Origin of the sequence: Amycolatopsis sp. WAC 01376 (assembly GCF_003947415.1) — a bacterium.
GTDB lineage: Bacteria > Actinomycetota > Actinomycetes > Mycobacteriales > Pseudonocardiaceae > Amycolatopsis.
This window is the reverse complement of sequence record NZ_QHKL01000004.1, coordinates 571908-629578: the sequence shown is the minus strand read 5'-3', so window position 1 is coordinate 629578 and position 57671 is coordinate 571908. Positions and strand designations below refer to the sequence as shown.

At 69.3% G+C, this 57671-nt stretch carries 45 protein-coding genes (2 of these 45 cut by a window edge); 28 read left to right on the top strand and 17 right to left on the bottom strand.

Annotation, left to right across the window (positions count from 1 at the left end; genetic code table 11):
* Together DMH03_RS25480 and DMH03_RS25475 are read right to left on the bottom strand one after the other, a co-directional pair.
* Window positions 1-335, bottom strand: the 5' portion of a protein-coding gene (locus tag DMH03_RS25480) for a trypsin-like serine protease (protein ID WP_125794502.1). Its footprint begins 319 nt before the window's first position; only the first 335 of its 654 coding nucleotides appear in the window; the start codon lies at window positions 333-335; its stop codon lies beyond the left edge, outside the window.
* Window positions 336-633: 298 nt separating this feature from the next.
* The gene (locus DMH03_RS25475; RefSeq protein WP_125794501.1) at window positions 634-978 is read right to left on the bottom strand and encodes a hypothetical protein; all 345 of its coding nucleotides are present in this window, start codon (window positions 976-978) and stop codon (window positions 634-636) included.
* A gap of 283 nt (window positions 979-1261) precedes the next feature.
* Between DMH03_RS25475 and DMH03_RS25470 the strand changes: the two genes are divergently transcribed.
* Complete coding sequence (locus tag DMH03_RS25470) at window positions 1262-4957, top strand: CARDB domain-containing protein (protein ID WP_233611630.1); 3696 nt, start codon at window positions 1262-1264, stop codon at window positions 4955-4957.
* A gap of 44 nt (window positions 4958-5001) precedes the next feature.
* On the opposite strand, the gene DMH03_RS25465 is transcribed toward DMH03_RS25470, so the two are convergent.
* Window positions 5002-5556, bottom strand: a complete 555-nt coding sequence (locus DMH03_RS25465) for a TetR/AcrR family transcriptional regulator (RefSeq protein ID WP_125794500.1) — start codon at window positions 5554-5556, stop codon at window positions 5002-5004.
* Window positions 5557-5653: 97 nt separating this feature from the next.
* Here DMH03_RS25465 and DMH03_RS25460 point away from each other — a divergent pair, with 97 nt between their 5' ends.
* Together DMH03_RS25460 and DMH03_RS25455 are read left to right on the top strand one after the other, a co-directional pair.
* Window positions 5654-6556, top strand: a complete 903-nt coding sequence (locus DMH03_RS25460) for an NmrA family NAD(P)-binding protein (protein WP_125794499.1) — start codon at window positions 5654-5656, stop codon at window positions 6554-6556.
* Between the two features lie 95 nt (window positions 6557-6651).
* Window positions 6652-7581, top strand: coding sequence for an alpha/beta fold hydrolase (locus tag DMH03_RS25455; protein WP_125794498.1), 930 nt, complete (start codon window positions 6652-6654; stop codon window positions 7579-7581).
* Window positions 7582-7600: 19 nt separating this feature from the next.
* On the opposite strand, the gene DMH03_RS25450 is transcribed toward DMH03_RS25455, so the two are convergent.
* Window positions 7601-7996 carry an ATP-binding protein gene (locus DMH03_RS25450; RefSeq protein WP_125794497.1) on the bottom strand — a complete coding sequence of 132 codons (396 nt, stop codon included), beginning with the start codon at window positions 7994-7996 and terminating at the stop codon, window positions 7601-7603.
* A 76-nt stretch (window positions 7997-8072) separates the two neighbouring features.
* Complete coding sequence (locus DMH03_RS25445; RefSeq protein WP_125794496.1) at window positions 8073-8498, bottom strand: Rid family hydrolase; 426 nt, start codon at window positions 8496-8498, stop codon at window positions 8073-8075.
* Between the two features lie 92 nt (window positions 8499-8590).
* On the opposite strand from DMH03_RS25445, the gene DMH03_RS25440 reads away from it, so the two are divergent.
* The 3 genes from DMH03_RS25440 (at window position 8591) to DMH03_RS25430 (ending at window position 12416) form a co-directional block, all read left to right on the top strand.
* Window positions 8591-9067, top strand: a complete 477-nt coding sequence (locus DMH03_RS25440) for a MarR family winged helix-turn-helix transcriptional regulator (RefSeq protein ID WP_125794495.1) — start codon at window positions 8591-8593, stop codon at window positions 9065-9067.
* A 623-nt stretch (window positions 9068-9690) separates the two neighbouring features.
* The gene (locus tag DMH03_RS25435; protein ID WP_125794494.1) at window positions 9691-10194 is read left to right on the top strand and encodes a hypothetical protein; all 504 of its coding nucleotides are present in this window, start codon (window positions 9691-9693) and stop codon (window positions 10192-10194) included.
* A gap of 347 nt (window positions 10195-10541) precedes the next feature.
* Complete coding sequence (locus DMH03_RS25430) at window positions 10542-12416, top strand: Calx-beta domain-containing protein (RefSeq protein WP_125794493.1); 1875 nt, start codon at window positions 10542-10544, stop codon at window positions 12414-12416.
* Window positions 12417-12481: 65 nt separating this feature from the next.
* Here the strand turns inward: DMH03_RS25430 and bla are convergent, their stop codons facing one another.
* Complete coding sequence (gene bla / locus DMH03_RS25425) at window positions 12482-13372, bottom strand: class A beta-lactamase (protein WP_125794492.1); 891 nt, start codon at window positions 13370-13372, stop codon at window positions 12482-12484.
* Window positions 13373-13473: 101 nt separating this feature from the next.
* Here bla and DMH03_RS25420 point away from each other — a divergent pair, with 101 nt between their 5' ends.
* The 10 genes from DMH03_RS25420 (at window position 13474) to DMH03_RS25375 (ending at window position 32636) form a co-directional block, all read left to right on the top strand.
* On the top strand, window positions 13474-14355 hold the full coding sequence (locus tag DMH03_RS25420) for a LysR family transcriptional regulator (protein ID WP_125794491.1): 882 nt from the start codon (window positions 13474-13476) through the stop codon (window positions 14353-14355).
* Window positions 14352-15248 carry a serine hydrolase gene (locus tag DMH03_RS25415; RefSeq protein WP_125794490.1) on the top strand — a complete coding sequence of 299 codons (897 nt, stop codon included), beginning with the start codon at window positions 14352-14354 and terminating at the stop codon, window positions 15246-15248. Before DMH03_RS25420 ends, DMH03_RS25415 begins: the two co-directional genes overlap by 4 nt.
* A gap of 239 nt (window positions 15249-15487) precedes the next feature.
* On the top strand, window positions 15488-17257 hold the full coding sequence (locus tag DMH03_RS25410; RefSeq protein WP_125794489.1) for an alpha/beta hydrolase: 1770 nt from the start codon (window positions 15488-15490) through the stop codon (window positions 17255-17257).
* A gap of 218 nt (window positions 17258-17475) precedes the next feature.
* Window positions 17476-18393, top strand: a complete 918-nt coding sequence (locus DMH03_RS25405) for a helix-turn-helix transcriptional regulator (RefSeq protein WP_125794488.1) — start codon at window positions 17476-17478, stop codon at window positions 18391-18393.
* 660 nt (window positions 18394-19053) lie between these two features.
* Window positions 19054-20220 (top strand): IS30 family transposase, encoded by a 1167-nt coding sequence (locus tag DMH03_RS25400; RefSeq protein ID WP_370310851.1) that lies wholly within the window; start codon window positions 19054-19056, stop codon window positions 20218-20220.
* 62 nt (window positions 20221-20282) lie between these two features.
* Window positions 20283-21689: an MFS transporter gene (locus DMH03_RS25395; RefSeq protein ID WP_125794487.1), complete on the top strand. Its 1407-nt coding sequence runs from the start codon at window positions 20283-20285 to the stop codon at window positions 21687-21689.
* A gap of 169 nt (window positions 21690-21858) precedes the next feature.
* Window positions 21859-23619, top strand: a complete 1761-nt coding sequence (locus DMH03_RS25390; protein ID WP_125794486.1) for a fatty acyl-AMP ligase — start codon at window positions 21859-21861, stop codon at window positions 23617-23619.
* A complete protein-coding gene (locus DMH03_RS25385; protein WP_125794485.1) occupies window positions 23616-30065 on the top strand; it encodes a type I polyketide synthase in 6450 nt (2149 codons plus the stop codon). The genes DMH03_RS25390 and DMH03_RS25385 overlap by 4 nt, the downstream gene beginning before the upstream one ends.
* Window positions 30062-31645: an acyl-CoA carboxylase subunit beta gene (locus tag DMH03_RS25380; protein WP_125794484.1), complete on the top strand. Its 1584-nt coding sequence runs from the start codon at window positions 30062-30064 to the stop codon at window positions 31643-31645. Before DMH03_RS25385 ends, DMH03_RS25380 begins: the two co-directional genes overlap by 4 nt.
* Window positions 31646-31658: 13 nt before the next feature.
* Window positions 31659-32636 (top strand): alpha/beta hydrolase family protein, encoded by a 978-nt coding sequence (locus DMH03_RS25375; RefSeq protein WP_125794483.1) that lies wholly within the window; start codon window positions 31659-31661, stop codon window positions 32634-32636.
* Window positions 32637-32672: 36 nt separating this feature from the next.
* Here the strand turns inward: DMH03_RS25375 and DMH03_RS25370 are convergent, their stop codons facing one another.
* Genes DMH03_RS25370 through DMH03_RS25360 form a run of 3 tightly spaced genes read right to left on the bottom strand, consistent with a single transcriptional unit; the run spans window position 32673 to window position 34622 of the window.
* Window positions 32673-33635 (bottom strand): pyridoxal-phosphate dependent enzyme, encoded by a 963-nt coding sequence (locus DMH03_RS25370; protein WP_125794482.1) that lies wholly within the window; start codon window positions 33633-33635, stop codon window positions 32673-32675.
* Window positions 33632-34276 carry a transcriptional regulator gene (locus tag DMH03_RS25365; RefSeq protein ID WP_125794481.1) on the bottom strand — a complete coding sequence of 215 codons (645 nt, stop codon included), beginning with the start codon at window positions 34274-34276 and terminating at the stop codon, window positions 33632-33634. Before DMH03_RS25365 ends, DMH03_RS25370 begins: the two co-directional genes overlap by 4 nt.
* Window positions 34269-34622, bottom strand: coding sequence for a RidA family protein (locus DMH03_RS25360; protein ID WP_125794480.1), 354 nt, complete (start codon window positions 34620-34622; stop codon window positions 34269-34271). Before DMH03_RS25360 ends, DMH03_RS25365 begins: the two co-directional genes overlap by 8 nt.
* A 113-nt stretch (window positions 34623-34735) precedes the next feature.
* Between DMH03_RS25360 and DMH03_RS25355 the strand changes: the two genes are divergently transcribed.
* Entirely contained in the window at window positions 34736-35488 is a 753-nt protein-coding gene (locus DMH03_RS25355) for a GntR family transcriptional regulator (RefSeq protein ID WP_125794479.1), read from the top strand.
* Between the two features lie 203 nt (window positions 35489-35691).
* The gene (locus DMH03_RS25350; protein WP_233611629.1) at window positions 35692-36000 is read left to right on the top strand and encodes a fumarylacetoacetate hydrolase family protein; all 309 of its coding nucleotides are present in this window, start codon (window positions 35692-35694) and stop codon (window positions 35998-36000) included.
* Window positions 36001-36592: 592 nt separating this feature from the next.
* On the opposite strand, the gene DMH03_RS25345 is transcribed toward DMH03_RS25350, so the two are convergent.
* Both DMH03_RS25345 and DMH03_RS25340 read right to left on the bottom strand, forming a co-directional pair.
* On the bottom strand, window positions 36593-38161 hold the full coding sequence (locus DMH03_RS25345; RefSeq protein WP_125794478.1) for a multicopper oxidase family protein: 1569 nt from the start codon (window positions 38159-38161) through the stop codon (window positions 36593-36595).
* Complete coding sequence (locus tag DMH03_RS25340; protein WP_199749008.1) at window positions 38158-38565, bottom strand: hypothetical protein; 408 nt, start codon at window positions 38563-38565, stop codon at window positions 38158-38160. The genes DMH03_RS25345 and DMH03_RS25340 overlap by 4 nt, the downstream gene beginning before the upstream one ends.
* An 80-nt stretch (window positions 38566-38645) precedes the next feature.
* On the opposite strand from DMH03_RS25340, the gene DMH03_RS25335 reads away from it, so the two are divergent.
* Window positions 38646-39542: a LysR family transcriptional regulator gene (locus DMH03_RS25335; RefSeq protein WP_125794477.1), complete on the top strand. Its 897-nt coding sequence runs from the start codon at window positions 38646-38648 to the stop codon at window positions 39540-39542.
* Between the two features lie 24 nt (window positions 39543-39566).
* Here the strand turns inward: DMH03_RS25335 and DMH03_RS25330 are convergent, their stop codons facing one another.
* The 3 genes from DMH03_RS25330 to DMH03_RS25320 all read right to left on the bottom strand — a co-directional run bounded on the left by DMH03_RS25330 (window position 39567) and on the right by DMH03_RS25320 (window position 42618).
* The gene (locus DMH03_RS25330; RefSeq protein ID WP_125794476.1) at window positions 39567-40661 is read right to left on the bottom strand and encodes a S1 family peptidase; all 1095 of its coding nucleotides are present in this window, start codon (window positions 40659-40661) and stop codon (window positions 39567-39569) included.
* 230 nt (window positions 40662-40891) lie between these two features.
* The gene (locus tag DMH03_RS25325; RefSeq protein ID WP_125794475.1) at window positions 40892-42037 is read right to left on the bottom strand and encodes a GDSL-type esterase/lipase family protein; all 1146 of its coding nucleotides are present in this window, start codon (window positions 42035-42037) and stop codon (window positions 40892-40894) included.
* 8 nt (window positions 42038-42045) lie between these two features.
* Window positions 42046-42618 carry a TetR/AcrR family transcriptional regulator gene (locus DMH03_RS25320; protein ID WP_125794474.1) on the bottom strand — a complete coding sequence of 191 codons (573 nt, stop codon included), beginning with the start codon at window positions 42616-42618 and terminating at the stop codon, window positions 42046-42048.
* 119 nt (window positions 42619-42737) lie between these two features.
* Between DMH03_RS25320 and DMH03_RS25315 the strand changes: the two genes are divergently transcribed.
* Window positions 42738-43586: a hypothetical protein gene (locus DMH03_RS25315; protein ID WP_125794473.1), complete on the top strand. Its 849-nt coding sequence runs from the start codon at window positions 42738-42740 to the stop codon at window positions 43584-43586.
* A gap of 26 nt (window positions 43587-43612) precedes the next feature.
* On the top strand, window positions 43613-44611 hold the full coding sequence (locus tag DMH03_RS25310) for a hypothetical protein (protein WP_125794472.1): 999 nt from the start codon (window positions 43613-43615) through the stop codon (window positions 44609-44611).
* Here DMH03_RS25310 and DMH03_RS25305 read toward each other — a convergent pair.
* Both DMH03_RS25305 and DMH03_RS25300 read right to left on the bottom strand, forming a co-directional pair.
* Entirely contained in the window at window positions 44591-45034 is a 444-nt protein-coding gene (locus DMH03_RS25305; protein ID WP_125794471.1) for a Dabb family protein, read from the bottom strand. The genes DMH03_RS25310 and DMH03_RS25305 overlap by 21 nt on opposite strands.
* Window positions 45031-46212, bottom strand: coding sequence for an MFS transporter (locus tag DMH03_RS25300; RefSeq protein ID WP_233611628.1), 1182 nt, complete (start codon window positions 46210-46212; stop codon window positions 45031-45033). The genes DMH03_RS25305 and DMH03_RS25300 overlap by 4 nt, the downstream gene beginning before the upstream one ends.
* A gap of 70 nt (window positions 46213-46282) precedes the next feature.
* Here DMH03_RS25300 and DMH03_RS42615 point away from each other — a divergent pair, with 70 nt between their 5' ends.
* The 3 genes from DMH03_RS42615 to DMH03_RS25290 are packed head-to-tail and all read left to right on the top strand — an operon-like array spanning window position 46283 to window position 48418.
* Window positions 46283-46669, top strand: a complete 387-nt coding sequence (locus tag DMH03_RS42615) for an FAD-binding protein (protein WP_233611627.1) — start codon at window positions 46283-46285, stop codon at window positions 46667-46669.
* A 17-nt stretch (window positions 46670-46686) separates the two neighbouring features.
* Entirely contained in the window at window positions 46687-47625 is a 939-nt protein-coding gene (locus DMH03_RS25295; protein ID WP_233611626.1) for a dehydrogenase, read from the top strand.
* 46 nt (window positions 47626-47671) lie between these two features.
* Complete coding sequence (locus DMH03_RS25290; protein WP_125794470.1) at window positions 47672-48418, top strand: EI24 domain-containing protein; 747 nt, start codon at window positions 47672-47674, stop codon at window positions 48416-48418.
* 381 nt (window positions 48419-48799) lie between these two features.
* Here DMH03_RS25290 and DMH03_RS25285 read toward each other — a convergent pair whose 3' ends face one another.
* Window positions 48800-51787 (bottom strand): family 16 glycoside hydrolase, encoded by a 2988-nt coding sequence (locus tag DMH03_RS25285; RefSeq protein ID WP_125794469.1) that lies wholly within the window; start codon window positions 51785-51787, stop codon window positions 48800-48802.
* A 194-nt stretch (window positions 51788-51981) separates the two neighbouring features.
* Between DMH03_RS25285 and DMH03_RS25280 the strand changes: the two genes are divergently transcribed.
* The 4 genes in view from DMH03_RS25280 to DMH03_RS25265 are tightly spaced (at most 58 nt apart) and all read left to right on the top strand, a layout consistent with a single transcriptional unit that may run on beyond the window.
* Complete coding sequence (locus tag DMH03_RS25280) at window positions 51982-53295, top strand: hypothetical protein (RefSeq protein WP_125794468.1); 1314 nt, start codon at window positions 51982-51984, stop codon at window positions 53293-53295.
* Complete coding sequence (locus tag DMH03_RS25275) at window positions 53292-54335, top strand: hypothetical protein (RefSeq protein ID WP_125794467.1); 1044 nt, start codon at window positions 53292-53294, stop codon at window positions 54333-54335. Before DMH03_RS25280 ends, DMH03_RS25275 begins: the two co-directional genes overlap by 4 nt.
* Entirely contained in the window at window positions 54322-57363 is a 3042-nt protein-coding gene (locus tag DMH03_RS25270; RefSeq protein ID WP_233611625.1) for a hypothetical protein, read from the top strand. Before DMH03_RS25275 ends, DMH03_RS25270 begins: the two co-directional genes overlap by 14 nt.
* Before the next feature lie 58 nt (window positions 57364-57421).
* Window positions 57422-57671, top strand: partial view of a hypothetical protein gene (locus DMH03_RS25265; RefSeq protein ID WP_125794466.1) — the beginning only. Its footprint extends 278 nt past the window's final position; the window shows 250 of its 528 coding nt (coding positions 1-250); its start codon is at window positions 57422-57424; its stop codon lies beyond the right edge, outside the window.

The window sequence follows — 57671 nt, the reverse complement described above, 5'->3', positions numbered from 1 at the left end:
GAGCGGTCGAGCCGCAGCAGCGCGATGTCGGCGCCGCTGGAGGGCGTGTAGATGTCGGTCACCACGGCGTACGTCCCGGCCTGGTGGTCGACATCGCCCACCCGCACCGAGTATTCGGCGCCGGGCTCGTCGACGCAGTGCTCGGCGGTGAGCACCCAGCGGGCGCTGATGATCGAACCGGAGCACCACTGCCGGCCGTTCTGTTCGATCATGGCCGCCCACGGGCCGGACTGGGCGTATTCGCCGTCGATGATGGGGGCCGCGCCGGCGGCCGGAGCGACCGTCGTGAGCCCGGCCGCGCACAGCAGGGCGGTGAGGAGACCTCGGATACGCATGAGTGCCTTCCAATGCAGGGGAATCGGGAAAGCGGCGGATCATCCGTTCACGGCCGCGGCGGATCACCAGGGATCGCCCGGCCGGATCCGTTACCGGTTTTCCCATGCTAGGCAGGCGGATACGGCGGTCGATAGCGACTAAAGACGGGAGAAGGCCGCACCGGACATGGGCTTTCGGCACGACAGTGCCGATGGCACCGATGCGCCACGGAAGGCGGGTGCGCCCAATGTGGCATTGGGGACGCTCAGCGACTCCAATGCCACATTGGGCGCACCGATCGAGCCACGGACCTCGCGGTCATCGACGACGGGGCTTGGGATCGAGTAGTTCCTCGGCGAGGAGAATGGCCCGGTCCGAAAGCGTGACGGACAGCCGCTCCACCGAATCGCCGATCCGGCCCGCTTCCCGGCGCACGCCCTCGCCCGCGGGCTTGCTGTGCCGATCAGCGAGTCCGGCGAGCCTGCTTCCGGAGAGCACGACCAGATCGGCGAGGCGCTCGCCGAGTTCGGTCAGCCGGTTCGCCGTCCTTCCCGCGCGCCGGGCCACGAGGTCCTCGGTCTCCCGTCGCAGCTCCCGGACGGCGGACCTCGACTCGGTTGTCGTCCCGGTGAGCGCGGACTTCAGGGTTTTCGTCACGTCCATCAGGAATCGACCTCCATGCGGATTGCCTGATTTGAGTGTACAGCCGTACTCCGAGTCGACGGAATATGCAGTTCACATTCCGGTGCCGCATAAGAAATATGCCGAACATCGGTGAACAGTCGTGGGCTGAAGGTCAAAACCCAAGAGCTACCCGGGCCTGCCCACAAGGCAGGCAGTCGCAAAATTTCTGAAACGTGTCAACTTCTTGCATTCTGTCCCCGGTTTGTTGCATGCTCGTACGGCTCTGGCTCCCTCCCCGCCGTCTCAAAGAAGAGAAGACGCCATGACACGTATGCGCCTGTCCCGGCTCATCGCCGGTTTCCTGGTCACGGGGCTTTCCGTCGCCGGACTTTCCCTCGCTTCCGCCGCGAGCGGGCCACCTCCCGATCCCGCCGCCCCACCAGGGCCCACCGCGCTCGCCGAGGTGCCGTTGACCCGCACGGTTTCGGCGAGCAGCGCGCTGCCCGGGTACCCCGTCGCGAACGCCGTCGACGGAAATCAGGAGAGCTACTGGGAATCCGCCAACAACGCGTTCCCGCAGTGGATCCAGGCCGACCTCGGCGCGGCCAAAACCCTCTCGCGGATCGTGCTGAAACTGCCGTCGGGCTGGGAATCCCGGACACAGACGCTGGCCGTGCGCGGGAGCACCGACGGCGCGGCGTTCACCGACCTCGCCGCGCCGGTCGGCTACACGTTCACCCCCGGCTCGAACACGGTCACGATCCCGGTGACCGCGTCGGCCCGCTACGTGCGTCTGCAGGTCACCGCGAACACGCGATGGCCGGCCGCGCAGCTCGCGGAGTTCGAGCTGTACGGGCCGGACACCGGTGACACGCAGGCGCCGAGCGCGCCCGCGAACCTCGCGCTGACCGAGCCCGCCGCCGGGCAGATCCGGCTGAGCTGGGCGGCCTCGGCCGACAACGTCGGGGTCACCGGCTACACCGTCTACCGCGACGGAACGCCGGTCACCACGATCACCGGCACCACCTTCACCGAAGCACGGCCCACCGGGACGCGGGTCGAGTATTTCGTGCGTGCCAAGGACGCGGCGGGCAACGAATCCGGCGACAGCAACCACGTCGTGCGCTCCGGGACGAGCGCGGGCGCGAACCTGGCGGCGGGCAAACCGATCGAGGCCACCTCGGCGGTCCACTCGTTCGTTCCCGCCAACGCCAACGACAACAACACCGCGACGTACTGGGAATCCGCCGCGGGCCACCCGAACTCGCTGACGGTGAAGCTCGGGACCGACGCGGACGTCGACTCGGTCGTGGTGAAACTCAATCCGGACGCGATCTGGGGCGCGCGGACGCAGAACTTCGAGATTCTCGGCCGCGCGCAGGGCGCCACCGCGTTCACTGCTCTGTCGGCGCGGGCGGATCACCGCTTCGATCCGGCCACCAACCAGAATTCGGTGGTCCTCCCGGTCAGCGGACGTGTGTCGGACGTGCGCTTGCAATTCTTCGCCAACTCCGGTGCGCCAGGCGGTCAGGTCGCGGAATTCCAGGTGATCGGCACTCCGGCGCCGAATCCGAACCTGGTCGTGACGGGCACGAGCTGGACGCCCGCAGACCCGACGGAGACCAGCAAGGTCGCCGTGTCGGCGACGGTGAAGAACATCGGCACCGCGAACGCGGGCGCGACGACGGTGAACGCCGCCCTCGGCGGCACCGTCGTCGGCGAAGCGGCGGTCGGGGCCCTCGCGGCAGGCGCGTCCACCACGGTGACCGTCGACGCGGGAACGCGGCCGCAGGGCACGTATACCGTGGCCGCGACCGTCGACCCGGCAGGCACGGTGCCCGAGCAGAACGAAACCGACAACACCTACACCTCGCCGACGCCGCTGGTCGTCGCGCAGTCGCCGGGTCCCGACCTCGAGGTCACCGGCATCACCTCGAACCCGCCCAACCCGTCGGCCGGTTCGGCGGTGTCGTTCACCGTCGCGGTGCATAACCGCGGCACGAGCGGCGCGGGTGCTTCGGTGACCCGGCTGGCCGTCGGCGGCACCACGCTGACCGGTGCCACCGGCGCGATCGAGGCGGGAGCCATCGCGAACGTCGCGATCTCGGGCACGTGGACCGCCGCCAACGGAGGCGCGACCCTGACCGCGACGGCCGACGCGACCGGCACGGTCACGGAGACCAACGAGGCCAACAATGCCCTCTCGCGGGCGATCGTGGTGGGCCGCGGCGCGGCGGTCCCGTACGTCGAGTACGAGGCGGAAACCGCGCAGTACCAAGGAGAACTGCTGGTGGCGGATCCGCTGCGCACCTTCGGCCACACGAACTTCGCGACCGAGTCCTCCGGCCGGAAATCCGTGCGGCTGGCGAATCAGGGTCAGTACGTGGAGTTCACGTCGGCGAACCAGGCGAACTCCATCGTCGTGCGCAACTCCATCCCCGACGCCCCCGGCGGTGGCGGGCAGGACGCGACGATCAGCCTGTACGTCAACGGGACGTTCGCGCGGAAACTGACGCTGTCGTCCAAGCACAGCTGGCTCTACGGCAGCACCGACGATCCCGAAGGCCTGACCAACACCCCGCAGGCCAACGCACGGCGGCTGTTCGACGAGTCGCACGCGTTGCTGGCGCAGTCGTATCCGCCGGGCACGAAGTTCAAGCTGCAGCGGGACAGCGGTGACAACGCGGCGTTCTACATCGTCGATCTCATCGATCTGGAGCAGGTCGCCCCGGCGTCGGGGAAGCCCGCGAACTGCACGCCGATCACGGAGTACGGCGCGGTGCCGAACGACGGGAACGACGATTCGGCGGCGATCCAGCGCGCGGTGACCGACGACCAGAACGGCGTGATCGGCTGCGTCTGGATCCCGGCTGGGCAGTGGCGGCAGGAGAAGAAGATCCTGACCGACGACCCGAACGTGCCCAACGGCGGCGGCCAGTACAACCAGATCGGCATCTCCAACGTGACGATCCGCGGCGCCGGAATGTGGCATTCACAGCTGTACTCGCTGACGGAGCCGCAGAACGCGGGCGGCATCAACCATCCACACGAGGGCAATTTCGGGTTCGACATCGACAAGAACACGCAGATCTCCGACATCGCCATCTTCGGTTCCGGCCGGATCCGCGGCGGCGACGGCGGCGCTGAAGGCGGCGTCGGTCTCAACGGCCGGTTCGGCACCGGCACGAAGATCTCGAACGTGTGGATCGAACACGCCAACGTGGGTGTGTGGGTCGGCCGGGACTACACCAACCTCCCGGCGCTCTGGGGGCCGGGCGACGGCCTCGAGTTCAGCGGTATGCGGATCCGGAACACCTATGCCGACGGCATCAACTTCACCAACGGCACCCGGAACTCGAAGGTGTTCAACTCGTCGTTCCGCACCACCGGTGACGACTCGCTCGCCGTGTGGGCGAACCAGTACGTGAAGGATCCGTCGCAGGACATCGCGCACGACAACGTGTTCGCCAACAACACGATCCAGCTTCCGTGGCGTGCCAACGGGATCGCGGTCTACGGCGGCTACGGCAACAAGATCGAGAACAACGTCGTCCACGACACGATGAACTATCCGGGCATCATGCTGGCGACGGATCACGATCCGCTGCCGTTCTCCGGGCAGACGCTCATCGCGAACAACGCCCTGTACCGCTGCGGCGGCGTGTTCTGGGGCGAGCAGCAGGAATTCGGCGCGATCACGTTCTTCGCGCAGGGCAAGGACATTCCCGGGGTCGTGGTGCGGGATACGGAGATCCACGACTCGACCTACGACGGCATCCAGTTCAAGACGGGTGGCGGAGTGGTGACCGCGGCCGTCACCAACGTCAAGATCGACAAGTCGAACAACGGGGCAGGCGTCCTCGCGATGAGCGGCGCCCGCGGCAGCGCGACCTTGACGAACGTGACGATCACGAATTCGGCGGACGGCGACGTCGTCCGTGAGCCGGGATCGCAGTTCGTGATCAACGGCGGACCGGTGCCGGCGGTGGTCTCGTCGGGCCGCCGCGGTACGAGGTAAAGAAAGTCGTCGGAGGCCGGAGCGGGCGACCGCTCCGGCCTCTTTCAGGTCCGGGGGCTCAGCCCCGCCACGGCCAGCCGGAACAGCCGGTCCGCCTGTGCGGCCGGATCCGGGTGGTGCTCGGTGGCCAGGACGATGCCGACGATCATCGTGATCAGATCCGCGACGGTGACCTCCGGCGCCACCACGCCGTCCCGGGCGGCCAGCCGGAGCAGCGGGCTTCCGGCTTCCTCGATGGCGGCGGAACAGGAGTTCTCGTGGGTCGGGCCGTCGTAGGCGAGTGCGGCCGCCAGGCCACGGGCGGAGACACAGTAGGTGACGACCTCGTCGAGCCAGGTCAGGAGCGCCTTCCGGCTGTCGTCCTCGCCGGTCAGTTCGGCGGCGCGGGCGCACAGCGCCGCGATCCGTTGCGCGGAGACCGCTTCCAGCAGGGCCCGGCGGGTGGGGAAGTGGCGGCGCACGGTCGCCGAGCCGACGTTGGCGGTGCGCGCGATCTGCTCCAAGGAGGCGCTGGAGCCGTGGGCCGCCACCTCCTCCTCGGCCACCGCGAGGATGCGCGCGTAATTGCGCCGTGCGTCGGCGCGTTGGCCGTCGGACATGTCTTCACCTCGGTGTTTGCGTAAATGGCGGGCCCCGCCATATGGTAGCGGACGATAAGTGGCGGGCCCCGCCATTTAGCTGTCCGAAGGAGCGAACATGTCCTCAGCACCCGTTTTGGTCACCGGCGCCACCGGCAGGCAGGGTGGTGCGACCGCCCGTGCCCTGCTCGCGGCCGGCGTTCCCGTCCGCGCGCTGGTGCGTGACCCGGCCAGGGCGAAGGTCGTCGAGACGCTCGGCGCCGAACTCGTCGTCGGCGATCTGCACGACATCGATTCCGTGATCCGGGCGGCCAAGGGTGCCCGCGCCGTCTTCTCGGTGCAGATGCCCGGCGTGAGCGCGGAAGGGTTCGACTTCGCCGGGGAAGTGACCCAAGGCGTCAACCTCATCGAAGCCGCGAAAGCGGCCGGAGTGCCGCAGTTCGTGCACACCTCGGTTTCGGGTGCCGGTCAGCACGTGGACGCGGTTGGATGGGCCGAAGGGCGCTGGAGTTCGATGGAGCCCACGCTGGGCGCCAAGGCGGCGATCCAGGACCGTCTCCGCGAGGCCGGCTTTCCCCAGTGGACCCTGCTCAAGCCGGGCTTCTTCATGGAGAACTTCCTGCCCGACATGAAGTTCCTGTTCCCGCGCGGGGTCGACGGCGGCCTGGTGAGCGTCATCAAGCCGTCGACTTCCCTCTCGCTGGCCGCAGTCGACGACATCGGCATCGCGGCCGCCGCGGCCATCGCCGAACCCGAGCGGTTCTCTGGCGTCGAACTCGAGCTCGCGAGCGACTTCCTGACCATGACGGAGATCGCCGAGGTCCTTTCCGAAGTGCTGGGCACGCGGCTGACTGCCCCGGACATGATCGTGGAGCAGGCGGTCGCGGCCGGGATGCCGCCGATGGGCGCTTCGCACGAGTGGCTGAACGTGGTCGGCCAGCCGGGGCGGCCGCGATATGCGCGAGAGCTCGGCATCCCGCTCACCGGCTTCGCCGCCTGGGCGCGGAAGTACCTCGCGTAGAGGGTGATCGTTTGACAAAGCGGAACGCTGCTCCGTATGTTTGTGGAACAGCGCTCCGCTTATCGCGGCGCCGTCACGCAAGGGGAATTCTCACTATGAGCACCACGCCTGTCCTCTCGATCGCCCCGGTGGTCCTTCCGACGCCGGATCGGGCCGTGGACCTGCGGCTGCGGATCTCCGCGCCGACGACCGGAAGCGAACTGCCGGTCATCCTGCTGTCGCACGGCCAAGGCCCGTCGAACCATCTGTCGTCGCTGAACGGCTACGCCCCGCTCGTGAACTACTGGGCGGCGCACGGCTTCGTCGTCATCCAGCCCACGCATCTGAGCTCGCGGACACTGAACCTGCCGTCCGGCGACCCGGAAGCGCCGCTGTACCAACGGTCCAGGGCCGAGGACATGATCCGGATCCTCGACCGGCTCGACGAGATCGAGGACGTCGTCCCCTTTCTGCGAGGGCGGCTGGATCGGGCCAGGATCGCCGTGGCCGGGCATTCGATGGGCGGGCACACCGCGAGCCTTCTGCTGGGCGCGCGGTACACCGATCCCCGCAGCGGCGAGGAGGTCGACCTCGCCGAGCCTCGGATCTCTGCCGGTGTCCTGCTCGCCGCGCCCGGCCGCGGCGGCGACGCCGTCACCGAATTCGTGGCCGAGAACTACACCTTCTTCCTCAGCACCGACTTCTCCGCGATGACGACGCCCGCGCTCGTCGTCGCGGGGGAGAAGGACGCCTCCACCCATCTGACGGTTCGCGGTCCGGAATGGCATACCGACCCGTACTTCCTTTCGCCGGGCCGCAAGACGCTCCTCACCCTGATCGACGCGGAGCATGGGCTCGGCGGGGTGTCCGGCTACGACGTCGCCGAGACGACGGACGAGAACCCCGACCGCGTGGCCGCGGTGCAGCGCCTCACTTGGGCGTACCTTCGCTCCGAGCTTTACCCGGGAGACAGCGCCTGGCAGGTGGCGTGCGAGGAGCTGGCCGCGGCGCCGGATCCGCTCGGCCGGGTCGAGGCGAAGGATTGAGGGAAGGTGATCTGGTTCGTCAGAGCATCGGGATCTCGGCCCACACCGTTTTGTACCCGGTGCCGGCCTTCACGCCCCACTGCGTGCTGATCGCCTCGACCAGCGCCAACCCGCGTCCGCGGGGGCTTGCCGGGTCCTGTTTGGCCACGCGGCACGGCCGCAGGAGCGGACGGTGGTCGTCGACTTCCACGCGGACGACGTCCCTGTTCGAGGGCAGGGAGACCCTGAGTTCGCAGACGCCGTTCGCGTGTTCGTGCGCGTTGGTGACCAGTTCGGTGGTCAGCAGTTCGGTGTCCGCGATGGTGGTGTGGCCGACCTCGCCGAGCTGCTCTCGCAGCCAGGCCCGTACCTTTCCCAAAGGCGGGGCGATACCGGCGGGGAATTCGTAAGCCTGCCGTGTTCCCGTGATACCCACGCGTGTCTCCTTAGCGGGTTTCCCAGCTTGGCCAAGAGCATGGGTGCAGTCTCGGGATACCCAAGGAGAGCGGCGTTCACACGCGGGCACTTCCGGCGATCGCGGTGACCCTGATCTCGACCCGCATTTTCGGCGCGCCGAGGGCAGGGACGCCGATCTCCGTCCAGATCGGCGCGCGGTCGCCCATGCGCGCACGGAACTGCTCGACCATCACGCGGTTGTGGACCTCGCCGATGAACCCCGGTGTCTCCGGGACGTGGTACGAGTTCACAGCGATCACGTCGCGCCAGGTCGCGCCGGCGGTGGCGAGGGTCCGTTCGACGTTCTCGAAGGCCCGGACGATTTCCTCCTCCAGGTCCGCGGGGAAGTGCAAGTCGTCGTCCCAGCCCCCTTGTCCCGAGATCTCGATGCGATCGCCGACGCGCACCGCCTGGCTGTAGCGCATCTCGGCGAGTTGCCGGTCGCCGTATCCGGGAGTGGCGAAGAACTCCGGCTGGGACATGGTGGATCCTCTCGTTGACTTCACGCTTGAAGTCAACGTAGCACGGTTTGACTTCAAGTGTGAAGTCGTCTGGTTCTGGGTAAGGTTCCGCCATGGCCACCCCGGACCCGGACGAAGCACTGTGGCTGACCCCTGCCGAAAAAGAGGCCTGGACCGGCCTGGTCTCCTTGGTCCTCCTGCTGCCGGGGCGGCTGGAGTCGCCGTTGCAGCACGACGCCGGGCTGACGTTGTTCGAATATCTGACCCTCAGTCATATTTCCGAGGCCCCGGAGCGACGGCTGCGGATGAGCGAACTGGCCTACCTCGCGAACGGCTCGCTCTCGCGCCTGTCCAATGTGGTCAAACGCTTCGAGCAGCGAGGCTGGGTGGAGAGGGCACCTGACCCGAGTGACGGCCGGTACACCCTCGCCGTGCTCACGGACGACGGCTACGAAGTCGTGGTCGCGGCGGCGCCCACGCACGTCCGTTCGGTGCGGGATCTCGTCCTCGACCCCTTGACCGCGGAGGATCAGCAGGCGCTGGCCCGCATCGCCGCCAAACTGCGGACACGGCCGGTCGATCTCGGCTAGGTCCGCGTTTCATAAGCCAAGTTCGCGGTCTTCGCGCCCAAGCGTGGTTCTGGACTGGGGTCGTGAGTGGCAAGTAGTGTTCTAGCCCTCTTTACCACGTAGCTTAAGTTGATCTTGGGCAGGGTTTTGATCGCAAGTGGTGACGGTTGCCGCACGTCAAGCGCTCGGTCGCCCTGGTCGATGGGAGCCGGCACGCCCTGACGTCCACTGTGGACACATTTCGATGACTGAATGTCCGATTAATGACGAAATGGGCGGTTCCGTTAGGGGGTCGTGAGTGGCAAAGGTCGTTCTAACCCTCTTTCCCACTCACGACCCCCTCCTCAAACCGCACAACTCGCCCAACTCGGACACTGATTTCTTCGGATATGTCCCTTATGGACAGTCAGGAAGGCGTCTCTTCGGCCGGTCCCGCCCCAGCCGCCAACTCCGGCCACGCCACGTTTGACTTACCCCTCATTATGGAACAGGCGCTAGGCCGGTACTTCGAGGCAGTCGATTGTGCGCGCGAAGGTACCTTGTGCTCGCGTTCCGGACTCTGGTCCTCTGTCAGGGTTCAATTCACGCGAAGAGGGGGAAATCTCGTGTTCAAGAAAATATTCGCCGTCCTGTCGGTGTTTTCGATGGCACTCCTGGGTGTCGCGGGAACCGCGCACGCCGGCATCGTGCAATGGTCCGACGGTTACGAATCGAATCCCCATGGCGTCTGGGAGCGGGGAATCCAGGGCGGTGACGGGCATTCCTGGTTCGACATCGGCATGGGAGTGGCGCGGACCGGCAACAACAACGGCTGGCTCTTCGCCGACAACGGCTGGTCGGCGATGAGGACGCCGAAGTCGCTCGCCAGTTTCCCGGCGAACCGATCGAATTGCGCCGCCGCGATTTACGCCGACCCGGTCGGTGGCGGGGCGAACGTCGGCCTCGAGATCTGGGACCCCGTCGGCTGGCGGAAAATCTCCCACACGGTGAAGTGGATCGACGACTGGGCGGGCTATCAGCTCATCACGCTGAACAATCTCAATCTGAACGGCGTGGGCACCGTCTACCTCCAGCCGATCTACGGCAACAACGGTGGGCCGGCGAAGTACATCCGCCTGGACGACGCGGTCATCCAGTGCGTTTACTGACCGGGCGCCATGTCTCGCCGCGGTATCGATCGGCGGCCGGCGTTGCGACATTCGGTGAGTATTCGCTGCTGAGCACCGGATGAATTCGGGTTTCGCCCTGGCGAGGTGATCACGGAAAACGGAGAACGCTTCGGCACCTCTCACGCTGAAGAGTGAGAGGTGCCGGAGTGTTTCGGCTGGACGGCGTAGCGCGGACATTGTCTACGTAGGCCGGATTCGCGGTAACAGCCCGTTGAGCGCCTTGACATGGAGCGTTCGGGTCGCGCGCTAACGAAATGCGGATCTTTCCGTCTTTCCAGGAGGCCCACAGGAATTCCGGCTCCCGCCGGGTCTCGAAAGGGAAGTCCATGTCGCGAAGACCATTTTTCGTCGTTCTGACCGCCGTCACGGCGATGCTCGCGTCCACCGCGGTCGCCGCCGCGGCCCCGCCGGGAGTCGACCCGGCCACGGTCGATCTCACGCTCGACGCGGGGCAGAGCACGACCGTGACCAAGAACGTGACGACCTCGGCGGTGCCGCCGAATCCCGACCTCGTCCTGCTCGCGGACACCACGGGCAGCATGGGCGGGCCGATCGGCAACGTACGGTCGAACGCCGGCGCCATCACCGGCGACGTGCTCGCCGCCCAGCCGACCGCGCAGTTCGGCGTCGCCGAGTACAAGGACTTCACCGATTCCGTGCCGTTCAAGGTCAACCAGGGCATCACCGGGGACACGACCGCGGTGCAGGCGGGGATCAACCAGTGGACGGCGTCGGGAGGCGGGGACACGCCGGAGGCGAACCTGAACGCCCTCTACCAGCTGGCCTCCGGCGCGGTCGCCTTCCGGCCGGACGGCACCCGCATCATCGCCTGGTTCGGTGACGCGCCCTCGCACGATCCGAGCGGCGGGCACACGCTGGCCCAGACCATCGCGGCGCTGCAGGCGGCGAAGATCCGCGTGGTCGCCGTCAACGTCGGCAACCTCGATGCCACCGGACAGGCCACCGCCATCACCTCGGCCACGGGCGGTGTACTGCTGAACAACGTCCCGGCCGGTCAGGTCTCCCAGGCCATCCTGGACGGCATCAAGTCCATCGAGGTCACCGTGACCCCGAAGGTGACCAGCTGCGACCCGCAGCTCACGGTCACCAACGACCCCGGCAGCGTCAAGGTGGCCAGCGGCGACGTCGCCACGTTCACCGAGACGATCACGGCGTCGGCAGGGGCCGCTCCCGGCACCTACCAGTGCGTCGTCGACTACCAGGTCGACGGTGTTTCGCGCGGGTACATCGAGACCACGACCGTGCGCGTGCTCGGGTTGAGCATCGACGACGTGACGGTCAACGAAGGTTCCGGGGGAGCGCAGGTACCGGCGACGTTCACGGTGTCGCTGCTCGGCGGTCCCAGCCCGAATCCGGTGACGGTCCAGTACGCGACGGCGAACGGCACCGCGACGGCGCCCGCCGACTACGCGGCAGCGAATGGGATTGTCACGTTCGCACCGGGACAGACGACCAGACCGGTGACGGTCCTGGTCAACCCGGACACCGTCGACGAGCCGAACGAGACGTTCACGGTGAACCTCTCGGCCCCGTCGGGCGCCGGCCTCGTCGACGCGACCGGGGTCGGCACGATCGTCGACGACGACCGCGACGGCGTCTTTTCCTGCACGGGTACCGGGGCGAATGTCCTCGGCGTGACCGCGGCGCGGGCCAACCCGGCGAACCTGCCTTGTGCCGACGACAGCAGCACCGTCGCCGCCGCGACGCTCAACGCCGGCCTGATCAAGGTGGAGACCAAGGTGCTGACCGCGTCGACCGATCTCACGCCGGACGACCAGTCGGCGGCTCCGGCCGCGGGCGATCGCGCGCTGGCGTCGGCCAAGATCGACAAGACGGTGATCAGCACGCTCGGGCTGACCGTCGAACTCGGCGTGATCCAGTCGCAGGCCACGGCGACCTGTCAGCCGTCGGCGGGCGGGCTCGCCCCGGTCCTGGCGGGCAGTTCGAACGTCGCTTCGCTGAAGATCAACGGCGAGTCGATCACGGTGGGCTCGGCGCCGCTGACCATTCCACTGGTCATCGGCTCGCTGAAGCTCAACGGCCAGACCGTGGCGAACGGCGTCGTGAAGCAGCAGGCCGTCGCACTGGACACCGTGCTCGCGAAGATCGTGCTCGCGGAGTCCCAGGCCGACGTGCACGGAACCTCGGCGCATCCGGCGGGCAACCCCTGCCGTCGCTGAGCCGGTGAGTCCCGCCGGGGCGGACGGATCCTCGTCGGCCCCGGCGGGACAAGCCGTCCGGTGGCTCAGGGGAGGGCTTTGACCACGGCCGCGGTGGCTTGCGCGAGGAGCTTGTTGTCGATCTTGGCGTTCTTGGCGGACCGGTCGGTCAGGATCGAGATGACGATCGGAGCCCGGTTCGGCGGCCACACGACGCCGATGTCGTTGCGCGTTCCGTAAGACGCGGTACCGGTCTTGTCTGCGACCGGCCAGCCGGGGACGCCGGCCCGGATGTTCTGGTCGCCGGTGGTGCTGGCGCGCATCATGTCGACCAGGATCTTGCGTTTGTCCTCGGGGAGGGCGTCGCCGAGGGCGAACGCGCGCAGGCTCACGGCGAGAGCGCGGGGCGTGCTGGTGTCCCGCGGGTCGCCGGGCGCGGTGTCGTTGAGTTCGGGTTCGATCCGGTCGGCGTGGCTCGTGGTGTCGCCGATGCCGCGCAGCACCGCGTTGAGACCTTCGGGGCCGCCGAGTTCGCGGAAGAGCAGGTTGCCGCCGGTGTTGTCGCTGTACCGGAGGGTCGCGTCCATGACGGCGCGCAGCGGCAAGCCCGTCCCGACGTGCTTCTCCGTGACCGGCGAATTGACGACCACGTCCTTTTGGCCGTAGGTCACCGTGCGGTCCAGGTCGGCGATCGACGTCCGCTGCAGAACGCCGCCGGCACTGAACACCTTGTGCGTCGAGGCGTAGGCGAACCGTTCGTCGGCGCGGAAGGCGACCTCGCGGCCGTTCGCGGTGTCCACCGCGTACACCCCGAGACGGGCGGCGAAAGCACGTTCGAGCTGTTCGAATTCGGCTCGGTCTACCGAAGCGGCCGGAGTGGCGGCGGGCGGTTGCGCGGGAGCGGGAGTGGAGCACGAGGCGAGTGACACGACCGAGAGCGCCAGCAGGGCGGCCCAGCGGCGAGAAGTGACGGACACGGTGATTCCTTTCAAGATCGTTCGATGTCCGCAGTCTGTCCAGCGCCGGTCATGCTGTCCAAGACACTAATGACCCCTTTCATGCGAAATCCGCATAGTATGTGGTCGTGGACCTGATCGGCAGTTGCCGGGCGTTCGTGAGCGTGAGTGAAGCCGGGACCTTCACCGCGGGAGCCGCGATCGCCCGCATTCCCCAACCGGTGGCGAGCCGCCGGATCGCCGCGCTGGAACGGCATTTCGGCGAGCGGCTGTTCGACCGCTCCACCCGGCGCGCCCGGCTCACCCCGTTCGGCCGGGACATGCTGCCGTCGGCGAAACGGCTGGTGGCACTGGCCGACGCCATGGAACACGACGCGCAGCGCGCCAAACTGCGGCCGCTACGGCTTGCGATGCCGGAAACCTGCACCGTCCGCGAGCTCGCCGAACTCGACGCGGCGGCGCGAGCGCTCGACGTCTTCCTGGAGTTCCGGCAGGCCCCGCCGAGGGAACGGGCGGAACTCGTGCGTACGCAGGAGGTCCGCGCGGCGCTCACGGTCGTCCCCGCCGAAGAGGGCGGGTGGAAGGTGCCGCTCGGCCTGGCGAGCAGAGGGAAGCCACGGGCGGGCGCCCTGCATCTGGAAACGCTGCGGGTCGGCCGGTCCGGCCGCACGCCACGCCGGGTCTGGATCCAGCCGGAGGACGACGTGCCGCATATCCGCGACCGCCTGTTCCGGATCCGCGACTCGGTGGGGCTGCGGCCCGCGCAGGTGCCCGTCGCCGATTCGCTCACCGCGGCCGCGGCGGCCGTGTTCGGTTCGGACGATCTGTTGTTGTGCTCGCCGGCTCAGTCCGCCGAACTCGGCTTGGCCTGGCGGCCGCTCGGCGAGCTCCGGCTCGCGCGCGGATTCGAGATCACGGCGGGGCTCGGCGAGGACGCGCAGCGGCTCCGGGCACGATTGTGGCCGGACATCGCCCGATGTCTCGGCGCGGAGGAGACGACATGAACACCGGAACACTGCGCGCCGAACTGGACGACGGCGGCCTGCGCGGTTCGTTCCTGGTGCGGGATCTGCGGACCGGCTACGAGATCGGCATCGACCCCGACCTGGAGTTCCCGAGCGCGTCGCTGGTGAAGATTCCCCTCGCCGCGGCGACCCTGGAGCGGATCCGCCGGGGCGAACTGGACGGTTCGGCGCCGATCGACGTCCAGCCCGGGCGGGCCACCGCGCCGGGACCGACCGGGCTGACCCGGTTCCGGCATCCGGCCAGGGTGGCGATCGACGACCTGCTCTACCTGAGCATGGCCATCAGCGACGAGACCGCGGCGGACGCGCTCTTCGCGCTGACGCTGCCGGCCGAGGTCACCAGGATGACGCGCGAATGGGGCGTTTCCGGGATCACCGCGCGGCATCCGGCCGCGGACCTCAGCGACACCCCCGCCGAACGGTTCGCCCCCACGGACGTCCACCTCGCGCACGCGCTCGCGATCAACGCGGGCACCGCCGGGCAAGGCCATCCCGTTCCGCAGCTCGACGTCACGCGCGCGAGCTCCGGTTCGGCCCGCGCGTTCGTGAACCTGCTCGAAGCGCTGTGGAAACCGTCCAAAGTGGACGAAGAGGTGGCGGCGCGGGTGCGCGAGCTCATGGGACTCAACCTGCTGCGTCAACGGCTGAGCCCCGATTTCGTCTCCGACGCCACGAAATGGTCGTCGAAGACGGGTACCGTCCTGAACCTGCGGCACGAGGTCGGGGTGGTCGAACACGCCGACGGCGGGATGTACGCGATCGCCGCGCTGACCGCATCTCGGGTGCCCGCGGCGATCCAGCCGGAGGCCGAAGTGCTGATGGCCCGGGTGGCGCGGGCGTTGCGGGATCACCTGCGCGAAGGGAAGTCGTAACTCGCGTGATCAGACTCGTAACTCGCGTGATCAGGGGCGTAACTCACGTGATTGAAGGGCGATCACGCGCGTTACGCCGGAGCCGCGCGGTGTCGAGATCCTGCCATGTCGGGTATCCGCCAGCTCCGGGCCGTGTGGGAAACCTGATCACCCGTCTTTACTTCACGTACGGACGTCGGGGGCTCTTGTCGAAAGGGATCATGGTGATCGGTAGTACGAGAAAGACGCGGAGAGGCACGGTGGCCGTGGTCGCCGGTGCGTTCCTGGCCTCGGGCCTGGTACTGGCTCCCGCCGCGGGTGCGGCTCCCGCGGCCAAGGCCGACCCGGACACCGCGGCGCTCGCCGGCGCGCTGACCAAACAGGCCGTGGCCTGGGGCGAGTGCTCGTTCCCCTCCGTCGCGCCGGCGACGGAAGCCGAACTGAAGAAGGTCAAGGGCCTCGCCTGCGCCACCATCCAGGTGCCGCGCGACTGGCACAACCCGCAGGACGGCAACACGATCGGCGTCCGTGTCTCCAAGACCGCGACCGCCTACCCCGGCACCGGCAGGCAAGGCATCGCGCTGGTCAACCCGGGCGGCCCCGGTGGCGAGGGCCTGCCGTGGGGCGCCGCGATGGCGATGCGCAGCCCCGTGCTGGCCTCGCAGTACGACTTCGTCGGTTTCGATCCCCGCGGTGTCGGTCAGAGCACTCCGCTGACCTGTAGCTACACCGTCCCGGACAGCACGGATCAGAACGTGATCAGCCGGGCGAAGGTCGAAGGCTGCCTGAAGAACCCGCTGACGAAGTTCATCACCACCGAGCAGACCGCGTACGACATGGACTTCATCCGGGTGCTGCTCGGGGAGAAGAAGACCAGCTACATCGGCTACTCGTACGGCACGTGGCTGGGCACCTGGTACGCCACGACGTTCCCGAGCAAGGCGCACCGGTTCCTGCTCGACTCCTCGACCGACGCGAGCCGTTCGACGCTGGAGAAGACCTGGGACCTCCAGCCGCGCAGCCGTGACCGCCAGTTCCAGGAAGCACTGCTGCCCTACATGGCGCGCAACGACGCCAAGTACAAGACGGGCACCGACCCGCTCGAGATTCGCCGCAATTGGGAGAAGGCGGGCGGCACCCGGGAGTTCGCGGGCATGCTCTACGCCGCGTGGTTCATCATCCCGGCGATGTACGACACCTCCCAGTACCCGTCCGCGGCCTCGATGGTGGCCGCGCTGGCGAAGGGACCGGCGCCCACCGGGACCGACGCGGAGAAGCTCGGGCAGGTCGTCGCGAAGGCACTGAGCACGCCCGGTCTGACCGACGCGAACAAGGCGTTCCTGAACAAGGCGAAGGGCAACGCCCTGGAGGCCATCGCGAAGAAGGACTCGGTCGAGCGCAAGGCTTCCTACCAGGGCGGTGCCGAGGTCGAGACCTGGGACGCGGCGTTCGAGGCGATCCGGTGCCAGGACGGCCAGTGGAACCAGAACCTGCATTACTGGAACTACTGGCAGGCCGACCTGACCGTGAACGCGCCGTTCATCGCGCCGATCATGGCCCTCTCGGGTGCGCCGCTGTGCGCGTTCTGGCCGACCACCAACGCCAAGCCGGCGCCGGAGGAGAAGACGTTCCCGAAGCTGCTGATCGCGCAGACCGAACTCGACGCGGCCACGCCGTACGAAGGCGCGCTCGCCACCGCGAACGCCCTGCCGGGCGCCAAGATGATCAGTGTCGACAACGAAGGCAGCCACGGGATCTTCCCGTACAACACCGACTGCGTCGACGACCCGATCGTCGCCTACTTCCAGACCGGTCTCACGCCGAAGAAGAAGTTCACCGGCTGCCAGGGGCTGCCCCTGCCGGGTGAGGACAAGACCGCCGAGGTCGGCGGTCACCTCGGGCACGACGGGAAGATCAAGATCAAGATGATCACCCCCCAGGTCCGCAAGGCGAACGAGATCGTCCGTGAGCTGCTCGAAGGCGCCGCGACCCCGGCGGCCGACGAGAAGGGGATGCCCGCCAACGCCTAGTCCCCGAAAGCGCTGAACAGAGGCTCCCGCGAGCCCGATCCGGTTCGCGGGAGCCTCTTCGGCGTGCCTCCACCGGGATCCGTGATCCTTTCGTTACTGGTCCAGCCGCACGATTCCGGCGCTGACCCCCTCAAGAGCAGTGAACGGAAGCAGCGATACCGCGAGGCGTGACATCGATGTCACGCCTGTCGATCCTGGGGTGGGGGAGGAGAAGCGTCATGCTCGCCGAGTCGCGGGGCCTGTCGATGGAGGCCGAGCAGCTGTACCGGGCCCTGCTGGACGGGCGCCCGATCACGCCCGGCGCCGAGCTGGCGGAGCTGGAGCGGTTCGGTCTGGTCCGGGCGGGCGCCTCCGGGGTCGAGGTGCGCCCGCCGCGGGCGGCACTGTCGGCGTTCGCGGCGCAGCACGAGGCCGCGGCCGTCCGCGCACGGGAAGCGGCCGAGGTACTCGGCGCCGCCTACTCCCTGCGGACCGGCCGGGACGCGGATTTCGTCGAGGTGCTGCGCAGCCGCGACGAGGTGATCGCCACCTTCGAGGCCATGCAGACGCAGGCGAGCGTGGACATCGTCGCCCTGGACCCCGGGTCGTACATGAGCCCGAAGGCCGAGGTGAGCACGGTGCAGCCGGGTTCGATGGCGCGGGGCATCGCGTACCGCGTGGTTTACGACTCGTCCGTGCTGCAGGATGATGACGGATTCGCCCAGGTGCAGTCGAGTATCGCACTGGGGGAGCAGGCCAGGGTGTTCCCGAGGCTGCCCTTGAAGCTGGTGATCGCCGACAGCAAGCGGGCGCTGATCGCCGTCCCGAACTCCGACGCCGGTGACGTGCTCGCCCTGCTGATCCATCCGTCGATGATGCTGAGCGCCCTGATCGAGTTGTTCGCATCGTTCTGGCGGATGGGTGTGCCGGTGCGGGCGGGTGGTCCGGACGACGCCGAAGCCGCCCAGGAACCGACAGTCGCCACTCGCCGTCTGCTCGCGCTGTTGAGCGGAGGCCTGACGGACGAGGCGATCGCACGCGAACTCGGCATCAGCGAGCGCACGGTGCTCCGGCGGATCAGCCGCCTGCAGCAATTGCTGGGCGCGCAGACGCGATTCCAGCTGGGAGTACAGGCTTCGCGCCAAGGCTGGCTTTGAATCGCGTTTCTGTGGCGTGGGCACCAAGGTCGACGGCGGAAATTGTCACGTGAGAATGGGGTCGCGTCTCACGGGTGGTAAGTGTCCTTAAAGTCGACCGCGCCGTCCACGCAGTCACGGACCACATCGGCGGGTAGTGAGGGCCTCCTTCACTACCTTGAGGGTAGGGAAGGAGGCCCTCACGGATTCCTGGCTGGGGGTGGGCGCTTCGGAGTACATGAAGGACCCCTTCCTGTGCCTAGTGTCACGAGTCGGAAGTTCGTGTGGTATTCGGTGTGGTGCCGAAGGATCTTGTTTCTTGTTTCGTGCGGTGAAGATGCTGTCGGCTGAGGCCGTGAGCATTTCGCTGACTTCAAGGGAGCCAGGAGGCCTTCATGGCGAGGTTCCGGACCGGTCACGGGGGTCGTGAGTGGTAAGTGTCGTTAGAACGACACTTACCACTCACGACCTGCCTATCACCTCGTGACCCCAGGGCCAGGCGCGAAACGGCCGGATATCGATACGGATTTACGGCGCGAACTTCCGGTGCAGGACACTAGGCGCAAGGAAGGGGTCCTTCATGTACTTGGGGAAGGAGTCCTTCAGGGACCACAAGGCTCAGGCGTCCGTGAGAGCCGCTTGAGTTCTAGTGGTCGTCGCAACATCTGATGTGGAGGTGTTGTGGTGGCTGGGAAACGTCGTCGTTGGTTGCCGCGGGATGTGCGGGTGGCGTTCTGGGATCGGGTGCGGGCTGGGTTGCCGGTGGAGCGGGCGGCGGTGGCCGTGGGCGTGTCGCGGGCCAGTGGGAGACGGTTGTTCGAGGAGGCTGGCGGGGTGATCAGTAATGCGCCGAAGTCTGGGTCGGGCCGCTATCTCTCGCTGGGCGAGCGGGAGGAGATCATGATCCTGTGGGCCCAGCAGGTGCCGAAAGCGGAGATCGCGCGCCGGTTGGGGCGGGATCGCTCCACGATCGGGCGGGAACTGGACCGCAACAGCACCGGGCAGGGCTATCGGGCCAGCTCGGCCCAGCACGCGGCCGAGGAGCGGGCGAAACGGCCGAAACCGGCGAAGCTGGCCGTTGACCTGGTGTTACGGGACAGAGTGCAGGCGGATCTGCGGGCGTGGTGGTCGCCGGAGCAGGTCGCTGCCAGGCTGGTCCGGGACTTTCCCGACCAGCCGAGGATGCACGTGAGTCACGAGACGATCTACCAGGCCATCTACGTCCAAGGCCGGGGCGCGCTGCGGCGTGAGCTGGCGCGGTGCTTGCGGACCGGGCGGGCGATCCGCCGGCCGCAGCGGATGCCCGATGGGCGCCGGGCCCGCCAGGGCAAGATCGCCGGGATGGTCCCGATCTCCGAACGGCCCGCCGAGGCCGCCGACCGGGCGGTCCCGGGACATTGGGAAGGCGATTTGATCATGGGCAAGGACAACCGTTCGGCGATCGGGACCCTGGTCGAACGCACGACCCGGTTCTGCCTGCTGCTGCACCTGCCCGGCGGGAAAGACGCCGCCACCGTCGCCGACCAGATGATCGCCACCATCAAGACCCTGCCCACACAGCTGCGCCGGTCACTGGCCTGGGACCAGGGCACCGAAATGGCCAGGCACGCACAGATCACCCTGGCCACCGACCTCGACATCTACTTCTGCGACCCGCACTCACCCTGGCAACGAGGCTCGAACGAGAACACCAACGGCCTGCTCCGCCAGTACTTCCCCAAAGGCGCCAACCTCGCCACGCACAGCCGGGAAGACCTTGCGAGGGTGGCCGCCGAACTCAACGGCCGCCCCCGCAAAACCCTCGACTGGGACACCCCAGCCGAACGACTCAACAAGCTACTGTCCTAACAGGAGCATGTTGCGACGATCGCATGAATCCGCCCCGTCCTTACCGCTCACGAGGAGGCAAAATGCGCCCGACGCTCCTCATGATCGCGTTAGGGGCGTTCGTCACCACCCTCGACAACACGATCGTCGCGGCGGGCGCGCCGTCGATCGCCCGGGACCTCGGCCTCGAGCTGCCCACGCTGCAATGGGTGAGCATCGGCTACATGCTCCCCTTCGCCGGACTGCTCCCGGTGGCGGGCACGGTGGTGGACCGCTGGGGTCAGGCCGCGACGCTGCGGGCCGGGCTGATCGCGTTCGGGGTCGGCGCGGCGGCCGGCGGGCTGGCCACGACGGCGTGGCTCGTCATCTCCGCGCGGGTACTGCAGGGCGCCGCCGCGGCGTTCCTGGTCCCGGCCCTGCTCAGCCTGCTGCGCACCAATCTCGACGCGCGAGGGCGAGCGGTCGGGGCGACGGTGTGGACCGCCTGCCTCGCTGCCGCGCTCGCGCTCGGTCCGACGCTCGGCGGTGTGCTGAGCGAATATTGGGGCTGGGGCTGGATCTTCTTCGTCAATCTCCCGTTCGTGGCGGCGATGCTGCTGCTGTCGCGTACGGTCGCCCTCGCGGATCGCGATCCGGCGGCCGGGCGGCCTGCCGTGCTGTCCATGCTGGTGGTGACCGCGGGGATGGTCCTGATCACCGCCGCCGTGGTGGAGTTGGGCGAGGGTGGAGCGCTGCTGTCCGCGGTGTTCGGCGTCGCGGGCACGGGCTTCGCGATCTGGTTCGTGTTCAGGGAAAGACGCGCGCGCGTGCGGCTGGTACCGGTGGAGCTGACCGGTCAGCGGGTCTTCGCCGGCGCGCTCACCGTGCAGTTGCTGTGGGGATTGGGCGTTTCGGGCGTCTTCTTCTTCACGCCGTTGCTGCACCAGGAATCCCTCGGGCTAGGGCCGTTGCAAGCCGGATTGCCGCTGGTAGTGGTGGCGGTGGCGGTCGTCGCCGCGACGCCGCTGGTGCCTTGGGCCGTACCGCGATTCGGTCCACATCGGACTGTCGCGGCTGGGCTGGCGACGGTGGCCGCGGGACTGCTGGCGATCGCGGCGGTCAACCACGTGCCGGAAATCCTTCCGCGGATCCCCGGGTTGGTGCTGATCGGTGCCGGATCGGCTCTGACCACACCGTTGACCTCGTACGCGCTGGAAATCGTGGCGGAGCGGCACGCGGGCACCGTGTCCGGGCTGCTCACCGCGTCGCGTGAACTGTCGAGCGCGCTGGGCGTCGCGCTGATCGGGGCCGTGCTGGCGGTGGTCCGCACGGCCCGGCTCGACGAGGGCGCCGCGTCCGCGCTGGCGAGTGGTTACACGGCGGGCCTGCTGGCGGCGGCGGGGCTGGAACTGGCCGGTGCGCTCCTCGCGCTCAGGTTGCTGAACCCCCGGCCGGGCCGAAGTTCGTCCCGAAGTGACAAGCCGGGTGCCCCCTTTCTCACTTCCCGGTGAGCACGTCGGCATCGCCGTCGGCGTTTCACCGTCCTTTCATTGACACTCTTCCCGCGGTATCCATACAGTTCCGGGCAGATAAAGAACGGTCTCCGGAATGGAATCCGCTTTCGGCAACGGTGCCGTTCCGAATTCACCCGCTCCTGCTCACGTCGTCAAACGAGGGGCCATGGAAACCATTTCGGAATCGGTCGTCGCCGCCTGCGAGCCGGACGACGCGCGCGGCGGCGAGTCGTTCGCGACACTGCTGAGGTACTGGGCGTGGCGGCTCGGCGACGAGGTCGCCGTGACCTATCTCGACCATCGCGCCGGAGCGGACGGCCGGGCGGTCACCGTGTCCTGGCGCGAACTCGACGACCGGGTCGACGTCCTCGCCACCCGCCTGACGTCTTTCACCGCCCCGGGGGACCGGGCGGCGATCCTGGCGCGGCAGTCCGTCGACTACGTCGTCGCCTTCCTCGGCGCGATCCGCGCCGGGCTGGTGGCGGTCCCGCTGTTCGCCCCGGACCTCCCGGGGCATGCGGGCAGGCTGGCCGCCGTCGCCGCCGACTGCGCGCCGCGGGTCGTGCTCACCACCGCCGACGGGCTCGACACCGCCGCCGGTTTCCTTTCCTCGACGGATATCGAGCGCCCCGCCGTGCTCGCCGTCGACACCCCGACTCCGGTCGCGGCCGGTGATCGCTCCTGGCCGCGACCGGAACCAGACGGACTGGCGTACCTGCAGTACACGTCCGGTTCCACGCGGACGCCGGCGGGTGTGATGCTGACCCACCGCAACGTGCTCACCAACGCCCGCCAGGCGTGCGACGCCTACTCGATCGAAACGGGGACGACGTCCACCGTCAGCTGGCTTCCGCTGTTCCACGACATGGGCCTGATCCTCGGGATCGGCGCGCCGATGGCGGCGGGCGCGGCGTCGGTCCTGATGGATCCGCTCGCGTTCCTCGAACGGCCGTCACGCTGGTTGCGCGCCCTCTCCGCCAGTCCCGGCGCGATCAGCGCGGCACCCAATTTCGCCTACGCCTACAGCGCTTCCCGGGTGACCGAGGACGAGAAGAGTTACCTCGAACTGAGCCGGGTCGTCTCGTTGATCAACGGTAGCGAGCCGGTCCTGCCCGCGACCATCGCGAAGTTCCATGGCGCTTTCGAGGACTGCGGGCTGCGGCCCGAGGTGCATCGCTCCTCCTACGGGCTGGCCGAGGCCACCGTGCTCGTCTCCGTCACCGAAGCGGGCAAGGCCCCGCGCCAGGTCGCCTTCGACCGCGAGCGGCTCGCCGCCGGGCTGGCGACGCCCGCCCTCCCCGGCGTGGTGTCCACCACGCTCGTCTCCTGCGGATTTCCGGCGGGGCAACGGGTCCGCATCGCCGACCTGGTCGCCGGCGCGCTCGTCGAACCTGGGCGGGTGGGGGAGATCCAGGTCAACGGCCCGAACGTCGGTGTGGGCTACTGGGGACGGCCCGCCGCGTCCGACGGTGTCTTCGGCCTGCCGCCGATCGATCCGGAGTCCGGTGCGGGCTGGCTCGCGACCGGGGACCTCGGCGTGCGTTACGAGGGCGAGCTGTTCATGACCGGCAGGCTCAAGGATCTCGTCATCGTCGACGGCCGCAACCACTATCCGCAGGACGTCGAACAGACCGTGGAGACGCATCCCGCGGTCCGGCCGCATTCCGCCGCGGCGTTCGCGATCGAGCGCGAAGGCGGCGAAGCGGCGGTCGTGGTGGCGGAACGGGCCAAGGGCACTGACGTCGACATCGCCGTGGCGACCGCGGAGATCCGGAGGGCGGTCTCGGCCGCGCACGGTCTGCGGCCGCACGACGTCGTCTTCCTCGCCCCCGGCGAGGTTCCGCGTACCTCCAGCGGCAAGATCAGCCGCGCCCTCTGCCGGAAGTCCTTTCTGGACGGTTCGCTGACCGCGCGGCGGCTCGGGTGACCGCGGAGATCCGCGCCTGGCTCGTCGCGCGGGTGGCGGAGCGGACCGGGCTGCCCGCGGCTCGGGTCGACCCGGACCGCCCGCTGCACGAGAGCGGCCTTTCCTCCCGGGAGTCGATGGAGCTGGCGGCGGAGCTGGGCCGGTACCTCGGCCGCCCGCTACCGCCGACATTGGTGTGGCAGTACCCGACGATCGACGCTCTCGCCGCGCGTCTGTCCACAGTGGAGGACTCCGCGACCGTGAGCGGTGAAGCCCGCGAGGGAGAGCCGATCGCGATCGTCGGTGTCGGCTGCCGTCTGCCGGGCGGCGCGGACTCGCCGGAGCGGTATTGGCGGCTCCTGGACGACGGCCGTGACGGCATCCGCGACGTCCCCGAAGGCCGCTGGGACGCGTTCGAGGAGGACTTCGGCCGTGGCGGATTCCTCGGCGACATCGCCGGTTTCGACGCCGCGTTCTTCGACATCACCCCGGGCGAGGCCGAAGCGATGGATCCCCAGCAGCGGATGCTGCTCGAAGTCGCCTGGGCGGCGCTGGAACACGCCGGGATCCCGCCGTCCACCTTGCGCGGAACCCGGACCGGTGTGTTCGTCGGGCTCTCGGCCGGCGAGTACGGCCACCTGACGATGGCCGATCCCGCCACCGTCGACGTCTGGTCCGCCACCGGGGCCGCGACGAGCATCGCCGCCAACCGGCTTTCGTACCTGTTCGACCTGCGCGGGCCCAGCCTCACCCTCGACACCGCGTGCTCGTCTTCGCTGGTGGCGGTGCATCAGGCGGTGCAGAGCCTGCGCCGCGGTGAATGCGGGACGGCGCTCGTCGCCGGAGTGAACCTCCTGCTCTCGCCCGCCGTCACCGCGTCCTTCCGGCGTGCCGGGGTGCTGGCCCCGGACGGGCATTGCAAACCGTTCGACGCCGACGCCGACGGCATCGCCCGCGGTGAAGGCTGCGGCGTGATCGTGCTCAGGCCGCTGAAGGCCGCTCGCCGCGCGGGGGACCGGGTGCTCGCCGTGATCCGCGGCAGCGCGGTCAACTCCGACGGCCGGTCGAACGGACTCGTCGCGCCCAGCCCCGGCGCGCAGGCCGACCTGCTGCGTGACGCGTACGCGGCGGCGGGGGTCGAACCGTCCTCTGTGGACTACGTGGAGGCACACGGGACCGGGACGGCGGTGGGGGATCCGATCGAGGCCGTCGCGCTCGGCGAGGTGCTCGGAGCAGGGCGCGAATCCGGCCGACCACTCCTGATCGGGTCGGTGAAGGGAAATCTGGGGCATCTCGAAGGCGCGGCGGGGATGGCCGGGCTCATCAAGGTGGTCCTCGCGATGGTCCACCGACGGCTGCCGCCGACCCCGCATCATCGCGCACCCAGCCCGCATATCGATTTCGCCGGTCTCGGCCTCCGGATGGTCGGCGCCGGGACGGACTGGCCGCGGTACTCCGACGTCGTGCGGGCCGGGGTCTCGGCGTTCGGGTTCGGCGGCACCAACGCCCACGTCGTCCTCGAAGAGTGGCCCGCCGCGTCGTTCCCCGCTCGCGGGACGGACGCCGAGGGCCCGCGGGTGCTGGCGCTGTCGGCCCGATCGCCCGAGGTACTTCGGGCGCGTGCCGCCGATCTGGCCGACTGGCTCGAAGACCCCGCCCATCACGCGGTATCGCTCGCCGCGGTCGCCGCGACGCTGGCCAGGAGCCGGGACCATCTGCCGATCCGCGGCGCGGTGGTGGCCGGGGAACGCGACCGGGCCGCCGCCGCGCTGCGGGAACTGGCCGCCGGACGCGACGGCGGGGACGTCGTCGCCGGCGAGGCCGGTCCCATTCCCGACGTCGTGTTCGTCTTCTCCGGCTACGGCTCCCAGTGGCCCGGCATGGGCTGCCTACTGCTGCGCTCCGAACCCGCGTTCCGTGCCGAGGTGGAGGCGCTCGACCCGGTGTTCCTGGCCGAAGCGGGGTTTTCCTTGCGCGCGGTCTTCTCCGGCGAGTGCGACCTGCCGGACCTTGCCGCGACCCAGCTCGCGTTGTTCGGCATGCACCTCGCCCTCGCCGCGCTCTGGCGTGCGCACGGCGTCGTCCCGGCCGCGGTGGCCGGACATTCGATGGGCGAGGTCGCGGCCGCCGTCGTCGCGGGAGCGCTGGACGTCACCGACGGCCTGCGCGTGATGGCCACGCGCGCCCGGCTGCTCGCCGAGGTCGACGCGTCCGGCGACGGCGCGATGGCGGTGGTCGAACTGTCCCCGGCCGAGCTCGCCGAGCTGGAAGCGGAGTTCCCCGGGATCACCGTCGCGGTTTACGCCTCGCCGGTCCAGTGCACCGTCAGTGGCGGCGCCGAACAGGTCGAGGCCCTGGTGTCGCATGTGGAGGGCCTCGGCAGGCTGGCGAAGCGGTTGCCGGTCGGAGGTGCCGGCCATTCGGAAGCCGTCGACGCCGTCCTCGGCCGGTTCCGCGCCGAGCTCGACGGGCTTTCCCCGCGACCGGCTGAGATCCCCTGTTACAGCAGTGTTCTCGACGATCCACAGTGGTCACCGGTGTTCGACATCGACTACTGGGCGGCGAATCTGCGCCGTCCGGTGCGGTTCAGCCAGGCGCTGGCGGCGGCGACCGCGGACGGGTACGGCGTGTTCGTCGAGATCTCGCCGCATCCGGTCGCGCTGGCCGCGATCGAGCAGAGCACCGGCGCGCTCGCGCTGCCGTCGGCGAGCCGCCGGATCGACGAGCGGACGGCGTTCCTGACCTCGCTCGCCCGGCTCCACGCCCTCGGACTGCCGGTGGTGCTCGACGGCGGCGGCCCCCGTCCGCTTCCGGTCGAGCTGCCCGGACCACGCTGGCGGCACGAACGGTTCTGGCCGCGACGGCCTGCCTCCCGGCCCGGATCCGGTGGCGCGCATCCGTTGCTGGGTGTCCACATCGAACAGCCGACCGGCGGTGGACATCTGTGGCACGCGGACGTCGGGACAGCGGTGCAGCCGTGGCTGGCCGACCACGCGGCGATGGGGGTCCCGCTGTTCCCCGCCGCCGGTTTCCTGGAACTGGCGCTCGCGGCGGTGAAGACCGTCCTGCGGCCGGGTGGGCACCTGCGCATCAGCGGTCTCGAACTGCACCGTGTGCTCCCGCTCGTCGCGCACACCGAGGTGACGACCAGTCTGAGCACGGGTTCCGGACCGTCCGAAGTGGACGTCTACGCGCGGGCCGCGGACGGCGGCTGGGTCCGGCACGCGACCGCCCGCGTCCGCGACGGGAACACCGCGGTCGTGCCGTTCGGCCCGGTCGGTGGCGACGCCCGGCCGGTCGACCTCTACCAGGTGCTGGCCGCGGCCGGGCAGAGCTACGGTCCCGCTTTCCGTGGCCTGCGAGAGGTTCTGGCGGCGCCCGGCCGGGCCTCGGCGTCGATCACGCTGCCCGCCGGCCATCCCGCGTACGTCCTGCATCCGGTGATCGCCGACGCCTGCCTGCACGCGCTGGCCGCGGCCGCCGGGGACGCGCTGCGTGAGGCCGACGGTGTCTTTCTGCCGCTGACCCTTGGCGAAATCGTCCTCGCTGGAGATCCTCGGCGCGGTGTCCGGGTCGACGCCGTACTCGATTCACTCGACCCGGCCGGTGACGGCCTGGTCGGCGGCGTCCAGCTGGTCGACGCCGACGACGTCGTCCTGGTCGAGTTCCGCGACGTCTACTGCCGCCGGTTCCAGCGTTCGGCACTGCCGGTGCCGATGGCGGATCTGCTGTTCGAGACGGTCTGGCGGCAGGCCGAGCCGCCGGCGGCGAAACCGGGTCCGCACAGCTGGGTCGTCCTGGAGGACGGGTCGCCGTGGCCGACGGCGTTGCGTGAACGACTCGCCGGGGACGAACTGGTGTCGGTTCCGCTCGGGGATCGGACCGCGCTGGCGGAGATCCTGCGTTCCCGCGAAGTGACGGGCGTCCTCGCGCGGGTGGCCACTTCGGTCGCGCCCGACCCGATGCGGGCCGCGCGGAGTGTCGCAACGCTCTCCGGCGTCGTCGCCGAGCTGGCCGAAGCGGCGTCCGCACCACGATTGTGGCTGGTCAGCGCCGGTGCCTCGGCCATCGAGCCCGGCGAACGCGGTGATCCCGGGCAGGCCTGGCTTCGCGGGCTGGTTCGTGTCCTCGCCTTCGAACACCCCGAGCTGCGAGCGAGCCAGGTCGACTTCGATGCCGAGCCGGATCCGGCACAGCTGTGGGTCGCCAGGCTGGCGGCGGAGCTCCACGCGGACGCGCCGGACGACGAGATCGCCTGGCGTGAGGGCGTCCGGTACACGCGGCTGCTGGCCCGCCCGGACCTCGGGGAAGCCGGTCACGAAACCGTTGTCCGCGACGGCGCCTACGTGATCACCGGTGGTCTCGGCGGCCTCGGACTGGTCGCGGCGGACTGGCTGGCCGGGCGCGGCGCGACCAGGCTCATCCTTTCCGGGCGTCGCGGCGCGAACCCCGCCGTCTTGGCGGACCTGCGTGCACTGGACGCGGACGTCCGCGTGGTGACGGGCGACATCGCCGAGCCGGGAACGGCCGAAGCGCTGGTCGCGGCCGCCACCGAAGGCGGTATGCCGTTGCGTGGCGTGCTGCACGCGGCCGGTGTGCTGGCCGACGGTGCCGCCATCGCCGTCGACGAGGATGCCGTCGAGGCTGTCTGGCGCGCGAAAGCGCTGGGAGCGTGGCGATTGCACGAGGCCACGGCCGGACACGAACTCGACTGGTGGCTGACGTACTCGTCGGCGGCGGCGTTGTTCGGATCGCCGGGACAGGCCGCCTACGCGACCGCGAACGCCTGGGTGGACGCGCTCGTCGAGTGGCGCCGGGCAGGCGGGTTACCGGCGGCGACCATCCGCTGGGGAGCCTGGGGCGAGGCGGGAGCGGCCGTCGGGAGCCGCAACCCGGTGCTCGAACCGCTCGGCACCGACGAGGCGCTGGCGGCGATGGACGCCGTGCTGAACCGTGATCGCGGATCGACCGGCATCGCCCGCGTCGACGCCGGGACGGTACTCGCCCTGTTCCCGCGTCTGGCCGGACGGCCGTTCTTCGAGATGCTGGTACCGAAGGAAGAACCGGATACCGTACCGTCCACATGGGACGGATTGGACGCGCTGCGGGCGGTCCTGCCGGAAGCGGCCCGCGAGATGCTGGCCGACTATCTCGCCGGTCTCGTCGCCGGGATGCTCGGCCTCGCCGCGGACGAGATCGACAGGCACGTCTCGCTCACCAGGCTCGGCCTGGACTCCCTCACCGCCATGCGCGCGAAGGGCGTGGTGGAACGCGATTTCGGCCTGCCGCTGCCGATTCCGTTGCTGTTGCGCGGCGCCAGCCTCGGCGAACTCGCCGATCACCTCGCCGAACAGGCAGGCTTCGGCGAGGGAGGCCCGCGGCCCGCCCGGCCGACCGTGACCGTCGGACCGCGTGATCCGGCCGAACGCTGGATCGCCCGGCACTGGCAAGCGGAACTCGACGGGGCGGAACCCGGCGTCCACGACGACTTCTTCGCCGCGGGAGGCGACCATGAGGCGGCGAAGCGACTGCGCGCGGTGTTCGCCGGGCAGCTCGGCGCGGTGCCGGACGTCGACCTGCTCTTCGCCACGCCGACGATCGCCGCGATGGCCGATCTGCTGCGTGACCGGATCGAGGGACGCGGGGGTTGCCCGGTCCGGCCGCTGCGCGAAGGCGGCGCGGATCCGGTGTTCCTGTTCCATCCGGCGGGTGGCCCGACGAGCGTGTACGAGGGACTCGTCCGCCTCTTGCCGGGGGGCAGGCCCGTCTACGGGCTCGAACGGATCGACGAAGAGGACACCGTCGAGGACAAGGCCGAGTGCTATCTCGAGCTGATCCGGGAGATCCAGCCGCAGGGCCCGTATCGGCTGGGCGGCTGGTCGTTCGGCGGCTGCCTCGCCTACGAGACCGCCCGGCGGCTGACCGCGGCGGGGGAGCGGGTCGATCTCGTGTTCATGATCGACAGCATTCTGCCTCTGCCCGCGCAGGGGAAGGCGCCGGACGAGATCCTGCTGGACCGGTTCGACCGGTTCGCCGAGCACGTCGAACGGACCTACGGTGTCCCGCTGGACATCCCGCGCGAGGACCTCGTCCAGCTCGGCGACGACGAGCAGATCCGGCTGGTGATCAGCAGACTGGCCGCCCAGGTCCCGGAGATGGGGCAGGGCGTGCTACGGCATCAGTACGAGTCCTATGTGGACGCCCGGGTCGCGGAACGCTACCAGCCGGAACCCTATGCGGGGCCGGTGCTCCTGGTGCGTGCGCAGGAGCCGCATCCGCTGACCACCACCCTCGATCCGCGGTATCTGCGTACCGACGACGCCCTCGGCTGGGACGTCTTCTGCACGGATCTGGAAGTGGTGCGGGTGCCCGGCGATCACCTGTCGATGATCGACCCGCCGCACGTCGAAGTGGTCGCCGCCGAACTCTCCGCCCGGCTCGGGGCATCGAGGGCGGCGAGACCATGACCGATGCCCCGTTCGCGCCGACCACGGCGTTCCGGATCGCCGATCTCGCCGCCCGCCAGGACGAAGCCGTCCGGATCGCCGAGAAGCGGGCGGTCGACCGGCAGCACGCCAAGGGCAAGCTGACCGCGCGCGAACGCGTCGAGCTGTTGCTGGACCCGGGTTCCTTCGTCGAACTCGACCAGTTCGCCCGGCACCGGTGCACCGAGTTCGGGATGGACGCCAACCGGCCGTACGGCGACGGCGTGGTGACCGGGCACGGCACCGTCGACGGCAGGCAGATCTGTGTGTTCTCCCAGGACTTCACGGTCTTCGGCGGCAGCATGGGCGAAGTCTTCGGCGAGAAGGTCCTCAAGGTGATGGATCTGGCGATGACGCTGGGCTGCCCCGTCGTCGGGATCAACGACTCCGGCGGTGCCCGGATCCAGGAAGGCGTCGTCTCGCTGGCCTATTACGCCGAGCTCGGCAGGCGTAACGCGCTGGCTTCCGGCGTCATCCCGCAGATCTCGCTGATCATGGGGCCCTGCGCCGGCGGGGCGGTCTACTCGCCGGCGATCACCGACTTCACCGTGATGGTCGACGAGACCGCGCACATGTTCGTCACCGGGCCGGATGTCGTGCACGCCGTCAGCGGCGAACGGGTCACCGCCCAGCAGCTCGGCGGCGCCGCGGTGAACAGCGAGGTCTCCGGGAACGTCCACCACCGGGCGGCCGGCGAACAGGACGCGATCGACTGGGTGCAGACGCTGCTCGGCTACCTGCCGTCCAACAACCTCGACGCCGTCCCGGAGTACGCCGACGAAACCGATCCCGAACTCACCGCCACCGACCTCGAACTCGACCGGCTGGTGCCAGATTCGCTCAACCAGGTCTACGACATGACCGAGGTGATCGTCCGGCTCGTCGACGACGGCGACTTCATGGAGGTGCACAGCGGTTTCGCGCCGAACATGATCTGCGCGTTCGGCCGGGTGCGGGGCCGCACCGTCGGTGTCGTGGCCAACCAGCCGCGGCATCAGGCCGGCGTGATCGACATCGACGCCTCGGAGAAGGCCGCGCGGTTCGTGCGGTTCTGCGACGCCTTCGGCATCCCGATCCTCACCCTCGCCGACGTCCCCGGATACCTTCCCGGCGAGGCGCAGGAACGGAACGGGATCATCCGCCGCGGCGCCAAACTGATCTACGCCTACGCCGAGGCGACCGTGCCGATGGTGACCGTGGTGATCCGCAAGGCCTACGGCGGCGGCTACGCGGTCATGGGGTCGAAGCATCTCGGCGCGGACGTCAATCTGGCCTGGCCCACCGCGGAGATCGCGGTGATGGGTGCCGAGGGCGCGGTGCGGGTGCTGCACCGGCACGAACTGGCCGCGCTGCCGCCGGAACAGCGCTCCGCCGAACGAAGGCGGCTCACCGAGGCGTACCGCGAACGGCATTCGAATCCGTACCTGGCAGCGGAACGCGGCTACGTCGACCAGGTCATCACGCCGTCGCAGACCCGGCTGCGAGTGGCGCGGGCCCTGCACACGCTCCGGACGAAACGGCAGACCACCCCGGCCAGGAAACACGGAAACATCCCGTTGTGAGCGAGGAGAAACGATGAAGCGAACGTGGCGGTGGGGTGCGCTGGCGCTGTGCTTGGCCGCCCTGCTCGGAAGCTCGATCCCCGCGAGCGCGGCGCCAACGCCGGTCACCGCCGACAACGGCGCGAAGGTCGTCGAGGAGACGTGGCTGGACGCGCGGACCGTCGATCTCAAGATCAGTTCGCCGTCGCTCGGCACCACCGGCATGGTCCGCCTGCTCGTCCCCACCGGCTGGGCCGTGCAACCCACGCGCACCTGGCCGACGCTGTACTTGCTGCACGGCTGCTGCGAACCGGTGGACTACCGCTCTTGGGACCAGTTCACCGACGTCAAGGCGTTCACCGCGGACAAGGACGCCCTCGTGGTCATGCCGACCGGCGGGCCCGCCGGGATGTACACGAAGTGGTGGAACTTCGGGCTCAAGAGCACGCCGGACTGGGACACCTTCCACACCCTCGAAGTGCGGCAGATCGTCGAACGCGGTTACCGCGCGGGCACCCGCCGGGTGATCGCCGGACTGTCGATCGGCGGATACGGCGCGCTCGCGTACTCCTACAAGCACAAGGGGATGTTCGCCGCGGCGGCGTCCTACAGCGGCGTGCCGAACACGCTCAACCAGGGAGCTCCGCTGTTCATCCAGGGGATCCTCGCTCGCGCGGGGGTCTTCAACTACCTCGAACTCTGGGGCGACAGCTGGGGAATGCGGCCGCTCTGGACGGCGAACAACCCGTTCGACCACGTCGACGGCCTGCGCGGTACGGCGCTCTACCTCTCGTGCGGGAACGGCAAGACCGGCCCGCTCGATCCGCCGGGCCAGTCCGACATCTTCGAATCCCAGGCACTGGCCTCCTCGGTGAGCTTCACGGATCGGTTGAAGGCCAAGGGAATCCCGGCGACCGTCGACTACTACGGCGACGGCACGCACAGCTGGCCGTACTGGCAGCGCGCTCTTCGCAACTCCTGGCCGGTACTCGCGGGCGGGCTCGGCCTCTGAGCGCGCCCATCGCGAGTAGGTGACGAATTGCGGGTGTTACTCGGACGCGATCAGTTCGGCGAAGCGTTCCGGGCTGACGTTCCCGCCGCTGATGATCACCCCGACCCGGCCGGAAACGGGAATCCGCCCGCTGAGCAGCGCCGCGAGACCGGTGGCCCCGCTCGGCTCGATGACGAGCTTCAGCCGTTCGAAGGCGAACCGCATGGCGTCGCGGACCTCGTCGTCGGTGACCAGCGCGATGTCGTCGACGAGCTTCCGGTTGATCGAGAAGGTCAGTTCGCCGGGGATCTCGGCGGCCTGGCCGTCGGCGATGGTCCGCGGCACCGGGATCGACACGCGCTCCCCGGCGTCCAGCGAACGTTTGGTGTCGTCGCCCGCGGCGGGTTCGACGCCGACGACCCGGATGCCGGGCCGCACGGCCTTCGCGGCGGTCGAGCTGCCCGCGATCAGGCCGCCACCGCCGACGGGGACGACGAGGGTGTCGAGGGAATCGGTGTCCTCCAGCAGTTCCAGCGCCGCCGTGCCCTGTCCGGCGATGACGTGCGGGTGTTCGTACGGCGGGATGAGCGCGAGGCCGCGTTCGGCCGCCAGCGCTTCACCGATCGCGACGCGGTCGCCGGTGTACCGGTCGTAGGTGACGATCTCGGCGCCGTAGCCCGCGGTGGCGTCCTTTTTGGACTGCGGGGTGTCCTCCGGGATCAGGATGACCGCGCTGCTCCCGAGTTCCCGAGCGGCGAGCGCGACGGCCTGGGCGTGGTTGCCAGAGGAGTAGGCGGCGATGCCCTTGGCCAGCTGCTCCGGCGAGAGCCGGGACGCGGCGTTGTACGCGCCACGGAACTTGAAGGCACCGACACGCTGGAGGTTCTCGCACTTGATGAAGACCTCGGCGCCGACGAGGTCGTCGAGGGTCCGGGAACGCACGACCGGGGTCCGGTGCGCGACACCGGCCAGGCGGGCGGCGGCGTCACGGATGTCGTCGATGGTCACGGGGGCGGTCATGATGCTCCTTGATCACGGATTTCGGCGAGATAGTTGTAAGCGGAGGCACGGGAGATCCCGATGCGGGCGGCGACCTGGGGCACCGCCCGCCGCACGGCGAAGACACCGCGCGCGTGGAGGCTGCGGAACAGGTCGAGCCGTTCTTCGCGGCTGAGCGCGGCCCAGGGTTTGTTCAGCCGGAGCTGGTGTTCGTCGACGATCGCGTCCACCACCGCGTCGACGTCGTCGCCGAAGGTGGTGGTCGGCGTTTCGGTGGCGGCACCGACATCGGCGAGTTCACCGACCAGGGTCTTGAGCTGGCCCAACGCGGTGACGTCGAGGTTCACGCACAGCGCGCCGAACACCGAGCCGCCGCTGTCGCGCAACAGCATGGTCGAAGACTTCACCAGCTTCCCGGACGCCGTCCGGGTGACGTAGTTCAGCTGGTCTTCGGCGTCGTCGCCGCGGGCGAGCAGGCCCATGCCGATCTCGCTCATCGAGCCGCCAACACCGCGGCCGGTGACCGAGCCCGCGATCGCGACCACCGATCGCTCCGGACGGCGGAAGTCGTGCACCACGACCTCGCAGAACGAGCCGAGCGTCGCCGCGATGCCGTCGGCGACCGGGGCGAGCGCGTCGAGGATCGCGTCCTGCTCAGACATCGCGTACTCGGGCGAGGGCCTCGACTTCGACGCTGCCGCCGTAGGGCAGGGACGCGACGCCGACACAGGTTCGAGCCGGCCGGGGCTCGGCGAAGAACTCTTCGTAGACACGGTTGAGGCCGTCGCGGTCGGTGATGTCGGTCAGGTACACGACGACCTTCACCACGTCGGCCCTGGTCGCGCCCACCGAACGCAGCGCGACGTCGAGGTTGGCGAAGGCCTGCGGGCATTCGGCGTCGAAGCCGCCGGGTGCCGGCTCTCCCGTCTCGGTCACGCCGAGCCGTCCGGACACGGAAACCAGGTCGCCGCTGCGGAAGGCCGGCGGGTACGGATGCTCGTTGGTCACGAGACCAACCGTATAAGTGTTGGACAAAAAGTCCAAGCAGGTCTCGCGTGAGGTACCGCTCACGCACGAGGAAGGCGGTTGATATACCGTATACAGCAAGGGAGGGAGTCTCGATGACGACGGCTTCGGGTTCGATGGGTGCCGTGCGCTATGACGACGGCCGGATCGTCGCGCCGCCGAGTATGGCCGACCTGGCGACCCAGGCGCTGCGCGCGATGATACTTTCCGGCGAACTCCCGCCCGGCACACGTCTGGTCGAGGCCAAGCTCACCGAACGGCTCGGGGTTTCCCGCCCGCCGCTGCGCGAAGCGTTGCAGGTGCTGGCTTTCGAAGGACTCGTCGTACCCCATCCGCGGCGCGGTGTCATCGTCCGTCCCCTGACCCGCCACGACGTCTACGAAATCGTCACCCTGCGCGAAGAGCTCGAAGCTTTCGCCGTCCGGATCGGGATCCCGGTCCGCTCGCCGGAACGGCTTCAGGCCTGCCGGGACGCGCTGGCCGCTTTCGAGCAGGCGGGCCTCGACGGTGACGAAGGTGTGTTCACTCAGCGCAAGTACGACTTCCACCAGTCGATCGTCGCGCTGGCCGGGCACGAACGCGTCACCGAGGCGTATCGCGCGCTTTCCCTGCAGATGCAGTTGTGCATGGCGCTCAACCGCAGTGCCCGCCGCGGTGGTGAATCGTTGATGCAGAACGTCGAACGGCATCGCGAACTGCTCACGACCATCGAGGGCGGCGACCCCGAAGCGGTGCTGAAGGCGCTGGCCGATCACGGGCACGGCAGCTTCCTCGACGAGGTGGTGGATCAGCTCGACGGCGGCACTCCCGATTCTGAGCGCTGGCTGGCCGAACGCCGGTCCCGCTAGCTGTCCGGCTGCGGGTTGATCTCGGTAATCGCCACGTTCGCCCCACAGACACCACGTGAGCGGTCGCGGTCCGTAGGGATGTCGTGAAGGGCCCCTTTGAGACGATGAAGGTCTCAAAGGGGCCCTTCACGACATGAGGGTTCGACGCCAGGCCGTCGGAAGCGCTGAAGCAGCCACTCACGAGCCCCGCTGGACCGTCCGATGTGGACCGCGCTCAGCCCCAACCGGGCAGGCTGCCGCTCGGCCCCTGGATCAGCACCGACATCGGGAGCGGAGACCTCGAGGTGACCACGCGGATCAACGAGCGGACCGTCCAGCGGTCCACCACCGGGGAGATGATCTTCGGCGTGCCCGCGATCCTCGCCTGGGTGACCCGCTGGTTCACCCTGCGCCCCGGCGACGTCGTGCTCACCGGCAGCCCGGCCGGGGTCGGGCCGATGAAGCCGGGGGACGTGGTGACCGTCGCCATCGAAGGCGTGGGCGAACTGACCAACCCGGTGCGGGCCTCGTGAGTGGTGAGGATGGTTCTAACCTGATGCCACGTAGCTTACGTTGAACTTGGACGGGGTTTTCGATCGCAAGTGGCGGCGGTTGCTGCAGGTCAGGTGCTCAGTTGCCCTGTCCGGCGCGCCCCTAGTGTCCACTGTGGACAGATTTCGATGACTGAATGTCTGATTGATGACGAAATGGGTGGGTCTGTCAAGGGGTCGTGAGTGGCAAAGGTCGTTCTAACCCTCCTTATCACTCACGACCCCTTTCATAGCTGGGCGAAGCGCCCAAATCGGGCGCCCAGATCCGGACTGGCGTCCCGTGTGGACAGTCGCGCCTCGGGGACGCTGCCGGTGACTTGACCGGCTCGGTATCGGTGTCCTTGCCCTCCCGAGTACATGAAGGCCCCCTTCCTTGCGCCTATGTACAGGAAGGGGGCCATCATGTACTGGGGAAGGCATGAAGGTCGAGTTTCCTCGGCTGAGCCGAGGGAAGGAGGCCTTCACGCGTGCTGGTACTCGTGGGGCGAACGTGGCGGTGGCCGAGTCCGTGAAGGCCTCCTTGAGGGACCCAGAGTCCCTCAAGGAGGCCTTCACGGACCGGGTCCGGCTACCCTCAAACGACCTCGAAGTTCGCCATCATCGCCATGTCCTCGTGTTCGGCGTTGTGGCAATGGAAGACGTAGCGGCCGCGGTAGCCGTCGAAGCGGGCGATGACCTCGACCGACTCGCCGGGACTCAGGTCGACGGTGTCCTTGATACCGCCGTCGAACGGCCCCGGCGGACGTCCGCCGCGCGAGAGGATCCGGAAACCCACCAGGTGCAGATGCACGGGGTGGTGGATGTCGGCGACGAACCGCCAGATCTCGACGTCACCGAGGCGAGGGCTCGCCGACATCAGGTCCGGCGAGAACGGTTCCCCGCCGATCACCCAGCCCGCGCGGCCGTGGACGGTGCCGGCGCGGAACGAAAAGTCCCGCGTGGTCGTGGCCTGGTCACGAGTGAGCGGCGGGATTTCGCTGAGCTTCGCCGGAATCCGGCTGTCGTCCGCCGCGCGGCGCGCGACGACGAACCGCATGACCTTGGCGGTCGAGCCGGTGCCGAGCCGGTTCACCAGGGTGACCTCGGTGCCGACCGGATACCGGCCGAAGTCGACGACGAGGTCGTACCGTTCCGCCGGTGCGATGGGAAGGTGGTCGTGTTCGCGTGGCGCGTCGAGGAGGCCCTGGTCGCCGCCGATCTGGACGAAACCGCCTCCGCCGGGTGGCGGCGGGTCCAGTGCCAGGTCGTAGCGCCGGGCGTTGGAGCCGTTGAGGACACGCAGGCGGTATTTGACGGCAGCCACTTCCTGCACCGGCCACGGTGCGCCGTTCACCAGGATGACGTCGCCGAAAACGCCTTCCACATAAGCGCTTTCCACCCCCGGCGTGGTCCGCAGCGTCCGGTCGAGAGACGGGTACGCGAAGGCGCCGTGCTCGTCGAAAGCGCGGTCGGCGATCATCAGCGGCAGCTCACGGTCCCCGGACGGGAGCCCCAGCGAGTCTTCCTCGTCGTCGCGGACCAGATGGAAACCGGCAAGGCCCCGGTACACGGCCGGACCGGTGAAGTCCATGCGATGGTCGTGGTACCACAGGGTCGCGGCGCGTTGCCGCAGCGGGAAGACGTAGTCGCGCTCGCCGTTCGAGATCCGGGCGCGCGAGTCGACCATGCCGTGCCCGGTGTGCCCGGCGGTCCAGCCGGACCGCGGCAGGACGAGATCGGTCGGGTAGCCGTCGGACTCGGCGGGCGTGTGCCCGCCGTGCAGGTGGACCACGGTCGGGACGGGGAGTTCGTTGCGGTGGTGCGCCACCACCGTCCTGTCCCGCCGCGATTCGATCGTCGGACCAGGGAAGATCCCGTCGTAGCCCCAGATCGGCGTCCGGACACCGGGCAGGATCTCGGCCGTCGCCGCGCGCTGGGTGATCGTGTAGTGATCGGCATCGGCGGTCCTTTGTGGACGCAGGATCGGCGGGATCGGCAGCGGTACCCGGAACGGTTCCGGCAGTGGGAGTGCGCTGCGCAGCAACTCGCCCGTCCCGGGCGCGCCCTGTGCGATCAGGCGGGGAGCGGCGATCCCCGCGGCGACGAGGACGCCGGCCCCACCGGCGAGCCCGAGGAAGGTCCGGCGGGGAAGACGGCGGCTCATCGGCTCGCCCACCAGGTCTGCGGCCGCCAGACGGCGATCGTGGTCAGCACGGTTCCGGTGACCAGTGCGACGCCGAGCGGGACGTGCAGATCGAGCGCGCCCTTCATCCCGGCGAGATACTGCCCGGTCTCGCCCAGCGCGAGCAGCAGGCTGACCCAGAACAACCAGCGCGGTCCGCGCACCAGCCACAGGACCAGCGCCGCCAGGATCTGCGCGTACGCCAGGTAGGACACCGCGTCGGCGCCCCAGCGGTGCAGCCAGAGCATGTCGTAGTCGCCGCCGAGATAGCCGCCGGCGAACACCGGCTGGCCGATGATCGCGACGGCGTGGGCGGTCACCAGCATCCGGTTCACCACCAGCGTGCCGTTCGCCTTCCGGCTCGGGCCGGTCAGGGTTTCACTCACGTGCTCGAACGTAGGAGACCACGGCTTATGCTGTCCAAGACAAGATCGGTTATCTGTTCATAACAGGTGAGGTATCAGCAGTGGATCTTCTGGCGCTCCGGTACTTCCAGACGGTCGCCCGGCTCGAACACGTCGGCCGCGCCGCCGAGAAGCTGCGTGTCGCGCAGCCCTCGCTCAGCCGGACCCTGGCCAGGCTGGAAAACGACCTGGGGGTGCCGCTGTTCGACCGGCACGGCCGCCGGATCCGGCTCAACCGGTTCGGCACCGCGTTCCTCCGCCGCGTCGACCGGGCACTGGCCGAGCTCGACGACGCCCGGCAGGAACTCGACGATGCCACCGGGCTGGAACGCGGCGCGGTCACCGTCGCGGCCGAAAGCCTGCTCGTGCTCACCGAACCGCTGCGTACCTTCGTCCCCGGCCATCCGCTGGTGGACGTGCGGCTGTCCCAGGCGTCGGGGGAGGGGATGGCGGAGAAGCTGCGATCCGGCGACGTCGACCTGTGCGTCACGTCGCAGCCGCTGCCCGGCGACGACATCCACAGTCGCGTGCTGCTCGACGAAAAGGTGATGCTCTGCGTGCCCGCCGGTCACCGGCTCGCCGGGCGCGGTCACGTCGGGCTCGCGGATCTGGAGGGCGAGCCGTTTCTCACCACGCGGCCCGGTTATTGGCAGCGTGCGCTCGTCGATCGTCTTTTCGCGAAGGCCGGTCTCGCGTTGCACGTCGTCTGCGAGGGAGACGAGGCCGCGGTGCTCTTCCAGCTCGTCGACGCGGGCCTCGGCATCGCGTTGGTGCCCTCCCTGGGGCTGCGGTCGGTCACCAGCCCGACGGTGGTCTGGCTCGACGTCGACGATCCCGACTGTCGCCGCGTGCTCAGCGTCGCGTGGCGCGAGGACACCTATCTTTCCGTTGCCGCCCAGCGCTTTCGTGACCACACCGTCGACTATTTCCACGCACAGGCCGGGCCCCGGTCGCGGTGACCAGCGCCCGGCCTCGCGACGTGCTTACGGGTTGAGCGTGACGCTGTAGGCGCTCATCGCCTCACCGATCGGCTGGTAGTACGAGGTGCCGCTGCCCTTGCCGGAGGTGATGCCGAGCCCGACACTGCCGGAGAAGAGGCAGCCGCCGGAGTCACCGGGGTTGGCCAGCGCGTTGGTCTGGATCAGCTGGTGCACCGCGCCTTCGGCGTAGTTCACCGTGACGTTCAGCCGCTGCACCGAACCCGAAGTGAGGCGGGTGGTGCTGCCGCTCTTGCTGATCCGCTGCCCGACGGTGGCGGTACCGGCGGAGGCGATCCGCTGGGTGGAGCCGTTCCACAGGGTGACGGCGCCGGGCGCGCTGCCGGTGGTGTTGCGGATCAGGCCGTAGTCGTTGGTCGGGAAGCTGGCGCCCTGCGACGGCCCGACGTTCCACTGCGACACCGCGCGGGTGCAGTGGCCGGCGTCGAGGATGTAGTTCTGACCACCGCGGTTGGTGTTGAACCCGACCGAGCAGCGGGTGCCGCCGCCGGTGATGGCCTCGCCGTTGTAGATCGCGGTGTGCATCTCGCCGGTGGTCCGCTCCACCCGGACCCGGTCGCCGAGCGCTTCGGCGGCCTTCACGAGGGCTTCGGTGCCCTTCGCCGCGTCGGAGATGGTCAGCACGACCTGGTTGGTCTTCGGGTCGAGGCCGATCGACGTATGCGTGACGGCGGGCAACGCCTGCAAGGCGTTCTGCGCCCCCGCCAGCGCCGCGCTGGAGTGCTTGACCACGCGGGCCTGGGCCCCGGTCGCGGTCACCTGGTCCGCGGCGGCCTGGTCGAGCACGTTGACCACCGGCTTGGCGGCGTCGTCGAGGTAGCCGTCGGCGGCACGGGCGCCGAGCGACGCGGTGACCTTCTGCAGTGTTTCCACGCTGGCCGTCTGCGTCCGGAGGAACTCGACGGCGGCGGCCGTGCTGATTCCGGCTTCCGAGGCCAGGGATGTGACGGCTTCGTGCTGCACCGTGGGGGAGTAGCCCGAGATGGTGGTGGCGGTGGCCGTGGACGGGGCGAGAAAGCCGATGACCGCGGCCGCGGCCACCAGTGTGGTGGCGGTACGAGCTAAGGGGTTTGTGCGCATACCGGTTACTCACTTTCGCGAGGGAGGATCCAGCGCGAGGGGTGGCCGCACTGGACACAGTGGGGTAGCCGGGCACGGTCGAGGTGGCCCGGCACCGGTGATCCGGTGCCGATCATGGTGATCGCGTCACCGGTGGGCGGGTACCGACTTTCGTTGGACAGGAAGAAAAATAGGTACCGTGGAAGGGACTACCGACGTATACGCGCACAGTAAACGCGGCGACCCCACGCTCACGACCCGCCGATGGCGAGGTGTTTCGCGAAGCGCTCTCCGATGAGCCGGTGCGTGGCCGCGTCCGGATGGAGACGGTCGGGCAACGGCAGCTCGGCATGGTCGGCTTCGCCGTACAGTTCCAGGCCGTCGACGTAGCGCAGGTTCGGATCGGTCGCGCTCCGCTCCTTGACGATCCGGGCGAGTTCCCCGCGGATCACGGTGAGCGTCAGCTTCCCCGCGGCGGTTTCCGCGGGAACCCCGGTGGCCCTGAACCGCACTTTTCCTTCCCGTAGGCCATCGGGGTCGAACTGGCCGGGCCCGGGGGTGTGCTCGTGGATGGGGCAATGGATCGGCGAGACGACCAGCAACGGCGTGCTGGGATGCCCTTCCCGGATGGTGTCGAGGAAACCGTGTACCGCCGGGCCGAACGCGCGCAGCCGCATCAGGTCGGCGTTGACGACGTTGATGCCGATCTTGACGCTGATCAGGTCCGCGGCGGTGTCCCGCATGGCGCGGGCGGTGAACGGGTCGAGAAGCGCGCTGCCGCCGAAGCCCAGGTTGACCAGCTCCGCGCCGGCGAGAGCCGCGGCCGTGGCGGGCCAGATCCCGGTCGGGGTCGCCGCGTTGGAGCCTTGGCTGATGGAACTGCCGTGGTGCAGCCAGGTCTTGCGGCCGCTCGACGGTGCATTGTGGACGGTCGCGTCGGTGCGCAGGGCGACCAGCCGGGTCGTTTCGTTGTGCGGCAGCCAGATTTCGACGTCCTTCTCGTCGGCGGGCAGGCCGGTGAAGCGCAGGGTGCGCACAGGCCCTGGCTGGTGCGTCCTGGCGCCGGTGGCCATGTCGACGCTGATCGTGTCGCCCTCGGTCACGCTCGCCTGTCCCGCGAGCCTGCCGTCGACGAGCAGTTCGTAGACGCCGTCGGGCCGGGGTGGCACGCCGACGAGGAACCGTTTGGTGGCGATGACGTCCAGTTCGACGACCGTCGCCGCGGTACGGAAGATCAGCCGCACGCCGGACGGCTGCGATTCGGCCATGGCCAGCTGTTCGTCGGGGATCTGCTGCCTGGCGCGCGCGGGCAGCCGGTGGGGGAGTACGCCGCGTTCGGTGTACTCGAGGTCCAGTGCGCCGCGGACGAGGGCGGCGGTGATCGGGGTCGTACACATTTCTCCGGTCATTTCGTTCGGGGCCAAGCGCGCAGCAGGATGTCGAGCGCGTCGAGGATCTCGGTCCAGCTCTCCTGCGAGCCGGGGGTGCTGTGGCTGAAGCCTCCGGCGGCCTCCAAGCCGAGGTAGCCGCTGAAAACGCTGCCCAGCAGCCGGACCGCGTGCGTCTGATGCGGCTCGGCGAGGTCGTAACCGCGCAGGATCGCCCGCATCAGCTCGGCGTGCCGGACGCCGGCGCTGGTGGCCGCCTGTTCCGGCGCGAGCCGGAACCTCGCGGCGGTGAACCTGCCGGGATGTTCGAGGGCGTAGTCGCGGTGGACGTTCGCCAGTGCGATCAACGCGTCCTTGCCCGCCAGGCCCGCCACCGCGGTGGCGGCGAGATCGGCGAGTTCCGTCAAGGCCAGCAGGGCGATCTCGGTCTTCAGTTCGTGGGCGTTCCTGACGTGCGAATACAGGCTCGCCGTCTTGACGCCGCACCGCTTCGCGAGCTCTGTCGGCGTCACGAGCTCGAAGCCGATCTCGTCGGCCATGTCCGCGCCCGCTCGGACCACCCGTTCCGTGGTCAGTCCCGCTCTTGCCATGCCGTCGACTCTACCATAGTCCATTCGGGACTTGCCTAATAGGCTTAGGAAGCAAAACCTGGGTTCGGTAGCACCCGGTTCGGCGGAGGCTGGGCGCAGCCGAAACGGAGGTGAGCGTGATGAACACAGTGGACCCGGCCCGGGCCCGGTACGAGCGCATCGAGCGCCTGCGAGGTGACCGCCGCCTGCTCGTGGGCGCGATCGTGGCCTCCGCGGCCACCCTGGTCTGCGGTTTCGTGACCGGCGACGGATTCGGCGAAATCCTGGAGCAGTTCCGGACCATGGCGATCGACAGCGTCTTCGACGACCTCGGCGACGGCGATCCGCCGTACCGCGCGATCTGGGGAACCTTCGGTCTCCTCGGGTGTTTCGCCGCCGGCGGCCTCGCGGGGCTGGCCGTGCGGCGCTACCAGGGACGGCAGTCGGGGCCGGCGTTCCCGGCCGTACTGGTCCTCGCGGCCAGTACGCTCGGCCTCTGGGATTCGTCGCGAGGGTGGCTTCCGCCGCTCGCCGTCGGCACCGCGGTCGACCCCGTCTTCCACACGGATGAAAAGTGGGGGTTTTGGGCGTGGCTGATGTACTACGCCGACCTGTGGATGCCCGCGTTCCTGCTCCTCCTGACGTTGCTCGCCCTGTGGTACACCGTCGGGCTTTCGCGACAGCACGCCGAGATGGCGCGCACCAGGGAACGGCTGCTGCGGTCCGGGCGGCGGGTGCCCGCCGAAATCGTCGACGTCAAGCTGCGCCTGGGAGGGGACGAGTCCGGCACCCGTGTCGTGGGCGCGGACGTGACCGTGGTGTTCGCCGACCTCGCGGGCGTCCGGCACTGGGTGACTCGTCGGACCAAGGACACCACCATCGCGGGCGCCGAGGTGTTGTTCGACCCGGCTTCACCCGCCGACGACAAGAAGATCTTCGTGGCGCTCCGGCGCCACCCCGCCCTCAGTGACTGGCTGCCCGCGGACTGAACGCCGCCCGAAAACCTGGAGTCACCTTGACGCCACTCGCCCTTGTCCGCGGCTTTCTGACCGGGATCGTCAGTGGGACGACCCTGTGCGCGTTCGTCGTCGGCATCATGATCGAGTACGTTCCGCTGATCGTCACCGGCGTCGGACTTCCCGTCGTCTATGGGATCCTGCTCTACCTCGCCGGGGCGCCGCGCCGTGCCCGTGAGGCGGCGACCGTCCCGGTCATCGCGCTCGCCAAGATCGAAAGCCTCCGGGCAGGAGGCACCGAGACAGGTGACATCCCGGTCGACTTCGTCCTGACCGTCGCCCCCGAAGGCGAGGCGTCGTACCGCTTGAAGGTCAGCCACGGCATCAACCTGGTCGACCTCCCGAACTATCGGCCTGGCGACGTCCTCGTCGTCCAGTACCCGCGGGAACGGCCGTGGAAGGCGCTGATCGTGGAGCGGCTGTCGCCGGAGTGGGAGCGCCGCGTGGCCGCGGCCGCGATCGAGTCCGCCCCGGAGTCCACCCTGGTGCAGGAGCCGCCGGACGGCTGCGCTCATGGCGCGCTCGCGGTCCTCGGGTTCCTGCTCGGCGCCGCGCTCGTGCTGTTCCTGTTCCGCGCCGAACTCTTCACCCCGGAAGCACCCGCGCGAGCGGAAGAAACCGAGTCCAGCGTGACCACGTCGTCTTCGGGATCCGCGACCGTGAACGTCGACAGTTCCCTGCTGGGGGAGGGGGAACTGCGCCGGGCGATCGACGCGCTGGCGCAGGCCGCCGACGTCTCCCGGGTGCTCACCGCGGTCGTCGAGGATCGGCGGATGACCGTGGTCTTCGCGCCGACGGCCGCCCAGGTGCCGCGGTTCGACCTCAGCGAGCTGGCGGCCGACCGCGTCCCGGCCCTGGTCCGGAGGGCGATGGCGACGATCGAGGTCGGTTCGCCGCAGACGTGGCAGGTCACGATCGTCCCGTTCGGGACCGCTGTGAGCAGCAGGGTGATCGTGACCGGCCCCGGCGGCAGCGGCTCACTCGCGGACGGTGGCTGAACCCCCGGCCGTCCCGTGCTTTCCGGGCGCCGCACTGCCCGAGTATTCACCGAGATCGGTGATCAACCTGGTCAGCTCGGCGTCGTTGTCGTAGCGGCGCTGGTGCAGTTCCGCGATCTTCGCGCCCATTTCCGGATCCGGGTCGTCGGTGACGTCGAAGGACGCGAACTTGTCGACCAGCGGAAGTCCGACCTGGTCGGTGTTCCGGTGCGCCGGATGGATGAGGTACTCCCAGTAGCCTTCGAGGTCTTCGAGCACGAAGACGGCGCCCCATTCGTACTCGCCGCCGAAATCGCGGCCGACGACGAAGGACATCACCGACGGGATGACCCGGCCTTGATTGCGAAGGCTCTCCAATGCTTCTTCGACCTGCTGGGGGGCGGCGTCGGGCCGCAGGGTGAAACGGTTGCCGTGGTAGATCATCGTTCTTCCTTTCCGTTGTTCCGGTTCGTGAAAAGAGCGGCGAGTGCCGCTCCGGCTCCCATGGCGACACCGGTCCAGGTGAAGGCGTCGGAGATGCCGATGCCCTGGACGAGTGGCTGGACGACGAGCGGGGACAGGAACTGCCCCAGGAAGATCCCGGTCACCAGGCCGCTGAGGACCCGGCCGCGCTGTGCGGGATGGGCGAACTCGGCCAGGCGCAGGTTGAGGTTCGGGACGACGAGGCCGACGCCGAGCCCGCCGACGAGCAGCCCCGCCACCACTGGGGCGACGGTGCCCGCCGTACCGATCACCAGCCAGCCCGCGCCCATGAGCGCGACGCTGAACGTGGTGATCGCCGTGGGGCTCAACCGTTCGCGCAGGCGGGGGAACGCCAGCGCACCGGCGACGCCGGTCACCGTGCTCCCGGCGACCACGGCGCCGATGACGGCGGGACCGCTGCCGAATCCTTCCAGCAGGAACGGCAATTGCGTCGGCGCCATGTAGAAGACCAACGTCGCCACCAGCGCCAGGACGTACACGCCGATGATGCGAGCAGGCGGTCGCGTTCGCTCGCTCGCACTGGCCGCGAGGCTGCTTCGGGCCGGTTCGCGCAGAGAGACGATCGCGAAGACGGCCACGATCGCCGAGGCGGAATAGATCCAGAACGGTGCCTTCCAGTCCACTGTGGCCAGCAACCCCGCCAGCGGAAGGAAGACGACTCCGCCCAGACTCGCGAATGCCTGCTGCAACCCGAGGAAAGAGGCACGCCGCTCGCCGGAGTACCAGTCGGTGATCAGGGTGCTGACCGCGGTCATGATCGCGCCGACGGCGAGTCCGAGCCCTGCCCGGGTGGCCAGCAACAGGGGGAGGTCGCTCACGAAGAATCCGGCCGTGCCGGAGATCGCGTAGAGCCCGAGACCCGCCAACAGCAGCGGACGGCGTCCGACGCGGTCGGCGACGATCCCGGACAGCGGCGCGCTGATCGCGATCGCGAGCGAGGTCACGGTCAGCGCCAGCCGCACGAGCAGATCGGAGCCGGGCGTTCCGGCGAAGACCTCGCGCATCGCGGGCAGACTCGGCGCGATGATCGCCGCGGCCATGATGGTCAGCGGCGCGGCGGCCAGCACGGTGCCGCGCGCCAGGCGCGTCGGCGTCAGGGTGTCCGCTCGGTTCGTCACGCCACCAATCTCGCAGCGGGAGGCCAGGGTTCGCGTCGGTGAAAATCGCCTAGGTCGGTAGCGTGCGGGTATGACCGCCGAGATCCTGCCCGCCATCGCCGGAGAGATCCTCACCGGAGAAGCGGACCTTTCCGTCGCGAGCCGGGACTGGGGAAACCTCGTCCACGCCAGGCCGGGCCTAGTGGTCAGGCCTGCTTCGGCGACCGATGTGGCCGTGGTGCTCAGATTCGCCGCCGCGCGCGGGCTGCCGGTCGCCGCCCGCGGCGCCGGGCATTCGTCGTACGGCCAGGGACAGGTCGAGGGCGGGATCCTGCTGGACATGACCTCGTTGCCGCCGCGAAGGGTGGTCACCGGTGAACTGGTTTCCGTGGACGCGGGTGCTCGCTGGCGTGAGGTACTGGAAACGACTCTGCCGCACGGGCTGACCCCTCCGGCGCTCACCACTATCTCGAGCTGACCGTCGCGGGCACGCTGGTGGTCGGCGGGATCGGCGGCGCCGCCCACCACCACGGCACGCAGACCGACAGCGTGGTGGAACTGGAAGTGGTCACCGGCGCCGGCGAGGTGCTGACCTGCTCACGCGACAGCGACAAGGACCTGTTCGACGCCGTCCTCGGCGGCCTCGGGCAATGCGGGGTGATCACCCGCGCGACTCTGCGCCTGATCCCGGCCCAGGCGCGGGCCCGGCGGTGGAAGCTCTACTACGACTCCCTTCCGGCGTTCCTGGCGGATCAGCGCGCCGTCGTCCGCGATGGTCGGTTCGACTACGTGGAAGGCCAGCTGATCCCCGTCGACGACGGCTGGCAGTACATGCTGGAGGCGGTCGCCTACTACACGCCGCCCGCCGCGCCGGACGAGGACGCGTTGCTGGGCGCGCTCGACTTCGGCGAGTCCGAAGACGAGGACACGACGTACTTCGACTTCCTGAACCGGATGGCCGACGGCGAGGCGGCCTTACGGGCGGAGGGAAGCTGGTTCCATCCCCACCCATGGCTGAACGTGTTCCTCCCCGACGACACGGTCGAGCACTTCGTGGCCGAAACCCTCGCCGCTACCGGCGAACCCGAACTGGGCGCCACGGGACTGCTCCTGCTCTATCCGGTGCGGAACGACCGGTTGAAGACCCCGCTGTTCAGCGTGCCCCCGGGCGAGTTCTCGTGGCTGTTCTGCCCGCTGCGCGCCGGTTCCCCCGACGACCCGCTGCACAACGCGCGGTTGCTGGAGCTCAACGTGGACCTCTACCGGAAGGCACGGGACCTGGGCGGTAAGGCCTACCCGACCAACGCGCTGCCGATGTCCACAGAGGACTGGCGCGCGCACTTCGGACCCGCATGGCCGAAGCTCGCCGAGGCGAAGGCCCGGTACGCGCCGGGGAACCTGCTCAACCCGGGACAGCGGCTCCGGTCGCCTTGAGGACCGCGGCCACGACCGGACATCCCGGACACGGTAGAAAGGTCCGATGCGGGATTTCTTCAAGGGTTTACGGATGTTCGGGCAAGGGCTCGGCATCCTGGCGCGGTCGCCGAAGCTGCTCCTGATCGGGGCGTTGCCCGCGGTCCTGACCACACTGCTGCTGATCGGCGGGATCGTCGCGCTGGCGTTCTGGATCGACGATCTCTCGCTGCTGCTGACCCCGTTCGCCGACGACTGGTCGCCGGGCTGGCAGACGACCATCCGGGTGGCGGTCGGGGTCGCGGTGTTCGGGGTGGTGCTGGCCATCGCCATGATCGGGTTCACCGCGATCACCCTCGCCGTCGGCGGGCCGTTCTACGAGCACATCGCGGAGAAGGTCGAGGACGACCTCGGTGGAGTGCCGGGCGCTGTCGACCTCTCGTGGTGGCGGTTGCTGGTGATGGGCCTGAAAGACGGGCTGTCCCTGGTGCTGCGTTCGCTGATGTTCACGATCCCGCTCCTGATCGCCGGGTTCATCCCGGTGGTGGGGCAAACCGTCGTGCCGGTCCTGCTGGTCTTGGTCACGGCGTGGTTCCTGGCGCTGGAACTGATCGCCGTGCCGTTCTACCGGCGCGGGATGGATTTGAAGCAGCGACGGGTGCTGTTGCGCCGCCACCGCGCGCTCGCACTCGGACTGGGTCTTCCCGTGTCACTGCTGTGCCTGATCCCGTTCGCCGCGCTGATCGTGATGCCGATGGGCTTCGTCGGCGGCGTCCTCGTCGCCCGTGAAGTCCTCGCGGCGGAGACGGCCTGACCTGCCCAGGACCGGTAAGGACTATTGAGGGGTAAGGCAAACGTGGCGTGTCTCGGGTGAGGCGGGGGGCTGGGTGACGCGGCACGTACTCGCGTGCTCAGACCCGGATCTCGCGAGTCACGTCCCCAAGCACGCGAGTCACGCCTTGCCGAAGTACATGAAGGCCCCCTTCCTTGCGTCTAGCGCAAGGAAGGGGGCCTTCATGTACTTCACGACCGGCCGCCGAGGTCACAACCGCCCCACTGTCACCAGGGATCACATCCGACGGTAGCGAAAGCCTCCTTCCCTACCCTCAGGGTAGGAAAGGAGGCCCTCACTACCAGGAGAACGCCTACGCGGCAGCGACACCGGCCCCACGCCACGACACGGTTGACTTAGCCCTCAATAACTGACGGGTTCGATCCAGATGTTGCGGAATCGCGGATTCTCGCCGGGATCCCCGTGATCCTGGAGCCGGATCGCGCCCGGTCCGGCGTTCTCCGGGCTGTTGTCGCCCGTGCCGCCGTCGATCGCCACGTCGTTGTGGACCACGACACCGTTCCAGACCACGGTCACGCGGGCGTTGTCGGTCTTGTTCCCGGCTCCGTCGAACCGCGCGGCCCGGAAGGTGACGTCGTAGGTCTGCCAGGTCCCGGGAGCCGTCGCCATGTTCCGGTCGGGCGCCCGCTTCGAATAGATCGAGCCCGCTTCGTTGTTGGCGAGCGTGGTGTCCCCGAACGACTCCAGTACCTGGAGTTCGTAGCGTTCCTGGAGGTAGACGCCGCTGTTGCCCCTGGCCTGTCCGGTGACCTCGGGCGGATAGTTCGGCTCATTCCACTCGACGTGCAGCCGGAAATCTCCGAACTGCTGTTTCGTGCGGATGTCCCCGCCGTTCGACTCCATCGCGCCGCCCGAGACCGGCCACGTCGCGGCGCCGCCCGCGCGTTTCTCCCAGGCGTTCAGGTCGGTGCCCTTGAACAACTGGATGCGCTGGGACTCGGTGACGGTGAGGCTGTCGAGGTTGACGTTGCCCGCGTCACCCGTGTCGTAGCGATAGGAGATCGTGTTCGCTCCGGCTTTCAGGTTCAGCGTTTCGGGTTGCGTGTTCCACGTGTCCCAGTTGCCGGTACTGGCGAGCCTGACCTGTTTCACCTTGGTGCCGTTGACGTAGACGGTCACGGATTTGGTCCCGGGAGCCGGATCCGGGCCGTTCGAGTAGCGCAGTGCCGCGTTGTAGGCACCGGTCTTCGGCGCGTTGACGGTGAACGTCGTCGCGGCGCCCTGGTTCCAGTAGCCGTCCACGAAACCGGTGCCCGTGTAACCCGCGTGGTTCGTGTTCGTCCCGGCGCCACCGCTGAGCGCGGCCCGCTCCGCCTCGTAGGTCGTGCTCGCCGGCGTGCCACCGACCAGCGAGTTGAGCGTGTACCACGCCTCGGTGCTCCACAGCGCCGCACCGGACTCCGCGGCGAACGGACGCGGCGACCGCAAGTGGACCACGTGCCCGGCCTTCAGCCCCGCCATCTGCAGCGTGACCTTCTTGCGGTCGGCCGAAAGGCTCGCGGACGTGACGGACAGCGTCTTCTCGTCGATCTTGGGCCCGCCGTACGCCGAGGTGGGCTGGTAGCGCCACTGCTGCGCCTGGTACTTCGCCGCCAGGTTCTGCGCGGTCTCGGCCGACAGCGGCTGGGTGTACTCGAGTTCGAATCCGCCCGCGACCGCCCGCATCGCCTTGATATCGAAGGCGTTCGTGCCGTTGGGTGTCACCTTCTGCAGGCCGTAGGCGAGTTTGCCGGGCTGGCCCCAGTTGCCTCCGCCGTCGATGCCGCCGGTGTAGATCGCGCCGTCGGGGCCGAGGCTGATCCGGCTGACGCCCGACTCGAGTCCTTGCGTCAGGCGGAAAACGGCGCCCTGGTACTCACCGTTGACCTTCTCCAGGAAGGCACGCTGGAGCCCGCCGTAGGTCACGTCGCCGTACACCATCTGCCCGGCGAAGGGGCCCTGCGACAACATGACCATGTTGCTCGGCGAGTTCGCGATCTCGTTGTGCGGCAACCACAACACCGGCGAGGTCACCGGTTTCGAGTCGAACGGTCCCGCGGGATTGGTGTAGTGGTTGAAGAAGCGGTCCTGCTTGACGCGCACGAGCTTGTTCGCCGGCAGCCAGCCGCCCTGGTTGTCGGTGACGAACACGTCGCCTTCCGGTCCCCAGCCGATGCCGTGCGGCGTGCGCAGCCCGCCGGCGATGTAGGAGACCTGACCGGTGGCTTTGTCGACCTTGATCGTCGTGCCGCGGTTCGGCGCGGGCTGCGGATCGGTCGTGGCGCCGCCGTAGTTGATGGACACGGAAAGGTTGGCGTAGAAGAAGCCGTCCTTGTACAACAGGCCGAAGGCGAACTCGTGGAAGTTGCCGCCGAACGGCCAGGTGGCGACGGTGCGGTAGTCGTCGGTCACGCCGTCGCCGTTGGTGTCGTTCAGTTCGACGAGCCGCGTCTTCTCCGACACGTACAGCTTGCCGTCGACGTACTTGACGCCCATCGGTTCCTTGAGCCCGCTGGCGACGCGCTGCGTCCGGACCTTGCTCGGGTCGGTGTTCCCGCTGACGTTGCTCAGCAGGTGGACCTCGCCGAGGACCTTGTCGGATCCGCCCCAGGTGGCGATGGCGAGCCGCCCGTCCGGCAGCCAGTCCATGCCGGTGACCTGCGGCTGGAAACCGTCGGGGCGCAGGTTCGTCAGCGTGAAACCGGGGTGGACGCCGTTGAGCGGCAGGCCGTCACCCGGCGAGTCCGCGGCGCCCTCGCATTCCTTGCGTCCCGGCGCAGTCACCCGGACGACGTCGGCGTCGGTGCTGAGCACCGAAGCCGGCACGAGCGCGAAGCCTGCCGCGCCCGGCGGCCGCCATTCGAGGGTGACCTGCTGGTCGTGAAGGTTGTCGAAATGGTCGATCCGCAGCGCGTGGTACCCCGTGCCCAGCTGGACCGAGCCGGTCGCCGGTGTCGCCCCGTGCAGACCGTCGTGGTTGATCACCGTCTGGCCGTCGATCCGGAGCCGCGACCCGTCGTCGCTCGTGAGCCGGAATTCGTACTGGCCCGCGGTGGCGATGTCGATGTTGCCGATGACCTCCGAGACGAACTGTTCACCGAGCCCGAAGTCGGCCGTGGTGGTCCAGTTGATCGTCGGCATCAGCTTGTCGACGTTCGGCGTCTGGCCGGATTTGATCGTGCAGAGTTTGGTGATCTCGCGCTGGAGGTCGTACGTGCGGAGCGTGACTCCCGGTTGCTGGGGTGGGATGGCCGCTTCGGCCGGGGCTGTCACCAGCCCGGAAACTGCCGTGACCAGCGCCAAGGAAGCGACGATGGACCGGTTGAAGCGCTTGCGGACAGACGGAAGCATCGTCGCTCCTCGGGTCGGCGGCGGAGCACCTCTGTGACGCCGCTGAACCTAAGAGGACTTTCGGTCGAAGTCAACGAAAGTATGTACAGAACGGACGAAAGTTAGTCCGAACGGTCGCGCTGCCTGACAGTCCTTACTCACGAACCCCGGCGCGACACTCGGATAGAGTTGTGGCCTGCATGAGGGGAGGGCGAGTGACGACGGGATCGGGCGGGCCCCGGCTGCGTTCGGCCGTCCTCACTGAAGCCTGGGAGCGCATCGACGGTGTCGAGGTCCTGTCGTCGGCCGACGGCGGACCGCTGACCCGGACGATCAAGAAGATCATCGACCCGCTGGTGATCCGCACGGCGGCGCGGCCCCGGCTGGGGCGTCCCGTGCTGGACCCGGTCGCGGCGGCCGAGGTGGCGGAACTGCTGCTGGCCGACGCGGACAGGTTGCGCGCGACGGCCGCGTGGTTCACCCACCTCAAACGCCAGCGCCGTGCCCTGCGCATCACGGCCGGCAACGTCCAGGACGTCTGCTTCCCGCTCGCCTATGAGCTGGCGACGGGTTTCGGTACGCCCGGTCCGGACGCGGCGGCGACGGCCGCGGCGGCGTTGCGGGATCTGCACGGCGACGCCGGTGTGGCGGGCGTCGATCAGCTCACCGCATATCTCGCGGATCCGCGGCATTCGGCGGATCTGACCGCGGAGCTGCATCGCCGCTGGAACACCGAACCCGCCGTATCACCGGACATTTCCGCGCTCCGGACGTTCGTCGACGAGCTGTCCGACACCGCATGGCGTGCCCTCGCCGATTCGGCCACCGGTCACGCCCTCGGGCTCGGCCTGCGACGGCCGGGAGGGGCCCGCGCCCTGAGCGAAGCCGTTCGAGAGATCTCCGGGCTCCCGGTTCCGGACCTCGGGCTGCAACGCGGGGAACGCACCGCCGTCCCACCGCTGAACCGGCGCGACGAAACCGGGGCCGAACTCCTCGAACGCAGTGTCGAACGGCGGGTGCGCGCGACCTTGCGCCGTCTTCCCCCGGACGAGCGGGCCCCCGTCGCCGACCTCGTCGACGACGAACTCGCCAGGGTCGCCGCCGGATTCGGGCTCGGCCTGCCCGCGTTGGCCGCCTGCTTCGCGCTCGGTGTCGTGCTCGCGCCCGCGTTGCGACCGCTCGACGGCGCGGCGCCCGCGGGTGTCCCCGAATTCGCGCGGCAGCTCAATGCCCAGGTCGCGCGGGAGGGTTACGTCCTGCACGCCCGCCGAGCTCTGGCCGGAGCCACGCCGCTCACCCCGCGGCCCGACGCCGAACTCCTGCGCGACCTTCGCGAGTTCGCCAAGCAGTTCCTCAGCAGGCTGTGGGTCCGGCTGCACGGCTTCGACGTCCGCGGCGACCTGCCCGCCGACGCCGCGGACGTACGCGACCTCGTCACCGGCGTGGTCCGTTCGACCTCGCTGGATCTGCGGACGAAGGTGCGCCGCTCGCTCATGGCCCGCCTGCCGGATCTGGAGGCCGTGTCGTGACGCATCCGGTGCACACACCCGTACTCGCGGCCGACGGCGGCCTCATCCGCTTCGCCCTCGCGGATCTCCTCGACGGCCGGACGACCACGATGCACATCGAACTCACCGACGCCGCGGCCGCCGAACCGTGGCTGACCCGGCTCGCGGGCGCGGAAGCCAGTCTCATCGCGCTCGGCCAAGGCCAAGCGGACCTCGCCGCCAGGCCGGAATTGGGCAGACTCGCTTTGCTGCTCTGGCTGCGCCGCTGGTGGCCCGCCAGCGCGTCGCTCGGAATCCCTTCGCTGGACCCGGCGTTGCTGGACCTCGAAACGGCGGTCGCGACGGTGGACGTGGAAGACCTGGCCGAAGGTCTCCTCGACGATTTCGAAGCCTCCCCGGCCGAACTGTTCGACCCGGCGATCGCGGGCGGCGCCCTGCTGGCCGCCGCGGCGCCGGTCGCCGGCGAAGTCCGGGGATTGTGCACTCGCCTCGCGGCCTGGTTCGACGACCAGGACGACGTCGTGCGCGCCGAAGCGGCGGCGCGCCTTGAGATGGCGGCCCCTGGCCAACGTGCGTACGCGCTGGCAGCGGGCACCGATCCGGTCGCACCCGGCGAAGGCGTACTCGCGAGCGGACGCGCGAGCGTCGACTGGGCACGAGTGCCGCCGGGCATCCTGGACGCCGCGGAGGACACGGTGACGTGGCGGATCGTCGCCGCCGCGGCCGCCACCCGGCTCGAAGTCGTTGTCGCGGGCGCGTTCGCCGACGCGGCGATCACCGCGTTCGCGACCCACGAGGGTGAGCCGTTCGCGGAAGTGCCGTTGTCCTTGGGCGCAGGGCGGTTCACCGGCACAGCCGACCTGGACGAGACCGCGGCCAGGCTCGCCGCCCGCGTCCAAAGTGGACAGATCACCCTCGTCGTCGGCGTGGCGGACGAGGGCGTCGCCGGGACCACGGCGGAAGACCGGGCGGAAGTGGTCGCGCTCGTGCGGGCACGCCCGCCGGAGGCCAGGACGCTCGCCGAACGGGCGGCGGCCGCTTCCGCCGATGAGGAGTTCTGACGTGCTCGTCGGCATGCCACCGCCCCGGAACTCACCGGACCGGCCGCTCCCGCCCGAACTGGGCCCGGCCACCTCGCACGGCTACAACTGTCGTTGTGTCGCGCGGCATTTCGGCCTCGACCCGGCACCGTACGGTGAACTGCCTGCGTGTTCGCTTTCCGAACGCCAGTACCGGAAGCTGCTCATCGACGCGGCCAAACTCCAGGACAAGGCCAAACGGCTCGCCGTCGCCAGGGACGTCGCCGGCGCGCACCGGACGTACGGCAAGATGCGGGAGATCGCGCAACGGCTGGACCGGACGGATCTGGACCTCGCCGCCGTCAGCGATCTGGCCACCGTCTGCTATTCCGCGGGCGACCTGCGCAACGCGAGACAATGCGCCGAGGCCGTGCTTCAAGCCTTCAGGGTGAGCACCGCCGCCATCGTCCACTTCGGACAGTACGCCGAGATCCGGATGATCGAAGGCTCCCGGGAGGTCGCCGAGCGCGTGCTCATCTCCTTGAGCACGGAGGAAGGCGACGTCGTCAAGGCGCGTGAGCTGATCGCCGGGCAACGGCGCCGGGCGGCGCTGCGCAAGGAAGAAGGGCCGGAACAGTACCCGCCCGAGTTGCTCGACGTACACGGCGCGGACGAGCTGGAACTGCGGATCTTCGACGTGCGCGTCCAGATCGCCGCCGGGGACATGGCGGGCGCGCGGGCCGCGATCGAGGAGATCCTGACGGCGTTGGACGCCATCGCGGAGATCGACGAGGTCCGCGACCAAGTGGCAGCGCTGCAGGCGATGGCGCGCGCCGAACGCGCCCGCGTCCGCCAGGCGGGTGGCGAAGACGCCGACGCGCGCGCGGATCTGCTGCGGCTGAGCGCCCAGCACGAAGGCCGTCCCTTGGCCGCCAGGGCGAGCATCGAGCTGGCGGCCGACCGGGCTTTCGGCGGCGACCTTCCCGGAGCGGTCGCCGCGATCGTCGCCGCCCTCACCGAACTCGCGGAGGCGGGCCTGAACGGCGATGTCGCGGAGGCGAGCCACGCGCTGGGCACACTGCTGCTGTACACGGGTGATGTCGCGCAGGCCAGGGAACAGTTCGAGCACGCGGGAAAGATCTGGACGGCCAACGCCGACGTTCCGGGCCTGCGGCGGCTCGACGTGGCGCTGGCCCGCTGCGCCATGGCCGAAGGCGACTGGGCGGCGGCGGGGGAGCACGTGACCCGCGCCCGGGAGTCGGCACGGACGTCGGGGGACTGGTCGGACCGCCTCCACACGGATTTCGTGGCGGCCACGATCGGTTTCGCCCACGGCGAGGACCTGCGCTCGGTGCTGGATCTGCTGCTCCCGCTGGCCCTCGCGGCGGCGGAATACCGGTTCGAGTTCACCTCGCCGCAGGCACGCACGGCCTGGGCGCGCGACGTCGCCGGTCCGGCGACGGAAATGCTGATGGCGTTGCTGGCCAGGCTCCAGGAGCCGAGACTGGCGGCGGAACTGATCGAGCGCACCTGCGCCGTCGGGGCGTACACGGGCGTCGAGGGCCGTTCGCTGGACCTCACCGGTGCGCTGCCCACCCTAGAAGTCGGCCCGGTCGCCGAGGGACTTCCGTTGGCGGCACTGGGTTCCGTCACGTCGTCGCTTCCGCTGCGGCTCGCCCCGCCACCCGCGCTGCGCTGGTCGCCTTCCTCACCCATGGAGCTGGACCCGTGGCTCCGCCTCGCCGCGGAGCGATATCAGCTGCCCCGTCCGGTCGCCGAAACCGTCGAGACCTGGCCCGCGGCGAAGCGCGGACGCGAGACTTTCCTGCTGCGCTACGCCGACGCCGGCCACACCTTCCTCACCTGGCGGACCACCGAGGACCTCGACACCGTTCACACCCATCCGATCGAGTTCGCCCTGGTCGCGACCGCTCGCCAGTGCCTGGACGCCGCTTCCCCCACGCCGCGCGAAGGCGAGAGCGTGGCAGACGCCGTCCGTCGCTCATTGAGCGAAGACGCCTTCGGCAGCTTCGCCGGCGAACAACGCCTTGCCCGCGTCCTCGCCCTCAATCTCCTTCCCGCCGACCTGGTCGAACGGCTCCGGCGTGCCGCGGACGGCGGAACCCGCCCGCTCCTGCGGATCCAGCCGTCCCCGAGCCTCGCCGATGTCCCGTGGGGACTGCTCGCCCTGCCCGACCGCCGGGCCGATCACGTGCTCGAGATCGACGAGATCGGCAGCTGTTTCGACGGTGACGAGCGCGTTCTCGACGTCGCCGACGTCTCACTGCTCGCCCCGGCCGCGATCCCACGCCGCCCGCCCGCCGCCGACGGCCCGCCCGTCTACCTGCTCGACCCGCGTATCCCCGGCCAGAGTGCGTTCGGCGAGCTGGGTTCGGTGCTGGGCAAGCAGGACGCGACGTCGCCGCTGATCCGTCATCTGGACGCGCGGCTCGCCGAAGGCCCGGTCCTGCCCGCCGCCGGACGCGCGCTCGAGCTGGTCCGCCGCACCGACACCGACCGCCGACTGCTCGCCGAACTCCTCTCGCGGCCCTGTTCGCGGCTGGTGTTCGTGGGACACGTCAGCCGGGTCCGCGACGAGTACGGCGCGCAGACCGCGCTCCATCTGTCCTGTTCGGCCGATCTTCCCGGCACGGCCGCCCCGATCGGAGCGCACCGGCCGTTCACCGCGGCCGACCTCGCACTGTCCGAAATGGACAGTATGCCCGCGCGGGTGGCGCTGATCGGCTGCGCCAGCGCGAGCGATTTCGGCCTGGCCGAACCGTTCGGTGTGCTGCTCGCCGCCGTCGCGGCCGGCGCGGGACTGGTCGCCGCCACGGTCTGGGCCTTGCCGACTTCGGCCGCCGTGCCCGGTTCGGACCCGATGTCCGAACTGGTCATCGCCGTCGACGCCGCGCTCGCCGTCGAGGATCCGGTCACCGAACTGTGCGCCTGGCAGCGGTCACGGCTCGCCCGCTGGCGCGAGAAGCCCGAACCGGCGGGCTCGCCGGTCTTCTGGGCGCCGCTGACCTGCCTCGACGCGACCGACGACGGGAAAACCTGGGTTCGGTAGCGGGCCGGTCCGCCGAAGCTGTGTCCAGCACGAACGACACGGCGAAAGGCGGCACCCGATGTTCAAGAAGATCCGCGACAAGATCAACGACGCGACACAGCAGGGCATGGCGCGTGGGGAGCAGGACTTCCACCGCCACGCGGAACAGTTCCGGCAGGCTGCCGCCGCGCAGGGCCACGACATCACCCCGCAGCTGCCAACGCCGCAACTGGCCGCGCAGGCGTTCCGGAACCTCAACGCCGACCCGGACATGGCGGCGTTCCTGGCCTTGCCGATGGACGAGCAGTTGCGCCAGCAGCAGGAATTGC

Excerpts from the sequence above, each read along its gene's own strand:
- DMH03_RS25435 (WP_125794494.1), top strand. The coding sequence starts at position 9,691 with ATGGCACTCCTGGGTGTCGCGGGAACCGCGCACGCCGGCATCGTGCAA.
- DMH03_RS25325 (WP_125794475.1), bottom strand. The coding sequence starts at position 42,037 with ATGTGTACGACCCCGATCACCGCCGCCCTCGTCCGCGGCGCACTGGAC.
- DMH03_RS25445 (WP_125794496.1), bottom strand. The coding sequence starts at position 8,498 with ATGTCCCAGCCGGAGTTCTTCGCCACTCCCGGATACGGCGACCGGCAA.
- DMH03_RS25465 (WP_125794500.1), bottom strand. The coding sequence starts at position 5,556 with ATGTCCGACGGCCAACGCGCCGACGCACGGCGCAATTACGCGCGCATC.
- DMH03_RS25375 (WP_125794483.1), top strand. The coding sequence starts at position 31,659 with ATGAAGCGAACGTGGCGGTGGGGTGCGCTGGCGCTGTGCTTGGCCGCC.
- DMH03_RS25290 (WP_125794470.1), top strand. The coding sequence starts at position 47,672 with ATGCGGGATTTCTTCAAGGGTTTACGGATGTTCGGGCAAGGGCTCGGC.
- DMH03_RS25330 (WP_125794476.1), bottom strand. The coding sequence starts at position 40,661 with ATGCGCACAAACCCCTTAGCTCGTACCGCCACCACACTGGTGGCCGCG.
- DMH03_RS25285 (WP_125794469.1), bottom strand. The coding sequence starts at position 51,787 with ATGCTTCCGTCTGTCCGCAAGCGCTTCAACCGGTCCATCGTCGCTTCC.
- DMH03_RS25440 (WP_125794495.1), top strand. The coding sequence starts at position 8,591 with ATGGCCACCCCGGACCCGGACGAAGCACTGTGGCTGACCCCTGCCGAA.
- DMH03_RS25365 (WP_125794481.1), bottom strand. The coding sequence starts at position 34,276 with ATGTCTGAGCAGGACGCGATCCTCGACGCGCTCGCCCCGGTCGCCGAC.
- DMH03_RS25455 (WP_125794498.1), top strand. The coding sequence starts at position 6,652 with ATGAGCACCACGCCTGTCCTCTCGATCGCCCCGGTGGTCCTTCCGACG.
- DMH03_RS25390 (WP_125794486.1), top strand. The coding sequence starts at position 21,859 with ATGGAAACCATTTCGGAATCGGTCGTCGCCGCCTGCGAGCCGGACGAC.
- DMH03_RS25395 (WP_125794487.1), top strand. The coding sequence starts at position 20,283 with ATGCGCCCGACGCTCCTCATGATCGCGTTAGGGGCGTTCGTCACCACC.
- DMH03_RS42615 (WP_233611627.1), top strand. The coding sequence starts at position 46,283 with ATGACCGCCGAGATCCTGCCCGCCATCGCCGGAGAGATCCTCACCGGA.
- DMH03_RS25460 (WP_125794499.1), top strand. The coding sequence starts at position 5,654 with ATGTCCTCAGCACCCGTTTTGGTCACCGGCGCCACCGGCAGGCAGGGT.
- DMH03_RS25305 (WP_125794471.1), bottom strand. The coding sequence starts at position 45,034 with ATGATCTACCACGGCAACCGTTTCACCCTGCGGCCCGACGCCGCCCCC.
- DMH03_RS25430 (WP_125794493.1), top strand. The coding sequence starts at position 10,542 with ATGTCGCGAAGACCATTTTTCGTCGTTCTGACCGCCGTCACGGCGATG.
- DMH03_RS25405 (WP_125794488.1), top strand. The coding sequence starts at position 17,476 with ATGCTCGCCGAGTCGCGGGGCCTGTCGATGGAGGCCGAGCAGCTGTAC.
- DMH03_RS25380 (WP_125794484.1), top strand. The coding sequence starts at position 30,062 with ATGACCGATGCCCCGTTCGCGCCGACCACGGCGTTCCGGATCGCCGAT.
- DMH03_RS25345 (WP_125794478.1), bottom strand. The coding sequence starts at position 38,161 with ATGAGCCGCCGTCTTCCCCGCCGGACCTTCCTCGGGCTCGCCGGTGGG.
- DMH03_RS25370 (WP_125794482.1), bottom strand. The coding sequence starts at position 33,635 with ATGACCGCCCCCGTGACCATCGACGACATCCGTGACGCCGCCGCCCGC.
- DMH03_RS25315 (WP_125794473.1), top strand. The coding sequence starts at position 42,738 with ATGAACACAGTGGACCCGGCCCGGGCCCGGTACGAGCGCATCGAGCGC.
- DMH03_RS25415 (WP_125794490.1), top strand. The coding sequence starts at position 14,352 with ATGAACACCGGAACACTGCGCGCCGAACTGGACGACGGCGGCCTGCGC.
- DMH03_RS25270 (WP_233611625.1), top strand. The coding sequence starts at position 54,322 with ATGAGGAGTTCTGACGTGCTCGTCGGCATGCCACCGCCCCGGAACTCA.
- DMH03_RS25320 (WP_125794474.1), bottom strand. The coding sequence starts at position 42,618 with ATGGCAAGAGCGGGACTGACCACGGAACGGGTGGTCCGAGCGGGCGCG.
- DMH03_RS25470 (WP_233611630.1), top strand. The coding sequence starts at position 1,262 with ATGACACGTATGCGCCTGTCCCGGCTCATCGCCGGTTTCCTGGTCACG.
- DMH03_RS25355 (WP_125794479.1), top strand. The coding sequence starts at position 34,736 with ATGACGACGGCTTCGGGTTCGATGGGTGCCGTGCGCTATGACGACGGC.
- DMH03_RS25475 (WP_125794501.1), bottom strand. The coding sequence starts at position 978 with ATGGACGTGACGAAAACCCTGAAGTCCGCGCTCACCGGGACGACAACC.